The organism is Streptomyces sp. WZ.A104 (assembly GCF_002382885.1).
In the GTDB taxonomy this organism is placed as follows: Bacteria; Actinomycetota; Actinomycetes; order Streptomycetales; family Streptomycetaceae; genus Streptomyces.
Map to the genome: position 1 here is coordinate 1 of NZ_NWVL01000066.1, position 46,114 is coordinate 46,114.

Annotated in this window: 42 protein-coding genes and 1 pseudogene; 30 read left to right on the forward strand and 13 right to left on the reverse strand. The window is 71.9% G+C overall.

Annotated features, from left to right (window positions below):
- Positions 1-52 precede the first annotated feature (52 nt).
- The 4 genes from CIB93_RS28465 to CIB93_RS28480 all read left to right on the forward strand — a co-directional run bounded on the left by CIB93_RS28465 (position 53) and on the right by CIB93_RS28480 (position 4,752).
- A complete protein-coding gene (locus tag CIB93_RS28465; RefSeq protein WP_096631048.1) occupies positions 53-1,249 on the forward strand; it encodes an acyltransferase family protein in 1,197 nt (398 codons plus the stop codon).
- A 144-nt stretch (positions 1,250-1,393) separates the two neighbouring features.
- Positions 1,394-2,731: a NarK/NasA family nitrate transporter gene (locus tag CIB93_RS28470; protein ID WP_096630996.1), complete on the forward strand. Its 1,338-nt coding sequence runs from the start codon at positions 1,394-1,396 to the stop codon at positions 2,729-2,731.
- Positions 2,732-2,914: 183 nt separating this feature from the next.
- On the forward strand, positions 2,915-4,057 hold the full coding sequence (locus CIB93_RS28475) for a uroporphyrinogen-III synthase (protein ID WP_096630998.1): 1,143 nt from the start codon (positions 2,915-2,917) through the stop codon (positions 4,055-4,057).
- An 89-nt stretch (positions 4,058-4,146) separates the two neighbouring features.
- Entirely contained in the window at positions 4,147-4,752 is a 606-nt protein-coding gene (locus CIB93_RS28480) for a GNAT family N-acetyltransferase (protein ID WP_096630999.1), read from the forward strand.
- Here the strand turns inward: CIB93_RS28480 and CIB93_RS28485 are convergent.
- On the reverse strand, positions 4,685-5,317 hold the full coding sequence (locus CIB93_RS28485; RefSeq protein ID WP_096631001.1) for a GNAT family N-acetyltransferase: 633 nt from the start codon (positions 5,315-5,317) through the stop codon (positions 4,685-4,687). The genes CIB93_RS28480 and CIB93_RS28485 overlap by 68 nt on opposite strands.
- Before the next feature lie 132 nt (positions 5,318-5,449).
- Here CIB93_RS28485 and CIB93_RS28490 point away from each other — a divergent pair, with 132 nt between their 5' ends.
- From CIB93_RS28490 to CIB93_RS28515, 6 genes are all read left to right on the forward strand, one after another.
- Positions 5,450-6,064, forward strand: coding sequence for an ABATE domain-containing protein (locus CIB93_RS28490; RefSeq protein WP_096631003.1), 615 nt, complete (start codon positions 5,450-5,452; stop codon positions 6,062-6,064).
- A 65-nt stretch (positions 6,065-6,129) separates the two neighbouring features.
- Positions 6,130-6,717, forward strand: coding sequence for a sigma-70 family RNA polymerase sigma factor (locus CIB93_RS28495; RefSeq protein ID WP_096631004.1), 588 nt, complete (start codon positions 6,130-6,132; stop codon positions 6,715-6,717).
- Positions 6,714-7,712 (forward strand): anti-sigma factor, encoded by a 999-nt coding sequence (locus CIB93_RS28500; RefSeq protein ID WP_306454830.1) that lies wholly within the window; start codon positions 6,714-6,716, stop codon positions 7,710-7,712. Before CIB93_RS28495 ends, CIB93_RS28500 begins: the two co-directional genes overlap by 4 nt.
- A gap of 138 nt (positions 7,713-7,850) precedes the next feature.
- Positions 7,851-10,229 (forward strand): UvrD-helicase domain-containing protein, encoded by a 2,379-nt coding sequence (locus CIB93_RS28505; RefSeq protein ID WP_096631006.1) that lies wholly within the window; start codon positions 7,851-7,853, stop codon positions 10,227-10,229.
- A 425-nt stretch (positions 10,230-10,654) separates the two neighbouring features.
- A complete protein-coding gene (locus tag CIB93_RS28510) occupies positions 10,655-12,091 on the forward strand; it encodes an NAD-dependent malic enzyme (protein WP_096631008.1) in 1,437 nt (478 codons plus the stop codon).
- A gap of 329 nt (positions 12,092-12,420) precedes the next feature.
- Positions 12,421-12,702: an HU family DNA-binding protein gene (locus CIB93_RS28515; RefSeq protein ID WP_003968811.1), complete on the forward strand. Its 282-nt coding sequence runs from the start codon at positions 12,421-12,423 to the stop codon at positions 12,700-12,702.
- A 114-nt stretch (positions 12,703-12,816) separates the two neighbouring features.
- Here CIB93_RS28515 and CIB93_RS28520 read toward each other — a convergent pair.
- Positions 12,817-13,325, reverse strand: a pseudogene (locus tag CIB93_RS28520) (DUF2000 family protein).
- 73 nt (positions 13,326-13,398) lie between these two features.
- Here CIB93_RS28520 and CIB93_RS28525 point away from each other — a divergent pair.
- Complete coding sequence (locus CIB93_RS28525; RefSeq protein ID WP_373558815.1) at positions 13,399-14,247, forward strand: AraC family transcriptional regulator; 849 nt, start codon at positions 13,399-13,401, stop codon at positions 14,245-14,247.
- A gap of 95 nt (positions 14,248-14,342) precedes the next feature.
- On the opposite strand, the gene murA is transcribed toward CIB93_RS28525, so the two are convergent.
- Positions 14,343-15,683, reverse strand: coding sequence for a UDP-N-acetylglucosamine 1-carboxyvinyltransferase (murA, locus tag CIB93_RS28530; protein ID WP_032765061.1), 1,341 nt, complete (start codon positions 15,681-15,683; stop codon positions 14,343-14,345).
- Between the two features lie 287 nt (positions 15,684-15,970).
- Between murA and CIB93_RS28535 the strand changes: the two genes are divergently transcribed.
- The 16 genes from CIB93_RS28535 to CIB93_RS28610 all read left to right on the forward strand — a co-directional run bounded on the left by CIB93_RS28535 (position 15,971) and on the right by CIB93_RS28610 (position 34,329).
- The gene (locus tag CIB93_RS28535) at positions 15,971-16,531 is read left to right on the forward strand and encodes a YqgE/AlgH family protein (RefSeq protein ID WP_096631012.1); all 561 of its coding nucleotides are present in this window, start codon (positions 15,971-15,973) and stop codon (positions 16,529-16,531) included.
- Between the two features lie 30 nt (positions 16,532-16,561).
- Entirely contained in the window at positions 16,562-16,858 is a 297-nt protein-coding gene (locus tag CIB93_RS28540) for a DUF3039 domain-containing protein (protein WP_006124925.1), read from the forward strand.
- A gap of 244 nt (positions 16,859-17,102) precedes the next feature.
- Positions 17,103-18,407, forward strand: a complete 1,305-nt coding sequence (locus CIB93_RS28545; RefSeq protein ID WP_096631013.1) for an extracellular solute-binding protein — start codon at positions 17,103-17,105, stop codon at positions 18,405-18,407.
- A 2-nt stretch (positions 18,408-18,409) separates the two neighbouring features.
- Positions 18,410-19,396, forward strand: a complete 987-nt coding sequence (locus CIB93_RS28550; RefSeq protein ID WP_096631015.1) for a carbohydrate ABC transporter permease — start codon at positions 18,410-18,412, stop codon at positions 19,394-19,396.
- Complete coding sequence (locus CIB93_RS28555; RefSeq protein ID WP_096631017.1) at positions 19,393-20,241, forward strand: carbohydrate ABC transporter permease; 849 nt, start codon at positions 19,393-19,395, stop codon at positions 20,239-20,241. Before CIB93_RS28550 ends, CIB93_RS28555 begins: the two co-directional genes overlap by 4 nt.
- 4 nt (positions 20,242-20,245) lie before the next feature.
- Complete coding sequence (locus tag CIB93_RS28560; RefSeq protein WP_096631018.1) at positions 20,246-21,895, forward strand: beta-N-acetylhexosaminidase; 1,650 nt, start codon at positions 20,246-20,248, stop codon at positions 21,893-21,895.
- 361 nt (positions 21,896-22,256) lie between these two features.
- Positions 22,257-23,153 (forward strand): xanthine dehydrogenase family protein subunit M, encoded by an 897-nt coding sequence (locus tag CIB93_RS28565; protein ID WP_179500279.1) that lies wholly within the window; start codon positions 22,257-22,259, stop codon positions 23,151-23,153.
- Complete coding sequence (locus CIB93_RS28570) at positions 23,150-24,784, forward strand: (2Fe-2S)-binding protein (protein ID WP_096631019.1); 1,635 nt, start codon at positions 23,150-23,152, stop codon at positions 24,782-24,784. Before CIB93_RS28565 ends, CIB93_RS28570 begins: the two co-directional genes overlap by 4 nt.
- Before the next feature lie 97 nt (positions 24,785-24,881).
- Positions 24,882-27,233 carry a xanthine dehydrogenase family protein molybdopterin-binding subunit gene (locus tag CIB93_RS28575; protein WP_096631021.1) on the forward strand — a complete coding sequence of 784 codons (2,352 nt, stop codon included), beginning with the start codon at positions 24,882-24,884 and terminating at the stop codon, positions 27,231-27,233.
- A 137-nt stretch (positions 27,234-27,370) separates the two neighbouring features.
- Entirely contained in the window at positions 27,371-28,117 is a 747-nt protein-coding gene (locus CIB93_RS28580; RefSeq protein ID WP_096631023.1) for a hypothetical protein, read from the forward strand.
- A 204-nt stretch (positions 28,118-28,321) separates the two neighbouring features.
- Positions 28,322-29,821, forward strand: a complete 1,500-nt coding sequence (locus CIB93_RS28585; protein WP_096631024.1) for an MFS transporter — start codon at positions 28,322-28,324, stop codon at positions 29,819-29,821.
- A 38-nt stretch (positions 29,822-29,859) separates the two neighbouring features.
- Complete coding sequence (locus CIB93_RS28590) at positions 29,860-30,060, forward strand: ribbon-helix-helix protein, CopG family (RefSeq protein ID WP_026290595.1); 201 nt, start codon at positions 29,860-29,862, stop codon at positions 30,058-30,060.
- Entirely contained in the window at positions 30,057-30,446 is a 390-nt protein-coding gene (locus tag CIB93_RS28595) for a type II toxin-antitoxin system death-on-curing family toxin (RefSeq protein ID WP_096631026.1), read from the forward strand. The genes CIB93_RS28590 and CIB93_RS28595 overlap by 4 nt, the downstream gene beginning before the upstream one ends.
- Positions 30,447-30,603: 157 nt before the next feature.
- Positions 30,604-32,388, forward strand: coding sequence for a DEAD/DEAH box helicase (locus CIB93_RS28600; RefSeq protein WP_096631028.1), 1,785 nt, complete (start codon positions 30,604-30,606; stop codon positions 32,386-32,388).
- A gap of 440 nt (positions 32,389-32,828) precedes the next feature.
- Positions 32,829-33,473, forward strand: coding sequence for an IclR family transcriptional regulator (locus CIB93_RS28605; protein ID WP_096631029.1), 645 nt, complete (start codon positions 32,829-32,831; stop codon positions 33,471-33,473).
- Between the two features lie 67 nt (positions 33,474-33,540).
- Positions 33,541-34,329: a S16 family serine protease gene (locus tag CIB93_RS28610; protein WP_096631031.1), complete on the forward strand. Its 789-nt coding sequence runs from the start codon at positions 33,541-33,543 to the stop codon at positions 34,327-34,329.
- Here CIB93_RS28610 and CIB93_RS28615 read toward each other — a convergent pair.
- The 8 genes from CIB93_RS28615 to CIB93_RS28650 form a co-directional block, all read right to left on the reverse strand.
- Positions 34,289-35,101 carry an MFS transporter gene (locus CIB93_RS28615; RefSeq protein ID WP_257002414.1) on the reverse strand — a complete coding sequence of 271 codons (813 nt, stop codon included), beginning with the start codon at positions 35,099-35,101 and terminating at the stop codon, positions 34,289-34,291. The two genes, CIB93_RS28610 and CIB93_RS28615, sit on opposite strands and share 41 nt — an antisense overlap.
- 25 nt (positions 35,102-35,126) lie before the next feature.
- Positions 35,127-35,330 carry a hypothetical protein gene (locus CIB93_RS28620; RefSeq protein WP_096631033.1) on the reverse strand — a complete coding sequence of 68 codons (204 nt, stop codon included), beginning with the start codon at positions 35,328-35,330 and terminating at the stop codon, positions 35,127-35,129.
- Positions 35,331-35,371: 41 nt separating this feature from the next.
- A complete protein-coding gene (locus tag CIB93_RS28625) occupies positions 35,372-35,965 on the reverse strand; it encodes a transcriptional regulator (protein WP_096631034.1) in 594 nt (197 codons plus the stop codon).
- A gap of 118 nt (positions 35,966-36,083) precedes the next feature.
- Positions 36,084-36,974 carry a glycine betaine ABC transporter substrate-binding protein gene (locus CIB93_RS28630; protein ID WP_257002417.1) on the reverse strand — a complete coding sequence of 297 codons (891 nt, stop codon included), beginning with the start codon at positions 36,972-36,974 and terminating at the stop codon, positions 36,084-36,086.
- A 113-nt stretch (positions 36,975-37,087) separates the two neighbouring features.
- Positions 37,088-37,957, reverse strand: a complete 870-nt coding sequence (locus CIB93_RS28635; protein ID WP_096631036.1) for an ABC transporter permease — start codon at positions 37,955-37,957, stop codon at positions 37,088-37,090.
- Positions 37,954-39,225 carry a betaine/proline/choline family ABC transporter ATP-binding protein gene (locus tag CIB93_RS28640; RefSeq protein ID WP_096631038.1) on the reverse strand — a complete coding sequence of 424 codons (1,272 nt, stop codon included), beginning with the start codon at positions 39,223-39,225 and terminating at the stop codon, positions 37,954-37,956. Before CIB93_RS28640 ends, CIB93_RS28635 begins: the two co-directional genes overlap by 4 nt.
- Positions 39,218-39,865, reverse strand: coding sequence for an ABC transporter permease (locus CIB93_RS28645; protein ID WP_096631040.1), 648 nt, complete (start codon positions 39,863-39,865; stop codon positions 39,218-39,220). The genes CIB93_RS28640 and CIB93_RS28645 overlap by 8 nt, the downstream gene beginning before the upstream one ends.
- Positions 39,866-39,881: 16 nt before the next feature.
- Positions 39,882-40,355 carry an Lrp/AsnC family transcriptional regulator gene (locus CIB93_RS28650; protein WP_096631041.1) on the reverse strand — a complete coding sequence of 158 codons (474 nt, stop codon included), beginning with the start codon at positions 40,353-40,355 and terminating at the stop codon, positions 39,882-39,884.
- A gap of 122 nt (positions 40,356-40,477) precedes the next feature.
- Here CIB93_RS28650 and hppD point away from each other — a divergent pair, with 122 nt between their 5' ends.
- Positions 40,478-41,623: a 4-hydroxyphenylpyruvate dioxygenase gene (gene hppD / locus CIB93_RS28655; RefSeq protein ID WP_096631043.1), complete on the forward strand. Its 1,146-nt coding sequence runs from the start codon at positions 40,478-40,480 to the stop codon at positions 41,621-41,623.
- Between the two features lie 81 nt (positions 41,624-41,704).
- Here hppD and CIB93_RS28660 read toward each other — a convergent pair whose 3' ends face one another.
- Positions 41,705-43,369 (reverse strand): tetratricopeptide repeat protein, encoded by a 1,665-nt coding sequence (locus CIB93_RS28660; protein ID WP_096631055.1) that lies wholly within the window; start codon positions 43,367-43,369, stop codon positions 41,705-41,707.
- A 97-nt stretch (positions 43,370-43,466) separates the two neighbouring features.
- Here CIB93_RS28660 and CIB93_RS28665 point away from each other — a divergent pair, with 97 nt between their 5' ends.
- Positions 43,467-44,834 carry an FAD-binding oxidoreductase gene (locus CIB93_RS28665; RefSeq protein ID WP_096631045.1) on the forward strand — a complete coding sequence of 456 codons (1,368 nt, stop codon included), beginning with the start codon at positions 43,467-43,469 and terminating at the stop codon, positions 44,832-44,834.
- Between the two features lie 22 nt (positions 44,835-44,856).
- Here CIB93_RS28665 and CIB93_RS28670 read toward each other — a convergent pair whose 3' ends face one another.
- Positions 44,857-45,339 carry an SsgA family sporulation/cell division regulator gene (locus CIB93_RS28670; RefSeq protein ID WP_096631047.1) on the reverse strand — a complete coding sequence of 161 codons (483 nt, stop codon included), beginning with the start codon at positions 45,337-45,339 and terminating at the stop codon, positions 44,857-44,859.
- 247 nt (positions 45,340-45,586) lie between these two features.
- Between CIB93_RS28670 and CIB93_RS28675 the strand changes: the two genes are divergently transcribed.
- A partial coding sequence (locus CIB93_RS28675) for a DUF2510 domain-containing protein (RefSeq protein WP_143660100.1) occupies positions 45,587-46,114 on the forward strand: 528 nt, incomplete at its 3' end.

Genomic DNA, 46,114 nt, shown 5'->3' on the forward strand with positions numbered 1-46,114 from the left:
GTGCCGCGGCCGGGTCCGGCGGCGGGAACGGTACGGGCCGGAGGCCGCACGCATGACCGCGCCGCCCCGGCCCACGGCCGCCGCCGGGCCCGCCGCCCCGGCCCCGGCCGCCCAGGCACCGGAAGCCCCCGTACCCCAACCCCACAGGCCCGTCCGCGACCGGTACTTCGACCTGCTGCGGGCCCTCGCCCTCTTCCGGGTCGTCCTCTACCACCTCACCGGCTGGGCCTGGCTGCCGATCGTCTTCCCGTCCATGGGCGTGATGTTCGCGCTCGCCGGAACGCTGATGGCCCGCTCGCTGGAACGGCCCGCCGCGCAGGTGATCCGCGGCCGGGTCCGCCGTCTGCTGCCGCCGCTGTGGCTGCTCGGGGCGATCGGCGTCACCGGCATGGCCGCCCAGGGCTGGGGCCCGGACGCCGAGGGCCACCCCGGCTGGTGGTGGCAGCACCTGGCGTACTGGGTGCTGCCGCTGAGCGATCCGCCGTACGCGTACGACGTGGCGGGCGTCCCCGGCTTCCTGGGGGAGAGCTGGCCGCAGGAGCTGGCCGGACCGCTCTGGTACATCCGGGCCTACCTCTGGTTCGTCCTGCTCTCGCCGCTGATCCTGCGCGGGCTGCGCAGACTGCCCTGGCCGACGCTGCTCGCGCCCCTCGCACTCGCCGTCGTGATGCGGCTCGACCTGTTCTCCACCACCGACCGCCTCGACTCCGCGATCACCGACTTCTCCACCTTCGGCGCCTGCTGGGTCCTCGGCATGGCCCACCAGGAAGGCGCCCTGAAACGCCTGCCCGCCTACGTCGTGCCGTCGATCGCCCCGCTGTTCGCGGGGGCGGGGCTGTGGTGGGCGAGCCACGAGGGCTTCCGCGGCGGCTTCGACCTGGACTCCATCCCGCTCGCCCAGGCCCTGTGGTCCTTCGGCTGTGTGCTGCTCCTGCTGCACTACAGCCCCTCCTGGACCGAGTGGCCGGGGCGGCTGCGCGCCTTCGACCGGCCGATCACGCTCCTCAACTCGCGGGCGGTGACCGTCTACCTCTGGCACAACGTCTGCATCCTGACCGCCGCCACGCTCTACGACCGGCTGTGGTCGGTCGACGCCCTGAGCGAGAACGTGCCGTGGCTGCTGGAGAGCTGGGTGCCCGTGCTGCTGCTCACCTGGGCCCTCATCGCGCTCTGCGTCCTCGCCTTCGGCTGGGCCGAGGACGTCGCGGCCAGGCGCCGCCCGCGGCTCTGGCCGGACGGGAGACCGTAGACCGCGTCCCCGGGCGGCATCTCACCGGGCCGCAAACGGCCCGGTGAGAGCAAGGTTGCCCACAGGTCACCTCCCGGCACCGCACCGAAACGCGCACTCCCTAGCGTCGGGGGCAACACCCCGACCCCCCTGTGGAGGCACGTGATGGCAGGCCGTTGGATCGAGACCTGGGAGCCGGAGGACGAGACGTTCTGGCGGGAGAAGGGGGAGCGTGTCGCCCGCCGCAACCTGTGGTTCTCCGTGCTCTCCGAGCACATCGGATTCTCCATCTGGACCCTGTGGTCGGTGATGGTCCTGTTCATGGGACCGGAGTACGGCGTCGACCCGGCCGGGAAGTTCTTCCTCATCTCGACGGCCACCCTGGTCGGCGCACTGGTGCGGGTGCCGTACACCTTCGCCGTCGCCCGGTTCGGCGGCCGCAACTGGACGGTCTTCAGCGCGGTGAGCCTGCTCGTCCCGACGCTCGCCGCGTATCTGGTGATGGAGCCCGGCACCTCGTACGCCACCTTCGTGGTGGTCGCCGCGCTCACCGGGATCGGCGGCGGGAACTTCGCCTCCTCGATGACGAACATCAACGCCTTCTTCCCGCTGCGCAAGAAGGGCTGGGCGCTCGGCCTGAACGCGGGCGGCGGCAACATCGGCGTACCCGTCGTCCAGCTCATCGGGCTCCTCGTCATCGGCACGCTGGGGGCCTCGCACCCGCGGATCGTGCTCGGTGTCTACATCCCGCTGATCGTCGTGTCCGCCGTGTGCGCCGCCCTGTACATGGACAACCTCCGGCCCGTGAAGAACGACGGCGGGGCCGCACTGGAGGCCGTCCGCGACCCGCACACCTGGATCATGTCGGTCCTCTACATCGGCACCTTCGGCTCGTTCATCGGCTACAGCTTCGCCTTCGGCCTGGTGCTCCAGACCCAGTTCGGCCGCACCCCGCTCCAGGCCGCGTCGCTCACCTTCATCGGCCCGCTGCTGGGCTCCCTGATCCGGCCCGTCGGGGGCCGGCTCGCCGACCGGTACGGCGGTGCGAGGATCACGCTGGCCACCTTCGGTGCGATGGCCGCCGCCACCGTCGTCGTCATCCAGGCCTCCCGGTCCTCCTCGCTGCCGGTCTTCCTCGTCGGCTTCATCGCCCTGTTCGTCCTGACGGGGCTCGGCAACGGATCGACGTACAAGATGATCCCCGGCATCTTCCACGCCAAGGCGCTCGCCCAGGGGCTCGACGGGGAGGCGGCCGCCTCCCAGGGGCGGCGCATCTCCGGCGCGGCCATGGGGCTCATCGGCGCCGTCGGGGCGCTCGGCGGCCTCGCGATCAACCTCGCCTTCCGCCAGTCCTTCCAGACCTCCGGCACCGGAACAGCGGCCTTCTGGTCCTTCCTCGCCTTCTACGGCGTGTGCTCCGCGGTCACCTGGGCGGTATACCTTCGCCGACCCGCACCCGCTCCCGTGCCCACGAAGCCGCAGATCGGTTACGCGGAGGTGTAGGAAGCGGCGGTCCGGCGACGGGCGACGTAACGGCCGGGAAATACGGGAGGACCGAGCCTGTCACGCGAGGTTGGCAGTCTCGGGCTCCGTACCGACGAGTACCGGTGAGTGCCGACGAGTACTGACGGGAAGCACGGGACCAGACGAGAGCCAGCGGGACCAACAGGAGCCGGGAACACGCCAATGCAGGACGACGACGCAACGCACGGGCCCCTCGCGGGCTTCACGGTCGGGGTGACCGCCGCCCGTCGTGCCGAGGAGCTCGGCACCCTCCTCAAACGCCGCGGGGCCGCCGTCCTGCACGCCCCCGCCCTGCGGATCGTGCAGCTCGCCGACGACAGCGAACTCCTCACCTCGACCAAGGAGCTGATCGACCACGCCCCGGACGTGGCGGTCGCCACCACCGCGATCGGCTTCCGCGGCTGGATCGAGGCCGCCGACGGCTGGGGCATCGGCGACGCCCTCCTGGAGCGGCTGCGCGGCGTCGAACTCCTCGCCCGGGGCCCCAAGGTCAAGGGCGCCATCCGGGCCGCCGGGCTGACCGAGGCCTGGTCGCCCGGGTCCGAGTCGATGGCCGAGGTCCTCGACCGGCTCCTCGCCGAGGGCGTCGCGGGCCGCCGGGTCGCCCTCCAGCTGCACGGCGAACCGCTGCCCGGCTTCGTGGAGTCCCTGACCGCCGCGGGCGCCGACGTCGTCGTCGTACCCGTCTACCGCTGGATGCCCCCGCAGGACCTCACCCCGCTCGACCGGATGCTCGACGTCACCGCCGCCCGGGGCCTGGACGCGATCACCTTCACCAGCGCCCCCGCCGCCGCCTCGTTCCTGGGCCGCGCCGAGACCCGCGGGGTGCTCCCGGAAGTCCTCGGGGCCCTGCGCGACGACGTCCTCGTCGCCTGCGTCGGGCCGGTCACCGCCCTGCCGTTCCAGGCCCGGGGCATCGCCACGGTCCAGCCGGAACGCTTCCGGCTCGGCCCTCTCGTCCAGCTGATGTGCGCCCAGCTCCCGGCAGCCGCCCGCATCCTGCCGATCGCCGGACACCGCGTGGAGATCCGGGGCCACGCGGTCCTCGTCGACGACGAACTGCGCGCGGTGCCGCCCGCGGGCATGGCCCTCCTGCACGCCCTGGCCCGCCGCCCGGGCTGGGTGGTGGCCCGCGCGGAGCTGCTGCGGGCCCTGCCCGGCAGCGGCACCGACGAACACGCGGTGGAGACGGCGATGGCCCGGCTGCGCTCGGCGCTGGGTGTGCCCCGGCTGATCCAGACCGTCGTCAAACGCGGCTACCGGCTGGCGCTGGACCCGTCGGCGGACAGCAAGTACGGTCGCTGAGGGGGCTGTACGGGGGTGGCCCGGGGCCGGGGACGCGTTCCGCCGGAGTCCGGTGGGGCGGGACGCCCGGGCCCGGTTAGCGTGATCGGATGACTGACCGCACGCGCCCGCACGACGGGACGACCGCTCACGCCCAGCCGCTCACCCGCCCGCTCACCCCCGACGTGACCCTCCGGCCCGCCGCGCTCGCCGACGCGCCTTCCTTCGCCACGGCCCTCACCCGCAGTCGCGCGTACATGCGCCGCTGGGAACCCGTACGCCCGGAGGGCTTCTACGCCCCCGAGGGCCAGGCCGCCCGGCTCACCGCGCTGCTCGCCGAACGGGACGCGGGGCGTGCCATGCCGTGGGCCCTCGCGGACGCCGACGACCGGGTCATCGGCGCCTTCACGCTCAGCGCCATCGAGCGCGGCCCCTACCGTAACGCCCGCCTCGGCTACTGGGTCGACGTGGACCACGCCGGACGCGGCCTGGCCACCGCCGCCGTCGGCGCGGTCTGCGACGCGGCCCGGGACAGCCTCGGCCTGCACCGCGTCGAGGCGGCGACCGTCACCGAGAACGCGGCCTCCCAACGGGTGCTGTCCAAGGCCGGGTTCGAGCAGGTCGGCACGGCCCCCGGCTATCTGCACATCAACGGCCGCTGGCGCGACCACCACCTGTTCCAGCGGCTGCTGCACGACGATCCGCCGTTCGCCTGACCTCCGCCGCGGGCGCCTCGCGGGCATGGAGGTGACCGTCGAGCGGGTAGTCGGGCGGCAGCGCGCTCAGCAGCTCCGCGAACGCGTACCCGCACTTCTCCGCCACCCGGCAGGAGGCCACGTTGTCCACCTGGTGCAGGAGCTCAATCCGGACCAGCCCCTCGTCGGCGAAGGCCGTGAACGCCCAGTCGGTGAGGGCGGCCAGGGCCCGTGACGCCACGCCCCTGCCGCGCGCCCCCGCCGTCGTCCAGTACCCCACCTCGGCCCGCTCGGGCCCCGGCCCCGGTCGCTTCAGCGCGAGGTTGCCGACGAGCTCCCCGCCCCGGCCGGTGTCCGTCACCGCGAAGCTGAAGCGGCTGCCCGACTCCCGCCCCGCGCGCTGCGCCGCCAGCCAGCGTTCCGCCTCCGCGGGCGTGAACACGGGCGTGCTGATCCACTGCCGCATCGCCGGGTCGTCGTAGGCCGCCAGCAGCGCCGACGCGTCCTCCTCGCGCCACGGGCGCAGCAGCAGAGCGCCGGCGGTGAGCGTGAGGTCTTCCCTGAGTGTTCCCCCGTGACCGTTCATGGCTGCCACGGTAGCGGCACCGGCCTGGCGGCCGGGGCCCGGCCCGGGCGGTGGCAGGGGTTCCGGCCGGGCCCCGGCAGGGGCACTCTGGGGGTGGCAGTCCGCCGGTGACGCCGAGGTGGTGACCCGCGCATGGGTACGGGCAGGTATGCGCACGTGTGGCGGTTCGACGCGGGCCGGATCTGCCTCGACCTGGTGGCCACCGGGAGCGCGGGCGGGGCGCCCGGGGCATGCGAACAGCTGCCGGACCCCGAGCACTTGAGGGGATGGCTGGCCGCCGCCCGGCTCGTGCCGCCGGGCACCGCGCTGCCCGTGCTGGACGACACGTGGGTCGCCCGCTTCCATGAACTGCGCGCGGTACTGGACCTCCTGATGGAGGCTCAGTCGGGCGGTCCGCGCGCGGACGGCGCGCTGGATCGGGTCAACGCCCTGGCGGCCGGGGCGCCCCCGGGGCTGCGGGCGGTGCGCGCGGCCGACGGTGAGCTGGTACGGGCCCTGAGCGCGGCCCCCGACTGCCCGGGGCTCCTCGCCGTCGTGGCGCGGGACGCGGTGGACCTGCTCACCGATCCGGTGGCGCGCGCGGCCCTGCGCCGCTGCCAGGGTGAGGACTGCCGCCGGCTCTACCTGGACACCTCGCGGGGCGGGCGGCGGCGCTGGTGCTCCGGCGAGGTCTGCGGCAACCGCGAACGGGTCGCCAGGCACCGGCGGCGGGCGCTCGAAAAAGAATCTCCGCCCGGCGTTGAATGAACCGGGCCCCGTCCCCGTATCGATGGTCGAAGAGCTCGATTCAGGGTCTCGACCGGGAGGTTCGGGTGCGCAAGGATGCGGCCGTGGCCGATGACCGTCCGCACAGGGCTCGACATCGCGGTGAGCCGCCCCCGTCCCCCTCCGGGATACCCGACGAGGAGCTGATGCGGGCGCTGTACCGCGAACACGCCGGGCCGCTGCTCGCGTATGTCCTCCGACTCGTGGCGGGCGACCGTCAGCGGGCCGAGGACGTGGTGCAGGAGACGCTCATCCGTGCCTGGAAGAACGCCGGCCGGCTCAACCGGGCCACCGGCTCCGTCCGCCCCTGGCTGGTGACGGTCGCCCGGCGCATCGTCATCGACGGCCACCGCAGCCGGCAGGCCCGGCCGCGCGAGGTCGATCCGTCGCCGCTGGAGGTCATTCCCGCGGAGGACGAGATCGACAAGGCGCTGTGGCTGATGACGCTCTCGGATGCGCTCGACGATTTGACTCCCGCGCACCGGGAAGCATTGGTCGAGACCTACTTCAGGGGACGTACCGTCAATGAGGCCGCCGAAGTACTCGGCGTCCCCAGCGGGACCGTACGGTCCCGGGTCTTCTACGCACTCCGTTCGATGAAGCTCGCACTCGAAGAGAGGGGGATCACGGCATGAGTGACCACGAGTGGCAGCCGTTCGGGCCCCGGCCTCCCGGCCCCCGCCCGCCGTCCGGTCCCTCAAGTCCCCCGTATCCCGCGGGTCCTGCACACCCCTCAGGGCCCGCGCCCGCCTCCGGCCACGGCTACGGCGCGGGCCCAGCCTTTGGCGCGGGCCCCGCGTACCTGTCCGGCCCCGGTGGTCCCTCCGGTCCCTCCGGGCGTGAGGAGCCGTTCGCCGTACCGCCCGAAGGGTCCGAGCACGACGCTGCCGCCGCGTACGTCCTCGGCATCCTGGACGACGCCCAGGCGAGCGCCTTCGAGGCCCACCTCGCCGGGTGTGCCCGGTGCGCCGCCCATCTCGACGAGTTCGCCGGGATGGAGCCGGTGCTCGCGCTGCTGGCCGACGCGCCCGCGGCGCCGCCCGGGGCCCGCCCCGTACCGAAGGTTCCCGAGCGGCCCGCGCCCCGGCTGCTCGGCGGGCTGATGGACGAGGTCGCGCGCAAGCGGCACCGGCGCAGCAGGCGCAGCCGCTACCTGGTCGCCGCGGCCGCCGCCCTGATCATCGGCGGCCCGGTCGCCGCCGTCGCGGTCACGGCGGGCGACGAGGGCGGACCGCCGGTGGCCGCGGGCGACCCGCACCCGACCAGCCCGGCCGAGGACGCCTTCTTCGGGCACATGACGGAGAAGGTGTCGGCCACCGACCCCACCACCCGGGTCGGCGCGACCGTCGGCATGGAGGAGAAGGCCTGGGGCACCCACACGGTCCTGGAGCTGAAGAACGTCAAGGGACCGCAGAAGTGCACCCTGATCGCCGTCTCCAAGACGGGCGAGGAGGAGGTCGTCACCTCCTGGTCCGTCCCGCGGTGGGGATACGGCATCGAGGGCGCCACGAACCCGACCGCGAAAGCCCCGCTGTACGTGCACGGCGGGGCGGCGATGGACCGCGAGGACATCGACCGCTTCGAGGTGCGGACCTTCGACGGGGAGCGGCTGGTGGAGATCGGAGCCTGAGCCGTTCCCCGCCCGCTCCATCCGCTCCATCCGCCCCTCCCGGCGCGACGCGCGATCGGTATCCGGGCGGCAGGTGCGCTCGGGGCCCCCTTCGCATAGGGTTGACGGCTGCCCAGTGCACGTCAGAAGGGGGCCTCGGTGGCCGCGCAGGATGCCGCTGTCGAATCGCTGCGGGACCGGGAGATCGGTGTCGAGCAGGAACATCTCGACCGGGTTTATCACCGCCTTGAGGAGAAGATCCACGAGGCGGAATTCCTTATGAACGACGCCGTCAAGCGCGGCCAGGTCGGTACGCCGGGCGCGCTCGCCGAGCGCGACGCCCAGGTGTTCCGGGCCGGGATTCACCTCAACCGGCTGAACAGCGAGTTCGAGGACTTCCTCTTCGGGAGGATCGACCTGCTGCTCGGCAAGGACGGGGAGCGCGGCCCGGACGGCGCGTACACCTCCGTGGAACCGGCCGACGACTCCGTACGCGAGGACGCCACCGCCGACATCGCGGAGACGCTCCACATCGGCCGGATCGGGGTGCTGGACAGCGACTACGCGCCGCTGGTGATCGACTGGCGGGCCCCGGCCGCCGCCCCGTTCTACCGCTCCACCCCGAAGGACCCCGGCCGGGTCGTGCGCCGCCGGGTCATCCGCTCCAAGGGCCGCAAGGTCCTCGGGGTCGAGGACGACCTGATGCGCCCGGAGCTGACCGCCTTCCTCGACGGCGAGAAGCTGCCGGTGATCGGTGACGGCGCGCTGATGGCCGCCCTCGGCCAGGCCCGCAGCCACACCATGCGGGACATCGTCTCCTCCATCCAGGCCGAACAGGACCTGGTCATCCGGGCCCCCGCCGCCTCCGTCACCGAGGTCACCGGCGGCCCCGGCACCGGAAAGACGGCGGTCGCCCTGCACCGGGCGGCGTATCTGCTCTACCAGGACCGGCGGCGGTACGCGGGCGGCATCCTGATCGTCTCGCCGACGCCGCTGCTGGTCGCGTACACCGAAGGGGTGCTGCCCTCGCTCGGCGAGGAGGGCCAGGTCGCGATCCGCGCGATCGGTTCGCTGTCGGACGAGGCGGCGGGCGTCGAGGGCGCCACCGCGTACGACGAACCGGCCGTGGCCCGCGTCAAGGGCTCGTCCCGGATGCTCCATGTCCTGCGCAAGGCGGCCAGGGGCGCGCTGGAGCAGGGCCGTTCCGCGCCGAAGGCGGACGAGGGCCAGCTCTCCTTCGGCGACGAGCCCGAGCGCGGCCGCCCCACGGCCACCCCGGACCGGCTGCGGGTGGTCGCGTTCGGCGCCCGGATCGAGCTGGAGGCCGAGGAGCTCAAGCGCATCCGGCACAACGCCCTCGGCGGCACCGCGCCGGTCAATCTGCTGCGCCCGCGCGCCCGCAAGCTGTTGCTGGACGCCCTGTGGAACAAGTCCTCGGGGCGCGGTCGCTACACCGACCCGCAGTTGATCGCGGAGCTGCGTTCCTCGTTCGACGAGGACGTCTCGACCGAGACCCCGTTCCTGGAGTTCCTCGACGCCTGGTGGCCCGAGCTGACACCGCGCCGGGTGCTGGCCGCGATGGCGGACGAGAAGCGCCTGGCCCGCTGGGGACGGCGGATTCTCAACCAGGGCGAGGTGCGCCGCCTGGCCCGCTCCCTGAAGCGGCTGGACGCGGACGGCAGCGGTCCGCTCTCCGTCCACGACGTGGCGCTCCTGGACGAGCTCCAGGCCCTCCTCGGCACCCCGCACCGGCCGAAGCGGAAGCGCGAGATGGACCCGCTGGACCAGCTCTCCGGCCTGGAGGAGCTGATGCCGCAGCGCGAGGAGACCCAGTGGGAGCGGGCCGAGCGGCTGGCGGCGGAGCGCACCGAGTACGCGCACGTCATCGTCGACGAGGCCCAGGACCTCACCCCGATGCAGTGGCGCATGGTCGGCCGCCGGGGCCGGCACGCCACCTGGACGATCGTGGGCGACCCGGCCCAGTCCTCCTGGTCCGATCCGGACGAGGCGGCCGCCGCCCGGGACGAGGCGCTCGGCTCCCGGCCGCGCCGCCGCTTCACCCTCACCGTCAACTACCGCAACCCGGCGGAGATCGCGGAGCTGGCCGCGAAGGTGCTGGCGCTGGCCATGCCCGGGACGCAGTCCCCGGCGGCGGTCCGGTCGACCGGGGTGGTGCCGCGCTTCGTGCCGGTCGAGGGCGGCGACCTGGCCGCCGCGGTCCGTGAGGAGGCGCGGCGGCTGCTCGCGGAGGTGGACGGCACGGTCGGCGTGGTCGTCGCGATGAACCGGCGCGCGCAGGCCCGCGGGTGGCTCGCCGAGCTGGGGGAGCGGGTCGTGGCGCTGGGCAGCCTGGAGGCGAAGGGCCTGGAGTACGACGCCACGGTGGTCGTCTCGCCCGCGGAGATCGCGGACGAGTCCCCGGCCGGACTGCGGGTGCTGTACGTGGCGCTGACCCGGGCGACGCAGCAGCTCACGGTGGTCTCGGGGGAGCGCGACCTGCCGGACGAGGACGGGGTCCCGGACCTGCTGAGGGACTGACACCGGCCACCTGGGAATGGCCGATCGGGTGGTCCGCGCGGGTTTCGCGGGTCAACCTGTCGCACGGGAATCACTTCTCGTGGGTCTTTGTTACCGTGGTACTGGCACCGGCTCGATCCAAGCCCCCGGGCCCAACCTTCGTCGCTACGAGCGACCACTTGCCGCGAGGCGAGCATGGCGGGCCGGTGCCACCTGAGCGAAGAAGACAGACCCGCGTCACCTGTTGGTGGCGCGGGTCTGTTCTCGTTTGCGCAGTGGTTGGGGGTTCCGCCGAACGGGTCACTTCTCGTATGGTGGAAACTACTTTCCGAAAGGCGGCAGTCATTACCGGCTACCAGTCGGTAGGTGCGACGATCGGGAAGCGTGTCCGGAACGAGGGTTCCGGTTGCGCGGCAATGAAGCTAAGGAAAGCGAAGGACTCGGCCATGGCAACGGCGCCCAGCGTCTCGTACTCGATGACGGTCAGGCTGGAGGTGCCCGCGAGCGGCACCGCGGTCTCCCAGCTCACCACGGCCGTGGAGTCGTCGGGGGGCTCGGTCACCGGCCTCGACGTGACCGCCTCCGGCCACGAGAAGCTGCGGATCGACGTGACCATCGCGGCCTCCTCCACCTCGCACGCGGACGAGATCGTCGAAGGTCTGCGCGACATCGAGGGCGTCGTGCTCGGCAAGGTCTCCGACCGTACGTTCCTGATGCACCTCGGCGGCAAGATCGAGATGGCGTCCAAGCACCCCATCCGCAACCGCGACGACCTCTCGATGATCTACACCCCCGGCGTCGCCCGGGTCTGCATGGCCATCGCCGAGAACCCCGAGGACGCGCGCCGCCTCACCATCAAGCGCAACTCCGTCGCAGTCGTGACGGACGGCTCCGCGGTGCTGGGCCTGGGCAACATCGGCCCGATGGCCGCGCTGCCCGTCATGGAGGGCAAGGCGGCCCTCTTCAAGCGCTTCGCGGGCATCGATGCCTGGCCGATCTGCCTGGACACCCAGAACACCGATGAAATCGTCGCGATCGTCCGTGCGATCGCCCCCGGCTTCGCGGGCATCAACCTGGAGGACATCTCCGCCCCCCGCTGCTTCGAGATCGAGGCCCGGCTGCGCGAGGCCCTCGACATCCCCGTCTTCCACGACGACCAGCACGGCACCGCGATCGTCGTCCTGGCCGCCCTGACCAACGCCCTGCGCGTGGTGGGCAAGAGCATCGGGGACGTACGCGTCGTCATGTCCGGTGCCGGAGCCGCCGGTACGGCGATCCTGAAGCTGCTCATCGCCGCGGGCGTCAAGCACGCCGTCGTCGCCGACATCCACGGTGTGGTGCACGCCGGACGCGAGGACCTGGTCGCCGCGTCCTCCGGCTCACCGCTGCGCTGGATCGCCGACAACACCAATCCCGAGGGTGTCACCGGCACCCTCAAGGAGGCCGTGGTCGGCGCCGACGTCTTCATCGGCGTCTCCGCCCCGAACGTGCTGAACGGCGACGACGTCGCGGCGATGGCGAAGGGTGCGATCGTGTTCGCGCTCGCGAACCCGGACCCCGAGGTCGATCCGGCAATCGCCCGCCAGACGGCGGCGGTTGTCGCCACGGGTCGCTCCGACTTCCCCAACCAGATCAACAATGTGCTGGTCTTCCCGGGTGTCTTCCGCGGTCTGCTGGACGCCCAGTCCCGCACCGTCAACACGGAGATGATGCTCGCCGCCGCCGGAGCCCTCGCCGACGTGGTCGCCGAGGACGAGATCAACGCGAACTACATCATCCCCTCGGTCTTCAACGACAAGGTCGCGGGCGCGGTCGCCGGAGCCGTCCGGGCCGCCGCGAAGGCCGCCACGGGCACCGGCCCGGCCTCCTCCACGTCCCCCTGACCCGGCGCCCGGCGGGCCCCTACGGCGCGTCGTGGGTCGCGGCGCCCCAAACGCCCCTTTAGGGTGGGCGGGCAGTGGGCCTTGCGGGGCCCGGCATCCGCTGCGGACCGCTCGGCCAAGTCGACGGAGCGTCACCACGAGCAAACCGTGGCGCTTTTCATTGACCCCGAAGGGTTCCGGATTGGCTTTCCCGCCGCTGGTGGGGGCAGGATGCGTAATCGGGCGAGAGGGTCTGACATCAGACCCGGGTCCGGGGACTGTCAGAGGGCCCTGGCAGCATCGGCTTCGATCTCACGCCTCACAGGCAAGAAGAACACGGGAGTAACAACATGAACCGCAGTGAGCTGGTGGCCGCCCTGGCCGACCGCGCCGAGGTGACTCGCAAGGACGCCGACGCCGTGCTGGCCGCGCTCGCCGAGACCGTCGGTGAGATCGTCGCCAAGGGCGACGAGAAGGTCACCATCCCCGGCTTCCTGACCTTCGAGCGCACCCACCGTGCCGCTCGCACCGCTCGGAACCCGCAGACCGGCGACCCGATCAACATCCCCGCCGGCTACAGCGTGAAGGTCTCCGCGGGCTCGAAGCTCAAGGAAGCCGCCAAGGGCAAGTAACCCTCGAAGGCGCAAGCAGGGCGGCCACTCCCGACCAGGGGTGGCCGCCCTCATGCATGCCAGGGGCACATGCGCCCCGCTCGGGCGCCCGCACGCGGGGGAGGCTCCCCGGGGTCAGGGATGCAGCCGCGCGCCCTTGAGGGCCTTGTCCACGGCGTTGCGCGGCCCGTACACGGCCAGTCCCGCCCCACCGCCCGTACGGCGGCCCGGTTGTCCCGGTCGTTCCCCGTACCGAACAGGTCCGAGGTGAACACGGCCGTCGCCAGGGACCGGGAGAGCGCCTTCGTGTGCGCGGCGGTCAGCGTCTCCTTCGCCCCCTCGAAGACCAGCACGGGCTGGCGCAGCATCGGCAGGTACGCGGTGGCGTCGGCGTCCTCGTAGGGCTCGCCGATCACCTCGGGCGCCGCCGTGCCCAGGCCGCTGACCAGGAAGGCGGTCACGTTCAGGCGCTGCCAGGTCTCCAGGTCGTCGCGGAGCAGCACCGCGATCCTCGTGTCGAAGCGGACGGGAGCGTTCTCGCGCTCTGCGCCCTCTGCGGTCCCGGTGGTGCCGGTGGTCCCGGTGGTCCCGGTGGTCCCGGTGGTCTCTGTGGTCTCTGTGGTCTCTGTGGTCGTGTTTCTCATGGTCCGAGACTGGCCGGTGGTCCCGGCCGGGGTCTTGTACGTTCTTCGCGTGATGCCACGGCAGGAGGACGCGATGCCACGGCAGGAGGACGCGATGCCACGGCAGGAGATCTCGGCCTGGCGTCCGGCGGTCCCGGGCATCGTGGAGGTCTTCCACGCCCGCTTCACCGAACACGCCTACCCCATGCACGTGCACGACGCCTGGACGCTTCTGATCGTCGACGACGGGGCCGTCCGCTACGACCTGGACCGTCACGAGCGCGGCACCCCGGACGGCACGGTGAGCCTGCTGCCGCCGCAGGTCCCGCACAACGGTTCGCCCGCGACCTCCGGCGGCTTCCGCAAACGGGTGCTCTACCTGGACATGACCCAGCTCGACGCGAGCCTCATCGGCCCCGCCGTGGACACGCCGGACCTGGCCGACCCTCTGCTGCGCAGCCGCGTCGGCCGGCTCCACGCGGTCCTGGCCGACCCGGACGGCGCGCTGGAGGCGGAGAGCCGTCTGGCGTTCGTCGGCGAGCGGCTGCGGGACCACCTGCGCCCCGCGACAACCCCGGCGGGCGGGGCGGGGCCCCCGAAGCCGCCCCGGGGCGTCGCGCGGGACCTGCGCGAGCTCCTGGACGAGCGGCTGTGCGAGGGGGTCACGCTGGCCGAGGCCGCCCGGCTGGTCCACGCGCACCCCACCCATCTCGTACGGGCCTTCAGCGCGGCCTACGCCATCGCGCCGCACCAGTACGTGACGGCCCGCCGCGTCGACCGGGCCCGCCGCCTGCTGCTCGACGGGATGCCGCCCGGCGAGGCGGCGACCGCTGTCGGCTTCCACGACCAGTCCCACCTCACCCGGCACTTCCGGCGGATCGCGGGTACCACCCCGGGCCGGTACGCCCGTTCGAGGGCCGCCGCGGGGCCTTCTGACGCATGAGCGGCCCGCCGCCCCGGTCCCTCCTGAGGGGGGGGGCCGGGGCGGCGGGCCGCTCATGCGGTGCGCAGTGCTGTGTGCGGCAGCACTGTGCGGGGTCAGACCAGGGAACCGCCCGGCAGCTCGACCTTCGCGCCGAGCTTCTCCAGCTTCTCCATGAAGTTCTCGTAGCCGCGGTTGATCAGGTCGATGCCGTGCACCCGGGAGGTCCCCTGGGCCGCCAGCGCCGCGATCAGGTACGAGAAGCCGCCGCGCAGGTCGGGGATGACCAGGTCGGCGCCCTGGAGCTTCGTCGGTCCCGAGACGACCGCCGAGTGCAGGAAGTTGCGCTGGCCGAAGCGGCAGTCCGAGCCGCCCAGGCACTCGCGGTAGAGCTGGATGTGCGCACCCATCTGGTTGAGCGCGGAGGTGAAGCCGAGCCGGGACTCGTACACCGTCTCGTGGACGATCGAGAGGCCCGCGGCCTGCGTCAGCGCGACCACCAGGGGCTGCTGCCAGTCGGTCTGGAAGCCGGGGTGGACGTCGGTCTCCAGCGCGATGGCGTTGAGCGCGCCGCCCGGGTGCCAGAAGCGGATGCCCTCGTCGTCGATCTCGAAGGCGCCGCCGACCTTGCGGTAGGTGTTCAGGAAGGTCATCATCGAGCGCTGCTGGGCACCGCGCACGTAGATGTTGCCCTCGGTCGCCAGCGCCGCCGACGCCCAGGAGGCCGCCTCCAGGCGGTCCGGGAGCGCCCGGTGGGTGTAACCGTCGAGCTTGTCGACACCGGTGATCCGGATGGTCCGGTCGGTGTCCATGGAGATGATCGCGCCCATCTTCTGCAGTACGCAGATGAGGTCCTCGATCTCCGGCTCGACGGCCGCGTTGGACAGCTCGGTGACGCCCTCGGCGAGGACGGCGGTCAGCAGTACCTGCTCGGTGGAGCCCACCGAGGGGTACGGCAGCCGGATCTTGGTGCCGCGCAGCCGCTGCGGGGCCTCCAGATACTGGCCGTCCGCCCGCTTCTCGATGGTCGCGCCGAACTGTCGGAGGACCTCGAAGTGGAAGTCGATCGGCCGGCCGCCGATGTCGCAGCCGCCCAGGCCCGGGATGAAGGCGTGGCCGAGGCGGTGCAGCAGCGGGCCGCAGAAGAGGATCGGGATGCGCGACGAACCCGCGTGGGCATCGATGTCGGCGACGTTCGCGGACTCGACGTGCGAGGGGTCGAGGATCAGTTCGCCCGGCTCGTCGCCGGGGCGGACGGTGACGCCGTGCAGTTGGAGAAGCCCCCGGACCACCCGTACGTCACGGATGTCGGGAACGTTGCGGAGGCGGCTGGGCCCGCTGCCGAGCAGCGCGGCGACCATGGCCTTCGGCACCAGGTTCTTGGCGCCTCGGACGCGGATCTCGCCCTCCAGCGGGGTGCCGCCGTGGACAAGCAGGACATCGTCTGTGCCGGTCATGTATCTCGCGTTCCGGAGTGGTCGGGCAGGGGGCCAACGAAAAGGGTAATGGCCTCCCACCCCCCTTCCGTAAGACGAAGGGGGGTGTACGAACGTCATGAATCCGCCACAACACCCTCCGCTCACCGGATCTTGCGGAGGGTTACCGTCCGGATGGCCCACCGCGCCCCCGCCCTACAGTGCGCTCCCCGTGCCTCCGTGCGCCCTGAGCTGCGCTCGCTCTCGTGGGGCGACCATCCCGTCCACTCGGCCCCCGCGGAGGGCGAATATGCGGGATCATTTCTGCCATGACCGAGGTGTCCTCGCTCACAGGGCGACTGCTCGTGGCCACACCCGCCCTCGCGGACCCGAACTTCGACCGCGCGGTGGTGCTGCTCCTCGACCACGACGAGGAGGGCTCCCTCGGCGTGGTCCTGAACCGCCCGACCCCGGTCGGCGTCGGCGACATCCTCACGTCCTGGGCCGGGCTGGCCGGCGAGCCGGACGTCGTCTTCCAGGGCGGCCCGGTCTCGCTCGACTCCGCGCTCGGCGTGGCGGTGATCCCGGGCGACGAGGGCCCGCTCGGCTGGCGCCGGGTGCACGGGGCGATCGGTCTGGTCGACCTGGAGACCCCGCCGGAGCTGCTCGGCCCGGCCCTCGGTTCGCTGCGCATCTTCGCCGGTTACGCGGGCTGGGGCCCCGGTCAGCTGGAGGGCGAGCGAGACGAGGGCGCGTGGTACGTGGTCGAGTCGGAGCCCGGCGACGTGTCCTCCCCGCGCCCGGAGCAGCTCTGGCGCGCGGTGCTCCGCCGCCAGCGCAGCGAGCTCGCGATGATCGCCACGTACCCGGACGACCCTTCGCTCAACTGATGCCCGTCTCTTTCAGTACCCTTGGCGGTTATGAGCACTCTTGAGCCCGATCGCGGGGCAGGTACGGGAACCCTCGTTGAGCCGACGCCGCAGGTGTCGAGGGGCGACGGCGACCACGAGCGCTACGCCCACTACGTCCAGAAGGACAAGATCATGGCGAGCGCCCTGGAGGGCACTCCCGTGGTCGCGTTGTGCGGGAAGGTCTGGGTGCCGGGGCGCGACCCGAAGAAGTACCCGGTCTGTCCCATGTGCAAGGAGATCTACGAGTCCATGGGCGCAGGCGGCGACAAGGACAAGGGCAAGGGCGGCGGCAAGGACAAGAAGTAGGTCCGCCCCTCCTTCTTCGGCTTTTCAGGCCCCCGGGCCGCGCGACACCGCGCGGCCCGGGGGCCTTTTCCGTGCCCGGTCACCGGTGGTGACCGGGCCGTCGCGTTGCACGGGCTGCATTCGCTGGTCACAGAGTGGTGGAGACCACTTGTCGGCGTACGGGCGCGGATCTACTCTCCTGCCAGTTGTGCAGAACGAAACGCACGTTGCATATGTTGCAACGCATGACCGGTAGGGGTTCCGGATGAAGCTTTCTGCCCGAATTGCCGCCCCAGTAGCGGCGCTTGTGCTGGCCGGCCTCACCGCCACCGCCTGCGCGCCGCAGACCTCCGACACCAGCGCCAAGGGTGACGAGAAGACCGGCACACTCCGTGTCTGGCTCTTCCAGGAGGTCGGCAACAAGCCCAAGGAGAAGGTCGTCGACGCGGCCGTCGCCGAGTTCGAGAAGGCCCACAAGGGTGCGAAGGTCGAGATCGAGTACATACCGGTCGACACCCGGGCCCAGCGCGTCAAGGCCGCGTTCAACGACCCCAAGAGCGCCCCGGACCTCATCGAGTACGGCAACACCGACACCGCCGGATACGTCAAGGACGGTGGACTCGCGGAGGTGACCGAGGAGTTCAACGCCTGGGACGAGGCCAGGGACGCCGACCCGATCGCCAAGCAGTCCGTCACCGTCGACGGCAAGGTCTACGGCGCGCCCTTCTTCGTCGGCGTCCGGGCCCTCTACTACCGCACCGACGTCTTCGAGGACCTCGGCATCGAGGCCCCCAAGTCCCAGGCCGAGCTGATCTCCACCGCCAAGAAGATCCGCAAGGCCAAGCCGGACCTCTACGGCCTCGCCGTCGGCGGCGCGTACACCTACGGCGCGATGCCCTTCATCTGGGCCAACGGCGGCGAACTCGCGGGCGAGAGCGGGGGAACGTACAAGTCGGGCATCAACAGCGAGAAGTCCCGCAAGGGCATCGAGGCCTACACCTCCCTCTTCGGCGACGACAACTGCCCGGCCGCCAAGTGCGCCTCCATGGGCGGCAACGCCACCGTGACCGCCTTCGCCTCCGGCAAGGCCGCCATGGCGATCGGCGGCGACTTCAGCCACGCGGCTGTCGAGGCGGGCTCGGTCAAGGGCAAGTACGCGGTCGTCCCGCTGCCCGGCGTCGCCGAGAACTCCATCGCCCCAGCCTTCGCGGGCGGGAACAACATCGGCGTGCTCAAGAGCAGTTCGCACCGGACCCTCGCCGTCGACCTGATGAAGTCGCTCACCGGCAAGCAGACCCAGGCCAAGATGTTCGACGCGATGGGCTTCCTGCCCACCTACACCGACGTCCTGGACAACGCCGCGAAGAAGCAGCCCTTCGTCGCCCCGTTCGTGCGGACCCTCGGCGCGGGCGCCAAGTTCGTCCCCGCCTCGCCCGGCTGGGGCCAGATCGACGCCTCGCTGGTCCTGCCGACGATGTTCCAGGAGATCGTCTCCGGCCGTAAGGACGTGGCGCGGGCCTCGGACGACGCGGCGAAGAAGATGAACGCGGCGTTCGCCGACGCGGGCTGACGATGACCACGCACACCACTCCGTACAAGGACCCGGCCGCGGGTACGTCCGCGGCGGGCGGCGGGACCGCACCCGCCCGCCCGCCCCGGCGCGGCCGGTCCGTGTCGCCCGGGGGGCACTCCGGCTGGACCCCCTGGCTCTATCTGCTGCCAGCGCTCGTCCTGCTCGCCGGACTGCTGGTCTACCCGATCTACCAGCTGGGCCTGATCTCGTTCCTGGAGTACACCCAGGCCCAGGTCAGCGGCGGCGAACCGACCACCTTCCAGGGCTTCGGCAACTACGCCACCCTCTTCAACGACAGCCAGTTCTGGCAGGTCCTGCTGGCCACCGTCCTCTTCGCCGCGGCCTGCGTGCTCTCCACCCTGTTCGTGGGCTGCGCGCTGGCCGTCCTGCTCACCCGCATCCGCGCCCTGCCCCGGCTGGCGCTGATGATGGCCGCGCTCGGCGCCTGGGCGACCCCCGCGATCACCGGCTCCACCGTCTGGGTCTTCCTCTTCGACCCCGACTTCGGCCCGGTCAACAAGGTGCTCGGGCTCGGTGACTTCTCCTGGACGTACGGGCGCTACAGCGCCTTCGCCCTCGTCCTCCTCGAAGTCCTGTGGTGCTCGTTCCCGTTCGTCATGGTCACCGTGTACGCGGGCATCCGGGCCATCCCCACCGAGGTGCTGGAGGCGGCCTCGCTGGACGGCGCCTCCCAGTGGCGGATCTGGCGCACCATCATGGCGCCGATGCTCAAGCCCATCCTGATCGTCGTCACCATCCAGTCGATCATCTGGGACTTCAAGGTCTTCACCCAGATCTACGTCATGACCAACGGCGGCGGCATCGCCGGACAGAACCTGGTGCTCAACGTGTACGCGTACCAGAAGGCGTTCGCGTCCTCGCAGTACAGCCTCGGATCGGCGATCGGTGTCGTGATGCTGGTGATCCTGCTGGCCGTCACGCTCGTCTATCTGCGCCTGGTGAGGCGTCAGGGGGAGGAACTGTGAGCGCACGCACCCTTCTGCGCGTCCGGCGGCCCGGCAGGCTGGCCGCCGAGGCCGCCGCCCTGCTCATCGCCGTCGCGGTCGCCTTCCCCCTCTACTGGATGGTGCTCTCCGCCTTCAAACCGGCCGGGGAGATCCAGTCCACCGAGGCCCGCCCCTGGACGCTGGCCCCCTCGCTCGACTCGTTCCGCCGGGTCTTCGAACAGCAGGACTTCGGCCGCTACTTCCTGAACAGCCTGCTGGTGGCGGGCACGGTCGTCATCGCCTCCGCGCTGATCGCCTTCCTGGCCGCCACCGCCGTGACCCGCTTCCGCTTCAAGTTCCGCACCACCCTGCTGATCATGTTCCTGGTCGCGCAGATGGTGCCGGTGGAGGCGCTGACCATCCCGCTGTTCTTCCTCATGCGGGACTTCGGCCAGCTGAACACGCTCGGCTCGCTGATCCTGCCGCACCTCGCCTTCTCGCTGCCGTTCGCCATCTGGATGCTGCGCGGCTTCGTCAAGGCCGTCCCCGAAGCCCTGGAGGAGGCCGCCTACATCGACGGGGCCAGCCGCACCCGCTTCCTGTGGCAGATCCTCTTCCCGCTGGTCTTCCCGGGGCTCGTGGCGACGAGCGTCTTCTCCTTCATCACCACCTGGAACGACTTCCTGTTCGCGAAGTCGTTCATCATCAGCGACACCTCCCAGTCGACGCTGCCCATGGCGTTGCTGGTCTTCTTCAAGCCGGACGAGAACGACTGGGGAGGAATCATGGCCGCCTCGACGGTGATGACCATCCCCGTGCTCGTCTTCTTCGTACTCGTACAGCGACGCCTCGTCTCGGGACTGGGCGGAGCGGTTAAGGACTGACGTCATGACATCCGAGGACACGACGGCACTCGGCCTGATCCCCGCGCCGCGCAAGGTGAGCCGGGTGCCTCCCGGGCCGGGGCCGCACCCGCTGGACGAGGAGACCGTGCTCAGCGCCGGGCCGGGCGCCGAGGGCGTCGCCCGCTGGCTGCGGGCCACGGTCGGCGCGGCCACCGGACTGCCCCTGAAGGAGGGAACGGGCGACAACGGCATCGCCCTCTCGCTCGACGAGGCGCTCGCCCCCGAGGCGTACCGCGTCGTCGTCGACGGCCGCGCGATCCGCGTCGAGGGAGGCGGCGCGGCCGGCCTCTTCTGGGGGGCGCAGACCTTCCGTCAGCTCCTCGGCCCGGACGCCTTCCGGCGCGCGCCCATCGCGCAGGGGCGCACCTGGGAGGTCCCGATGGTGGTCATCGAGGACGAACCCCGCTTCCCCTGGCGCGGCCTGATGCTCGACGTGGCACGGCACTTCATGCCCAAGGACGACGTCCTGCGCTACCTCGACCTGCTGGCCGCCCACAAGCTGAACGTCTTCCACTTCCACCTCACCGACGACCAGGGCTGGCGCATCGAGATCAAGCGCTACCCGCGCCTGACCGAGACCGGCGCCTGGCGCTCACGCACCAAATACGGCCACCGGGCCTCCGAGCTGTGGGACGAGACCCCGCACGGCGGTTACTACACCCAGGACGACATCCGCGAGATCGTCGCCTACGCCGCCGAGCGGCATATCCGGGTCGTCCCCGAGATCGACGTCCCGGGCCACTCGCAGGCCGCCATCAGCGCATACCCCGAGCTGGGCAACACCGACGTCATCGACACCACCACCCTCTCCGTCTGGGACACCTGGGGCATCAACCCGAACGTACTCGCCCCCACTGACAACACCCTGCGCTTCTTCGAAGGCGTCCTCGAAGAAGTGCTGGAGCTGTTCCCCGCCGAGACCTCGCCGTTCGTCCACATCGGCGGCGACGAGTGCCCCAAGGACCAGTGGCAGCAGTCCCTCACCGCCAAGAACCAGATCGTCGACCTCGGCCTCAAGGACGAGGACGAACTCCAGTCGTGGTTCATCCGGCACTTCGACACCTGGCTCACCGAACGCGGCCGCCGCCTCATCGGCTGGGACGAGATCCTCGAAGGCGGCCTGCCCCCGAACGCGGCCGTCTCCTCCTGGCGCGGTTACGGAGGCGGCATCGCGGCCGCGGAGGCCGGGCACGACGTGGTGATGTGCCCCGAGCAGCAGGTGTATCTGGACCACCGTCAGGACGGCGGCCCCGACGAACCGATGCCCATCGGGTTCATCCGCACCCTGGAGGACGTCTACCGCTTCGAGCCCGTTCCGCCGGGCCTCTCCGAGGAGGCGACCCGTCACATCCTGGGCACCCAGGCCAATGTCTGGACCGAGGTGATGCAGACCCGGGCCCGCGTCGACTACCAGGTCTTCCCGCGCCTCGCGGCCTTCTCGGAGGTCGCCTGGTCCGCCCTGCCCGCCCCGGACGAGCGGGACTTCGCCGCCTTCGACGCCCGGATGGCGGCCCACTACGCCCGGCTCGACGCCCTGGGCGTCGACTACCGCCCGCCGACCGGCCCCCTGCCGTGGCAGCGGCGCCCCGGCGTCCTCGGCCGACCGCTGGAGGGGCCGCCGCCGGCGGTCTGAGCGGGATGCGTTCCGAAGCGGCCGCCGCGGTCCCCACGACCGCGGCGGCCGCGGTGCGTCGCGGTCGGCCGCGGGGAACTGCCGGGAGCCGTCGGGGAACTGCCGGGGACCGTCGGGGAACCAACCAGGGGGCGCGAACCGTATAAGTCGTACAAGCCTCGCTGAAGAGTGGCAATTCACCCTCTGCGTCGAAGAGGTGCGAAACCGGATCATCCCGCAGGTCAGGGACGGAAGCACCCTTCGCGGACCCTCGCGCCGGTCCGATCGGAAGATGTGCCAGAGTTGCCACGTCCGGGCTGTGAGCACGTACCGTACGGCGGAACAGGCGGGACAGCCGGGAGACCGGGAAGGGGCAGCTGGGTTGACCACGCACGCACCGCAGGCGATGCAGTCGGTGACGCTGCCGGCCTCGCTCGACGAGGCCGTGGCGGCACTCGGCGCCATGCCCGCAGCCGTACCGGTTGCAGGGGGCACGGACCTGATGGCGGCCGTCAACAAGGGGCTTCTGCGTCCCTCGGGGCTGGTCGGCCTCGGCCGGATCAGCGAGCTGCGCGGCTGGCACTACCAGGACGGCCACGCACTGCTCGGCGCCGGTCTCACCCACGCCCGCATGGGGCGCCCCGACTTCGCCGCGCTCATCCCCGCCCTCGCCGCCTCCGCCCGCGCCGCGGGCCCGCCCCAGATCCGTAACGCCGGAACGCTCGGCGGGAACATCGCCACCTCCGCGCCCACCGGCGACGCCCTGCCGGTGCTGGCCGCGCTGGAGGCCGAGTTGGTCATCGCGGGCCCCGGTGGCGCCCGCCGTGAGATCCCCGTCTCGCACCTGCTGGCCGGGCGCGAGATGCTGGGCCCGGCCGAGCTGATCGGCTTCGTCCGCGTACCGCTGCTGCACGCCCCGCAGGTGTTCCTGAAGGCCACCGGACGCACCGGACCCGGCCGCGCCACCGCCTCGGTCGCCATCGTTCTGGACCCGGCCCGTCGCGGGGTGCGCTGCGCGGTCGGCGCGATCGCCCCGATGCCGCTGCGCCCGCTGGAGGCGGAGAGCTGGATCGCCTCGCTGATCGACTGGGACGGGGAGCGGGGCCTGGCCCCCGACGCGCTGGCCGCCTTCGGCGAGTACGTCGCGGCGGCCTGCATCCCGGACCACGCACCACCGGCCGACGGGTCAGAGGCCCCGCCGCTGTCCCCGGCCGTCCTGCACCTGCGGCGCACCGTCGCCGCGCTCGCCCGACGCGCGCTGGGGAGGGCACTGTCGTGAGCAATGAGGAACACCCCAACCAGCCCGGGCAGCAGGGCGTGCAGGACGGCTCCGCCGGGCCCGACCCGCGCTACGGGGGCTGGGAGCCGACGCCGCAGAGCGGCGAGTACGACGCCGACGCCACCGCGTTCGTCCAGCTTCCGCCGGAGGACCTGGCGAACATCCCGCTGGCCGCCCCCGGCCACGGGTACGTCCCGCCGATGATCCTGCCGCTGACCCCGGCCGCCGGTCTCGACCCGGCGGCGACGGGCAGCTGGGTGATCCAGACGCAGACCCAGCAGGCGCAGGCCGAGCAGCGGGCCCAGGAGGCCGCCGCCGCCCAGGAGTCCGGCGCGGTGCAGTGGCCCGAGCCGAACCGGCAGGACGGCTACACGGGCCCGTACCAGGACACGTCGCACGCCACGGCCCAGTGGAACTTCACGGAGGCCATCGCGGAGGTGGAGGCGGAACAACCGGCCGGGGAGGCCGCCCACCCGGGGCACGCCGACCTCGCGGGCCACACCGCCCCCACCGGCCACACGGGTCAGTGGACGATCCCGGTCGCGGACGGGGATCTCCCGGACGAATCGGGCGAGTTCCTGGCCTCGGCGCACACCCCGCAGTGGTACACGGACACCCCGCCCCCGGCCACCCTGCCCGGCGGCGCCCCCGCCCCCTGGGCCGCACCGGAACCCCGACCGGAAGCGGAACGGGAACCGGAGCCGGAGGGCATGACGCCGGACGGGGCGCCGACGGCGGAACACTCGACGCAGGCCCACCCCTCCGCGACCACCGCCGAAGCTGCGGCAGCCCCCGAAGCAGCGGCAACGGCGGAAGCGGAAGCGGAGCCGGAGGCCGAAGGGGAGCCCGCCGCCCCGGACGCACCCACGGACGCGGACGCGCCCGCGGGAGCCACCCGCGCCCCGGACACGGACGCGGACGCGCCCATGGACGTCACCCAGGACGCACCCGCGGACGGCACCCCCGACGCGGCTACGGACGCGGCCCACGCGCCCGAGGCCCCCGCCCCCTCCGCCGCGGCACATCCCCTCGCCCCGAGCGAGCACCCCTCCGCCTCCTACGTCCTGCACGTGAACGGCATGGACCGCCCGGTCGGCGACGCCTGGATCGGGGAGTCGCTGCTCTACGTGCTGCGCGAGCGGCTCGGCCTCGCCGGGGCCAAGGACGGCTGCTCGCAGGGCGAGTGCGGCGCGTGCAACGTCCAAGTGGACGGCCGTCTGGTCGCCTCCTGCCTGGTCCCCGCGGCCACCACGGCGGGCAGCGAGGTGCGCACGGTCGAAGGGCTCGCCGTCGACGGCGAGCCGTCCGACGTCCAGCGCGCCCTGTCCGCCTGCGGAGCCGTCCAGTGCGGCTTCTGCATCCCCGGCATGGCCATGACCGTCCACGACCTCCTGGAGGGCAACCACGCCCCCAGCGAGCTGGAGACCCGGCAGGCCCTCTGCGGCAACCTGTGCCGCTGCTCCGGCTACCGGGGCGTGCTCGACGCGGTCGCCGACGTCGTCGCGGCCCGCGAGGCGAGCGCGGAGGCGGCGGCTCCGGCCCCGGACGAGGCGCGCATCCCGCATCAGGCCGAGCCGGGCGCCGGCGGCGTACAGCAGCAGCCGTACCCTCACGAGGGGGAAGCGCTGTGAGGCACGCCCGAGGCCCAGCCGTACAGCAGAACCACCCCGCGACCCCAGGGCCCGCTCCCCGCCGCCGCACCGGTGGGGCGAACGACAAGGAGGCGGCGTGAGCGGCGACGCGGCCACCGCGGCCAACGCGACCAGCACCAGCCTGCCCAGGATCGACGCGATGAGCGGCGGCGGCCCGGACCAGGACCAGGAGCAGCCCCAGCTCGGCCTGGGGGCCTCGCTGCCCGCCGCCGACACCCGGGCGAAGACCGAGGGCACCTTCCCGTACGCCGCGGACCTCTGGGCCGAGGGCCTGCTGTGGGCCTCCGTGCTGCGCTCCCCGCACCCGCACGCGCGGATCCTGTCCATCGACACCTCCGCCGCCGTCGCGATGCCCGGGGTGCGCGCGGTCGTCACGCACGAGGACGTGCCGGGGGACAGCAGCTACGGCCGCCATGTCGTGGACCGCCCGGTGTTCGCCTCCGAGCTGGTCCGCCACCACGGCGAACCGATCGCCGCCGTAGCCGCCGACCACCCGGACACCGCGCGCCTGGCGGCCGCCGCCATCGCGGTCGAGTACGAGGTGCTGGAGCCGGTCACGGACCCGGAGAAGGCGTTCGCGGCGGAGCCCCTGCACCCCGACGGCAACCTGATCCGGCACATCCCCCTGCGCTACGGCGACGCGGAGGCGACCGGCGAGGTCATCGTCGAGGGCCTCTACCGCATCGGCCGCCAGGACCCGGCCCCGATCGGGGCGGAGGCCGGGCTCGCCGTGCCCCGCCCGGACGGGGGCGTCGAGATCTACACGGCCTCCACCGACCCGCACACCGACCGCGACCTGGCCGCCGCCTGCTTCGGCCTGGAGCCGGACCGGGTGAAGGTCGTCGTCACCGGAGTGCCGGGCGCCACCGGTGACCGGGAGGACCCCGGCTTCCAGATCCCGCTGGGCCTGCTCGCCCTGCGCACCGGCTGCCCGGTGAAGCTGGCCGCCACCCGTGAGGAGTCATTCCTCGGCCACACCCACCGCCACCCGACCCTCCTGCGCTACCGCCACCACGCGGACGCGGAAGGCCGGCTGGTCAAGGTGGAGGCCCAGATCCTGCTGGACGCGGGCGCGTACGCCGACTCCTCCTCCGAATCGCTCGCCGCCGCGGTGGCCTTCGCCTGCGGCCCGTACGTGGTCCCGCACGCCTTCATCGAGGGCTGGGCGGTCCGCACGAACAACCCGCCCTCCGGTCACGTACGCGGTGAGGGCGCGATGCAGGTCTGCGCGGCGTACGAGGGCCAGATGGACAAGCTGGCCGCGAAGCTGGGCATCGACCCGGCCGAACTCCGCCTGCGCAACGCCTTGTCGACGGGTGACATCCTGCCCACGGGCCAGACGGTGACCTGCCCGGCCCCGGTGGCCGAACTGCTCCGGGCGGTCCGCGACCACCCCCTTCCGTCCCTCCCGAAGGACACCCCGGAGGAGGACTGGCTGCTGCCGGGCGGACCCGAGGGCGCGGGGGAGCCCGGGGCGGTGCGCCGGGGCGTGGGCTACGGCGTGGGCATGGTCCACATGCTCGGCGCCGAGGGCACGGACGAGGTCTCGACGGCCACGGTCCGGGTGCACGACGGCGTGGCCACGGTGATCTGCGCGGCGGTCGAGACGGGCCAGGGCTTCACCACCCTCGCCCGCCAGATCGTCCAGGAGACCCTGGGCGTCGAAGAGGTCCACGTGGCGGCGGTGGACACCGACCAACCGCCCGCGGGCCCGGCGACGCACGGCCGCCACACCTGGGTGTCGGGCGGGGCGGTGGAACGGGCGGCGAAGATGGTCCGCACCCAGCTCCTCCAGCCGCTGGCCCACAAGTTCGGCATGTCCACGGAGCTGCTCCAGATCGCCGACGGCAAGATCACTTCCTACGACGGGGTCCTGTCCACCACCGTCATGGAGGCGATGGACGGCAAGGAACTCTGGGCCACCGCCCAGTGCCGCCCCCACCCCACGGAACCCCTCGACGAGTCCGGCCAGGGCGACGCGTTCGTTGGCCTCGCGTTCTGCGCGGTACGGGCGGTGGTCGACGTCGACATCGAGCTCGGCTCCGTCCGCGTGGTCGAGGTGGCGGTCGCCCAGGACGTCGGCCGCGTCCTGAACCCGGCCCAGCTGGCGATCCGCATCGAGGCGGGCATCACCCAGGGCATCGGCGCGGCCCTCACCGAGAACCTCCGCACCGCCCGAGGCATCGTCCGCCACCCCGACCTGACCGGCTACGCGCTCCCGACCTCCCTGGACGCCCCCGACATCCGCATCGTCAAGCTGGTCGAGGAACGCGACGTGGTAGCCCCCTTCGGCGCCAAGCCCGCCTCCGCCGTCCCGGTCGTCACCACCCCGGCGGCCGTGGCCTCAGCGGTCCGCTCCGCGACGGGCCGCCCGGTGAACCGACTCCCCATCAGGCCTCAGGCGGCGGTGGCGACGCCGAAGGGCTGAGGGCAGGCCGCCGACCACCGGCTCAGTACGATGCGCGTGACGTCCTGAGCCCCTCCGAAGGCTCGTGCCGTCGTTGATCGAGGGGAGCGACCAGGCGTGCTTTCCGACCGTCGTTGATCCAGGGGGAGTGGCCAGGCGTGATTTCCGAGCCGGAGCTGGTGGGGGAGTTCGAACCGGGTGCGCCCGCGGAGGCGGTGAGCGGGTTCGACCGCAAGCCCGCATCCGGGCGGCGGCGCGGGGCGGGGCTGCTGTGGGGGCTGGGCGGAGCGGTCGTCGCCTCCGCGGTGTGGGCGGCGGCGGTGTTCACGTACGGGTTCGGTGACGGGAAGCCGGATCTGCGGGGGTACCGGCTGGGGGAGGAGCCCTGTGCCGCGATGAAGCTCACTGCGCTCTCCGGCGCCGCCGGAAAGGCGGAAGACGGCCCGTCCGAGCAGCCGGGGCGGATCGAGCATCCTGCCGTCGACCGCGTCGACTGCGCGGTCTCGCTCACACCCTTCGAGGCCCCCGAGGAGGACGCGGCGGCCGGGTGGTCCGTCCAGCTCTATGTGCCGATGAGGATCGAGCTGCACAAGGAGACCGATCCGGGGCCCGAATTCGAGGCGCTGATCAAGGAGAGGGACCCTTTCGGGACCGAGGTCGTCAAGGCGGAGAGGATTCCCGATCTCGGGGACAGCGCCTATCTGGTGACGATGGACGACGATTCCTCGCAGGTGTCCGTGCTGGACGGCGGCGCTGTCATCACGCTGGGCATATCCGTCTCGACGTTGTACGACGGTGAGGATGACGACGGCCCGGACAGCGGGCCCGTCCTTCCCGAGCTGTCTCCGTACCAAGGCGCGCTGATCAGCGACGTGCGCGAGGTGATCGACGCGCTCAAGGCGTGAGCGGCGCCCAACGCGTGTGCGTACGCGGAGGTGGCCGCGCCCGCGCGAGGGGCGACCACTTCCGGCCGCTCGGGGAATCCTGCCGGGACGCGATGCGACTGCCCCACGCCGTTCGTGTCCGGCCCGGGACCTACGACCAAGGGCCGAGGGCCGGACCATATATCGACAGGGTTCAAACCGAGTTATGCCCCTTACTCTGGGGCGATGACCGCCCTCGAACCGCATGACGGCACCGACGCCGCACGTCCCGCGCCCAGCGATGACCTGCCCTCCGGACCGCCGACCCGCCTCCCCGTCGGCGCGGACGGCGAAGGGGTTCTGGGGCGCACCTACCGGGCGCTCAGCATCGGCATCGTCTCCGTGGTGTTCCTCATCGCGTTCGAGGCGACGGCGGTCGGTACGGCCATGCCGGTCGCCGCGCGGGAGCTGAACGGCATCCCGCTCTACGCGTTCGCCTTCTCCGCGTACTTCACCACCAGCCTCTTCGCCATGGTCCTCTCCGGGCAGTGGGCCGACCGGCGCGGGCCGCTCCAGCCGCTGGCCACCGGGATCACCGCGTTCGGCGCCGGGCTGCTGCTCTCCGGGGCGGCGGGCAGCATGTGGGTCTTCATCGCGGGGCGGGCGGTCCAGGGGCTCGGCGGCGGGCTGGTGATCGTCGCGCTGTACGTGGTCATCGGGCGGGCCTACCCCGAGCGCATCCGGCCCGCCATCCTCGCCGCCTTCGCCGCGAGCTGGGTGATCCCCTCCGTCGTCGGGCCGCTCGCCTCCGGAACGGTGACCGAGCACCTCGGCTGGCGCTGGGTCTTCGTCGGTATCCCCGTGCTCGTGGTGATCCCGCTGGCCCTGGCGCTCCCGGCGATCCGGCGGATGGCCTCCGGGCCCGCGGACCCGGCCGCCGCGGCCGCACCGTACGACCGCCGCCGCATCCGGCTCGCGCTCGGGATCTCGGCGGGGGCGGGGCTGCTCCAGTACGCCGGGCAGGAGCTGAACTGGCTCGCCCTGCTGCCCGCCGCGCTCGGCGTCGCCCTGCTGGTGCCCGCCGTACGGGGGCTGCTGCCCACCGGCACCGTACGGGCCGGGCGCGGGCTGCCCTCGGTGGTGCTGCTGCGCGGGGTCGCCGCCGGGTCGTTCATCGCCGCCGAGTCCTTCGTACCGCTGATGCTGGTCACCCAGCGGGGGCTGTCCCCGACGCTGGCCGGGCTCTCGCTGGCCGTGGGCGGGGCGACCTGGGCGCTCGGTTCGTACGTGCAGTCCCGGCCGCGCATGGAGCCGCACCGGGAGCGGCTGATGGTCGGTGGCATGGTGCTGGTCGCCGCCTCGATCGCGGCGGCGCCCTCCGTACTGATCGACGCCGTCCCCGTCTGGATCGTCGCCGTCGCCTGGGCCTTCGGCTGCTTCGGGATGGGCATGGTCATCGCCTCCACCAGCGTGCTCCTGCTGAAGCTGTCGGCCCCCGAGGACGCGGGCTCCAACTCCGCCGCCCTCCAGATCTCCGACGGGCTCTCCAACGTGCTGCTCCTGGCGACCGGTGGCGCCGCTTTCGCCGCGCTCGGCGGCGGGGCGGTGGGGGCGGCCGCGCACGGGGCCGCGGTGGGGGCGGGGGCCTCGGGCTCGCACCCGGCGGCGTTCGCCGCCGTGTTCCTGCCGATGGCGGGGGTGGCGGTGGCGGGGGCCTGGGTGGCGACCCGGGTGCGGGAGAGGTAGTGGTACTGCTTTGGCCCCACGGGTGGTGCCGTTCTGGTATGGCCATGAACCTGCGTCTCCGTGACGACCAGACCGAAGCCCTCAAGCAGCGTGCCGAGCAGGAGGGCACCAGCATGCACGCCATACTGCTGCAGGCCGTGGACGACTACCTCGCCCGAACGGCGCAGCAGGCCATCGTCCGCAAGACGGCCAAGGAGCAGGCGGCCAAGTGGAGCGAGCTGATGGAGCGGCTGAAGTGAGCTGTGTCTATCTGAGCTCCGAGGACATTCTCGTGATCGCCGGGCATGCCTGCGACGACATGCAGATCGTCGTCCGCGATGCCGGCCTCCTGGGGTCGGCGGCCCACCGGCCCCCGGCCGCCATGTTCGGCGAGGAGGCCTATCCCGACCTGATCGACAAGGCGGCGGCACTCCTTCAGTCTCTGGCTGTCAACCATCCCCTGTTCGACGGCAACAGAAGGACGGCCTGGCTCTCCTGCGTCACGTTCCTGGCCATGAACGGCGTCGACCTGCGCCCGGACATCGACGCGGCGGAACGACTCGTCATCGATGTCGCCACGGGGGAGACGGGCGAGATCAAGGCGATCTCCCAAGGGTTGCGGGACTTGGTCGTCCACGAGGTGTGAGGACCGTCCCAATCGGCGACGTGGTCGCGGTGTTCGGGACGGTTCGCAACCGGGCCCCCGGTAAGGTGGCCCGGTTGTCGTATCGCGGGCGAGGTCCATCGGGACCGCTCCCGGGCCGGCAGCGCCCCACGTACCCGAGAGCCCCGAACCGGAGACCGTGACTACTACCACCGCCTCCCACCACCTCTCACCCGCCTTTCCCGGCCGCGCCCCCTGGGGCACGGCGGGCAAGCTGCGAGCCTGGCAGCAGGGCGCCATGGAGAGGTACGTCCAGGAGCAGCCGCGCGACTTCCTCGCCGTCGCGACGCCCGGCGCCGGCAAGACCACGTTCGCGCTGACCCTCGCCTCATGGCTGCTGCACCACCATGTCGTCCAGCAGGTCACCGTGGTGGCCCCGACCGAGCACCTCAAGAAGCAGTGGGCGGAGGCGGCCGCCCGGATAGGGATCAAGCTCGACCCGGACTACAGCGCCGGTCCGCTCAGCAAGGAGTACCACGGCGTCGCCGTGACGTACGCCGGTGTCGGCGTCCGGCCGATGCTGCACCGCAACCGCTGCGAGCAGCGCAAGACGCTCGTGATCCTCGACGAGATCCACCACGCCGGTGACTCGAAGTCCTGGGGCGAGGCCTGCCAGGAGGCGTTCGACCCGGCGACCCGGCGGCTCGCGCTGACCGGCACGCCGTTCCGCTCGGACACCAACCCGATCCCCTTCGTCGCGTACGAGGAGGGCAACGACGGCATCCGCCGGTCCTCGGCCGACTACACCTACGGGTACGGGAACGCCCTGGCCGACGGCGTCGTCCGCCCCGTGATCTTCCTCAGCTACAGCGGCAACATGCGCTGGCGCACCAAGGCCGGGGACGAGATCGCCGCCCGGCTCGGTGAGCCGATGACCAAGGACGCCATCGGGCAGGCCTGGCGCACCGCGCTCGCGCCGACCGGGGAGTGGATTCCCAACGTGCTCGCCGCCGCCGACAAGCGGCTCACCGAGGTCCGCAAGGGCATCCCCGACGCGGGCGGGCTCGTCATCGCGACGGACCAGGAGTCGGCGCGCGCGTACGCCAAGATCCTCAAGAAGGTCACCGGGGAGTCCGCGACCGTCGTCCTGTCCGACGAGAAGGCCGCCTCGAAGAAGATCGACCGGTTCAGCGCCGACGAGTCGCGCTGGATGGTCGCCGTCCGCATGGTGTCCGAGGGCGTCGACGTGCCGCGCCTGGCCGTCGGCGTCTACGCGACCACGATCTCGACCCCCCTCTTCTTCGCCCAGGCCGTCGGGCGCTTCGTGCGCTCCCGCCGCCGCGGCGAGACCGCCTCCGTCTTCCTGCCGACCATCCCGATGCTCCTCGACTTCGCCAACGAGATGGAGGTCGAGCGCGACCACGTCCTCGACAAGCCGAAGAAGGGCAGCGACGAGGAGAACCCCTTCGCGGAGGAGGACCAGCTCCTCGCCGACGCCGAGAAGCTGGAGGACGAGGAGACCGAGGACCAGCTGCCCTTCGAGGCCCTGGAGTCCGACGCGGTCTTCGACCGGGTGCTGTACGACGGCGCCGAGTTCGGCATGCAGGCCCACCCCGGCAGCGAGGAGGAGCAGGACTACCTGGGCATCCCCGGGCTTCTCGAACCGGACCAGGTGCAGCTTCTCCTCCAGAAGAGGCAGAGCCGGCAGATCGCGCACAGCCGCCAGAAGCCGGCCCAGGAGGCCGACCTCCTGGAGAAGCCCGCCGAGGCGCGGCCCGTCGTCACCCACAAGCAGCTTCTGAGCCTGCGCAAGCAGCTCAATACGATGGTCTCCGCCTACACCCACCAGAGCGGCAAGCCCCACGGCGTCATCCACACCGAGCTGCGCCGCGTGTGCGGCGGCCCGCCGAGCGCCGAGGCGACCGCGGGCCAGATCCAGCAGCGCATCGCCAAGGTCCAGGAGTGGGCGACCCGGATGACGTGACGGGCCCCCGGCCGGCGCCGCCTCGGCCCGTACGGAGACGCACTCTCCGTACGGGCCGAGTGCGTTCGCGGGAAATTTCCGCCGTGGCCGTTGACGTGCTGTTAACGCCGGTTCACCTGCGTGGGTGGCCGTGTCGCATCGGTGTCGTGACACGTTAACGCGCGTAGATGTTCGCTTTCCGGACGCCGTCCCGCTGACCGGCGCTTATGCGCGGGCGGTACCGGGGCCCCGTATCCGGAGACCGGATTCTGGACGAGGACTTCCGCTGAGCGGACCGGCTCGCTACTGTCCCCGCCATATGAACGCCCCGTGGCAACGCCGCCGCGGAGCGCAGCCGGTGCCTTGCCAGACCGGCGGCCTCTCCGTGCGTTGCCGCTGGGACCGGCGTCGCAACCCCCGGAGCCGGCCGTCGTCGCTCACCCCGAAGAGGAGAGGGCGTCGTGACAGCGGAGACTTCCCAGACGCTCGACCGAGGACTGCGCGTCCTCAAACTGCTCGCCGACACCGATCACGGACTGACCGTCACCGAGTTGTCCAACAAACTCGGTGTCAACCGGACCGTCGTCTACCGTCTGCTCGCCACCCTGGAGCAGCACGCCCTGGTACGCCGCGACCTGGGCGGCCGCGCCCGGGTCGGCCTCGGCGTGCTGCGTCTCGGCAGACAGGTGCACCCGCTCGTCCGGGAGGCCGCGCTCCCCGCGCTGCGCTCCCTGGCCGAGGACATAGGGGCCACCGCCCACCTCACCCTCGTCGACGGCAGCGACGCCCTCGCGGTCGCCGTCGTCGAGCCCACCTGGACCGACTACCACGTGGCCTACCGGGCCGGATTCCGTCACCCGCTGGACCGGGGCGCGGCGGGCCGGGCCATCCTGTCCGCCCGGCAGACGACGGATTCCGGCCACCCCGGCTACACCCTCACCCACGGCGAACTCGAAGCCGGCGCCAGCGGGGCCGCCGCGCCCCTGATCGGGGTCTCGGGCGTGGAGGGCAGCGTCGGCGTGGTCATGCTCGCCGACGCCGTACCGGAACGTGTCGGACCCCGCGTGCTCGACGCCGCCCGGGAAGTGGCCGACGCGCTGCGCTAGGGCCGGGCCGACGGGGAGACGTACGCCTGGCGCGTTTCCGCCGGGGCGCGCCGGTTAGATTGGGTGCGTGCTCACTCGTCTCTCGCGCCTCCGCGCGCTCGCCCTCTGCGCGCTGCCCGTCCTCGCCCTGTTCGGTACGGCGGCCCTCGCGCCGCTCCCGTTCACCCTGGCGCGGGCCGGCGTGACCGCGGACGTGCTCGGCAAGGACGACGGCCGACCGGTGATCACCATCACCGGCGCGGAGACCCGGGCCACCGAGGGGCAGCTGCGGATGACCACGATCCTCGCCACCGGGCCGAAGGCGGACGTCCGTATCGGCTCGGTGATCGATGGCTGGTTCCGTACGGACCGGGCGGTCATGCCCCGGGACTCCGTCTACCCCACCGGCGGCTCCGAGAAGGAGATCGAGCAGCACAATCTGAACGACATGAAGGAGTCGCAGAACGTCGCCGTCGACGCCGCCCTGAACTACCTGGACCGCGAGCCCGGGGCGATGCGGGTCGACGTCGACCTCGGTGACATCGGTGGTCCGAGCGCCGGTCTCTTGCTCTCCCTCGGCATCATCGACAAGCTCGTCGGTGACGGCTCCGGCGGCGATCTGACCGGCGGCCGGACCATCGCCGGTACGGGGACGATCAGCGCGGACGGCAAGGTCGGCGCGGTCGGCGGGGTGTCCATGAAGACGCAGGGCGCCCACCGCGACGGGGCGACCGTCTTTCTCGTGCCGAAGGCCGAGTGCCGGGAGGCGGAGGCGGAGCGGCCCGAGGGGCTGCGGCTGATCCCCGTCACGACGCTGGGCGGCGCGGTGGACTCGCTCAAGGCGCTGGAGAAGGGCGGGAAGGTTCCGAGCTGCTGACCCCGCCGATCCCGCTGCCGACCCCGTCGGCCGCGCCTCTGACCTCGTTGGCCCCTCCGGCCTTCACCAGCGGCGGGTCGTCCAGCGTCCGCCAGGACGGGAACACCAGCGGGCTCAGCGTGGCCAGCAGGTACACCCCGCCCATCGCCAGCAGCGCCCCCGTCGCGCCCGCGCCCTCCACCGTGCGCGGTTCGGCCGCGCGGACACCCCGTACGCCGACGGAGATCAGCAGGGCGGACAGGGCGAACGTCGCCGCGTCCAGCAGCAGGACCGTCTCCGCGCCGACGAAGGCGATGAGGACGCCCGCCAGGGCCGCGCCGACCATCCGCGCCCCGCGCGACACCGCGTCGAAGAGGCTGGCGGCCCGGGGGAGCGTGGTTCCCGCGTGCTCGGCGAGGTCGGGGATCATGACGTAGCGCGCGGTGTTGCCCGGGGTGTGGGCGAACCCGTTGAGTGCCATCAGCGCGCACAGCAGCCAGAAGTCGAGGGCGTCGGCGAAGTGCAGCAGCGGGATCGCCGCGATGGCCGACGCGCAGACGACGTCGGAGGCGATGGCGGTCCGGCGGCGGCCGATCCGGTCGATGACCGGTCCGCCGATGAGCGCGGCGAGGACGATCGGCAGGGTCGCGCAGAAGGCGACGACACCCGCCCGGCCCGCACTGCCGGTGGTCTCCAGGACGAACCACGGCACCCCGATCAGGGTGAGCGAAGTCCCGGCGGTGGAAATGGAGTTGGCCGCGAGCGTGGCGGCGAGCGGGGCGCGGTGCCCCATGGTCGTACCTCCCCCGAGTCCGGTGTTACGCCGTGCGGAATGCGGCGGCCGAAGGGGTGCTCCGGGTCGTCAGCCGCAAGCCCACCTCGACCAGGGTCCAGCCGATCCGGCTGCGGAGGCCCATGCGGGGGATCTGGAACTCCGCCGCCCCGGAGGCGAACTTCGCTGCCTCTGTGTGGAGTTCGGCCGCCCGGGTGGCGTGCAGGACGTGGTGGATGTCGGCGTGCATGAGTAATTCCCTTCGGTCCATCGGGTGTTGGGGTGGGGTGCTCATTCGGAGGGGCGCGGGAAGGCGTGCAGGTGGGTGCGGACGACAGCCGATCCCTCGGTGCCCTCCGGGACGCGGTTCCGGTAGCTCTGCACGAGCTCGTGCATCTTCTCGGCCATCTCCCTTGCCAGTTCCGGGGTGAGGCGGACCTTGAAGTCGCTCATGTCCCAGCTGCGCTGCCACTCCTGCGGCCAGTCGCTCATCGTGCCCAGCCAGGTGTTGAGCTCCTGGGCGTGGGTGGTGGCCGTCTCGTGCAGTACGACGTCGATGGCTCCGCGCACCTCCGGGTCGGCGTGCGTCCGGAAGTCCGTGCTGTCGAAGGTCGAGCCGTCGTGGACCGCCCGCCACCAGCGCTCGCGGCCCTTGCCGAGCTCCGGAGCGTCCTCGACCAGGCCGCTCTCCGCCAGCTGACGCAGGTGGTAGCTGGTCGCGCCGCTCGACTCGCCCAGTCGCTCGCCCAGCTTGGAGGCGGTCGCCGGGCCGAACTCGCGCAGCGCGTTGAGCAGGCGGATCCGCAGCGGGTGCGCGATCGCGCGCAGGGTGCGGGCGTCGACGGTGTGGAGCTTGTGGGTGACGCCGTTCTCGTTCTCTGCCATGCCGCGACTGTAGAGTTGCAAAGTTGGCTTTGCAAGGGTTTTTTGCAACAGATCTTTGCAACGAAGTCTTTGTAACGCGCCTCGGGCGAGGCGCCTCAGGCAACTCACGCCATGCGGCTCACCCCTCCTCGATGAACCCCTCCTCCACCAGCCACTCCTTCGCGACCTCGTGCGGGTCCTCCCCGTCCACGTCCACCTTCGCGTTCAGCGTCTGCGCGACCTCGGTCGTCAGCTTCCGGGCCAGCGGGTCCAGCAGCTCCGCGATCACCGGGTACTTCTCGAAGGTGGCCTCGTGGATGACCGGGGAAGCGTTGTAGTTGGGGAAGAAGTGCCGGTCGTCCTCCAGGACGTCCAGGTCCATCGCCTTGATCCGGCCGTCGGTGGTGAACACCTCGCCCAGCAGGCAGGAGTCGGACTCGGAGACCTGGGTGTAGATGATCCCGGCGTCCATCTTCTGGATGTTGGCCGCCGGGATCCTCATCCCGTACGCCTTCTCCATGCCGGGCAGCCCGTCGTCGCGTGAGGCGAACTCGTTCTCCACGCAGATCGTCACCGCGCCCGGGTCCTTCTTCGCCAGCTCGGCCACGTCCGAGAGGGTCCTCAGCCGGTACCGGGCGTTGTTCTCCTTGCTGATGGCCAGCGCGTACGTGTTGTCCAGCGGGGCGGGCGGCAGCCACACGACCCCGTTGCCCCGGTCCTCGTCCCGTACCGCCTCGTACTGCTCCTGCGGGTCGTCGATGGGGTCCGCGTGGCCCAGGAACGTGATCCAGCCGGTGCCGGTGTAGTCCCACTGCGCGTCGGCGTCGCCGTTGATGATGGCCTCGCGGGCGCTGATCGAGCCCGGCAGGTTCGTCCGGTCCAGGACCTCCGCCCCGGCCGCCTTGAACACCAGGCCGGTCATCTGGCCGAGGATGATGTTCTCGCTGAAGTTCTTCGAGGTCACCGTCAGCGTCGCGCCCTTGAGCGGCTCGCCCCGGCCGACCGACCCGGGCGACACGTCGTCCACCATCGGTGAACCGCTCTTGAGCCCGCAGCCGTTCAGGAACAGGGCCAGCGTCAGGGACAGCGCCGCGATCCCCCGTACCCGGGAAGACCTCCTGAACGACCTCCTGCGCGTACTCGTCACCGCTCCTCCAGCCCGCGCGGCGTCAGCGCCAGTTCGGCCAGCGAGGCCAGCCAGTCCACCAGGAGCGCCAGCACCACGGTCAGCACCGAGCCGATGATCAGCACCGGCATCCGCTGCGTCTGGATGCCCGAGGTGATCAGATCACCCAGCCCGCCGCCCCCGCCGAACGTCGCCAGCGTCGCCGTGCCCACGTTCAGGACCAGGGCCGTACGTACTCCCGCCAGGATCAGCGGCACCGCGAGCGGAAGTTCCACCTTCATCAGGACACCCCGGCCGGACATCCCCATCCCGCGCGCCGCCTCGATCATGTTCGGCTCGATCGCCCGCAGGCCGGCCACCGTGTTGGAGAGCACCGGCAGCACCGCGTAGATCACGATGCCGATGATCGCGGTGCGCGGGCCGATGCCCAGCCAGATCACCAGCAGCGCCAGCAGACCGATCGCCGGGGTCGCCTGCCCGATGTTGGCCAGCGCCGTGAACGCCGGGGCGGCCTTCCGCAGCCTCCGCCGGGTCAGCGCGATGCCCAGCGGGATCGCGATGATCAGCACCCAGAACGTGGAGATCGCCGTCAGCCGTACGTGCTGCCACCAGCGCAGCTGCACATTGCCGCCGGAGAGCGAGTTCTCCGCGATCGAGTCCAGGTGGATGTTGGTGATCCATACGTAGGTGACGACCAGGATGACCGCCAGCACCACCGGCATCATCGCCAGTTTCCGCCAGGTGATCCGGCGCGCGGGCGCGGCCGGGGCGGGGGAGGGGTCGCTCTCCTCGTCGTGGAACGCATGGCCCTTGACGTCGTGCTCGCCCGGCGGCCGGGTGGAGGCGGCCGGGACCTTGCCGGAGCCGGAGGGCTGACTGGGGCTCATACTCCGCCGCCACCCCCCTCCAGCTCCTGCTCCGTCTGGTGGACGCGCAGCTCCTCCAGCTCGTGCTGGTGCTCCATGGCGGTCAGCCGGTCGGCCTCCAGCAGCTCCTGCACGTTGTCCATCAGCGTCTTCATGTCGACGACCCCGATGAACTCGCCGCGCCGCCCGGTCACCGCGACCCGCCCCCCGCTGTCGGTCAGCACCGCCTCAAGTGCGTCGTGCAGCGTGGCGTCCCGGGTCACCGTGTCGTGCACCAGCTGCCCGGCCCGCGCCAGCGAACCGCGCGCCCGCATCAGATCGCCCCGCCGCAGCCACTTGTACGGGCGGTTCCTGCGGTCCAGCATCAGCAGCTCGTTGTGCGGGCCGTTGCGCAGCTTGTTGAAGATCGTCTGGAGCGGGTCCTCGACCGTCACCGTCGGGAAGTCCGCGATGCCCACGTCCCGTACGCGGGTGAGGTTGAGGCGCTTGAGAGCCGCGCCCGCGCCGACGAAGCCGGAGACGAAGTCGTCCGTCGGGTTCGTCAGGATCGCCTCGGGGGTGTCGAACTGCGCGATGTGCGACCGCTCCCGCAGCACCGCGATCCGGTCACCGAGCTTGATCGCCTCGTCGAAGTCGTGGGTGACGAACACGATCGTCTTGTGCAACTCGTGCTGGAGCCGGATCAGCTCGTCCTGGAGGTGGTCGCGGGTGATCGGGTCGACCGCCCCGAACGGCTCGTCCATCAGCAGCACCGGCGGATCGGCGGCCAGCGCCCGCGCCACGCCCACGCGCTGCTGCTGCCCGCCGGAGAGCTGGCGCGGATAGCGGCCGTGGTACTCGCGCGGGTCCAGGCCCACCAGGTCGAGCATCTCCTCCACCCGGCTCTTCACCCGGGACTTCGACCAGCCGACCATCTTCGGGACCAGGGCGATGTTGTCCGCGACCGTCATGTGCGGGAAGAGGCCCGAGGACTGGATGGCGTACCCGATCTTGCGGCGCAGCTTCACCGGGTCGATGTCGGTGACGTCCTCGTCGCCGATCCTGATCCGGCCCGAGGACGGCTCGATCAGCCGGTTGATCATCTTCAGCGTTGTGGACTTCCCGCAGCCGGACGGGCCGACGAAGACCACGGTCTCGCCCGCCCTGATGTCCATGGAGACGTTGTCGACGGCCGGATTCGGGTTGCCCGGGTACCTCTTGGTCAGGTTCTCCAGATGGATGGTGGCCCCGGATGTGGCGGCGGCCCCGTCCGCGGTCGTGACAGCGGGATCGGTCTCGGTCTCAGGCACGGATTCCCCTCGGGATGGTCAGCCGCCCCAGCAGGACGTACGCGGCGTCGAAGAGCAGGGCGAGCACGACGATGCCCAGCGTGCCCGCGAGGACCTGGTTGATCGCGTTGGCGCTGCCCAGCGAGGCGATGCCCCGGAAGATCTCGTTGCCGAGGCCGGGCCCGGAGGCGTACGCGGCGATGGCGGCGATGCCCATCAGCATCTGGGTGGAGACCCGGATGCCGGTCAGGATCGGAGGCCAGGCGAGCGGCAGCTCCACCCGGCAGAGCCGGGCCAGCCGGGACATCCCGATGCCCGTCGCCGCGTCGACCAGCGAGGGGTCGACGCCCCGCAGCCCGACGACGGAGTTGCGGACGATCGGCAGCAGCCCGTACAGGGTCAGGGTGATCACGGTCGGCGCGACGCCGAGACCCACCAGCGGGATCAGCAGACCGATCGCGGCGAGGGAGGGGATGGTGAGGACCGTCGCCGTGGAGGTGATGGCGAGCGAGCCGCCCCAGCCGCTGCGGTAGCTCACCACCCCGATGAGCACGCCCAGCACGGTGGCGATGACCATGCACTGGAAGACCGCGCTGACGTGCTGGAACGCGTCCGTCAGGAGCTGCTGGTGGCGGGTGTTCAGATACTCCCAGAAACTCACACGGCACTCCCTCGGCTCAGTCGGTGTCCTCGGCCGCCTGTTCCACCAGCGGGATGATCCGCAGCGGAACCGGGTTCTCCATGACGATGGCCGTGGAGGCCCGGACAATGCCATCAAATCCGACAACCCGGTCGATCACCCGCTGAAGATCGGCGTTGGAGCGGGCGACGAGCCGGCACAGCATGTCTCCGTGGCCGGTGGTGGTGTGCAGCTCCAGCACCTCCGGCACCCCGCCCAAATGGGCCCGTACGTCGGCCCCTTGGCCCTGCTTGATCTCCAGCGTGGCGAACGCGGTGACCGGATAGCCGAGTGCCGCCGGATCGACGTCCGGGCCAAAACCCCGGATGACGCCATTCGACTGAAGGCGGTCCAGCCGCGCCTGCACGGTCCCGCGCGCCACCCCGAGCCGCCGGGAGGCTTCGAGGACACCGATCCGCGGTTCGCGTGCCAGGAGCACGATGAGCCGCCCGTCCAGATGATCGATCGCCATGATCCCGCCTTCGATGGTCAGCCTGTACAGATAGCCCGGCCATCATGGCGATGGACCGGGCAGATTGACCAGTGAATACGCGAACTATTGCGCACCTTGCGATGTGGGGAGAGCCTTCGAACATGACTGAGACTCTGCACACCAGCCCCGAAACCGCCCGGCAGGCCGACCCCTTCCCGGTCAAGGGAATGGACGCGGTCGTCTTCGCCGTGGGCAACGCCAAGCAGGCCGCGCACTACTACTCGACCGCCTTCGGCATGAAACTGGTCGCCTACTCCGGACCGGAGAACGGCAGCCGCGAGACCGCGAGTTACGTCCTGACCAACGGCGCCGCCCGCTTCGTGTTCACCTCGGTGATCAAGGCCTCCACCGAGTGGGGCACGTTCCTCGCCGACCACGTCGCCGCGCACGGCGACGGGGTCATCGACCTCGCGATCGAGGTCCCGGACGCCCGCGCGGCCTACGCGTACGCCGTCGAGCACGGCGCCCGGGGCATCACCGAGCCGCACGAGGTCAAGGACGAGAACGGCACCGTCGTCCTCGCCGCCATCGCCACGTACGGCGAGACCCGCCACACCCTGGTGGAGCGCTCCGGCTACGACGGCCCCTACCTCCCCGGCTACGTCGCCGCCGACCCGATGGTCGAGCCGCCCGCAAAGCGCACCTTCCAGGCCATCGACCACTGCGTCGGCAACGTCGAGCTCGGCAAGATGAACGAGTGGTGCGCCTTCTACAACGAGGTCATGGGCTTCACGAACATGAAGGAGTTCGTGGGCGACGACATCGCGACCGAGTACTCGGCCCTGATGTCCAAGGTCGTGGCCGACGGCACCAAGAAGGTGAAGTTCCCGATCAACGAACCGGCGATCGCGAAGAAGAAGTCGCAGATCGACGAGTACCTGGAGTTCTACGGCGGCCCCGGCGTCCAGCACCTGGCGCTCGCCACCAACGACATCGTCTCGACGGTGCGCACCATGCGGGCCGCGGGCGTCCGGTTCCTGGACGTCCCCGACTCCTACTACGACACGCTCGGCGAGTGGGCGGGCGAGACCCGGGTGCCCGTGGAGACCCTGCGCGAGCTGAAGATCCTCGTCGACCGCGACGAGGACGGCTACCTGCTCCAGATCTTCACCAAGCCGGTCCAGGACCGCCCGACCGTCTTCTTCGAGATGATCGAGCGCCACGGTTCCATGGGCTTCGGCAAGGGCAACTTCAAGGCCCTGTTCGAGGCCATCGAGCGCGAGCAGGCCAAGCGCGGCAACCTCTGATCGCGCTGCCGGTGCAGAACGCCGCCGCGGCCCGGGGCAGTACCCCGGACCGCGGCGGCGTTCACCGTTGCGCCGTCCGCCTCACGGACTCTCCGAAACGGATGCCGAAGCGGATGCCGAAGCCGACGGGGAGGGGGCCGGGTCCGGGGACTTCGAGGGAGCCGGAGCCGGGGCCTCGGTCTTCTCCGTCTCCGTCTTCGGCTCCGGCTTCGTCTCCCGCTCCGGCTTCGGCTCGGGGGCGGGCGGCTGCGGGGGCGCCCACATGACGCCGGGGCCGCCCGCCGGCGGGTCGCCGAGCGTCTCCAGGGCCTGCTTCGCCAGCGGCGCGGCCAGCGGCGAGAACGCCGGGTTGGTGCGCAGGGCCTCCTCAAGATGGCGGCGGGCCGGACCGTAGTCCCCCAGCTCCCGCTGGATCACGCCCAGGTGGTACGCGTACGAGGCGTTCCGCACGCCCGTGCCCACGGCCTGTGCCGCGTACTCCAGGCCCTCCTGCGAACTGCCCGCCCGGTGCAGCGCCCAGCCCAGCGCGTCCGCCACCGCCGCACTGCGGTGCTGCGCCCGCCACTGGGCGCGCAGCAGCTCCACCGCCGCCTCCGGGTCGCCGTGATCGCTCTCGAACCGGGCCAGCAGCAGCGACTCGTCGACCCCGGCCTTCTTCGCCGCGGCCACCATCTCCCGCAGCTTCGTGTACTGGCTGCGGGCATCCCCGTCCAGTCCCTGCGCCTCGTACAGCTCGCCCAGTTCGAGGACGTACTCCGGGCGCGGCAGCTTCTCGATCGCGCTCTGGTACGCGGTCAGCGCCTCGTCGGTGCGGTCCAGCGCCACCAGGGCCCGGGCCTTCCCGGCCAACGACGCGTGATGACCGGCCTCCGTGCTCAGCGCCGCGTCGAACTGGGCCACCGCCTCCGCCGGCTCGCCCCGTTCCCAGGCCAGCTCGCCAAGACGGTGCAGCGCCTCGGCCTTCTCGGCGGGCGTGGTCGCCCGGTCCGCCGCCTCCCGGGCGGTGGCCAGGGCGTCCTCGCGCCAGCCCTGGCCCCGGTACAGCTCGGCGGTGCGGGCCAGCGCCGGGACGCCCTTGCGCAGCTCGCCGAACTTCTCCGTCGCCGCGGTCGCCGCCTTGCGGTCGCCGAGCCCGGTGTACGCGTCGATGAGGGCGGGGTACACACTCCAGGCCTTCGGCTGCTGCTTCCGCACGGTCTCGCCCCACCGCTTCGCCGCGAGGAAGTCGTTCCGGGCGTTGGCCAGCGCCGCGAGCCCCACCCACGCCTCCCCGTTGCCGTCCTCGCCCGGCCGGACCTCCAGCGACCGCTTCAGGGCCTGCTCGGCGCGGGCGTAGTACGCCGGGTCCGCCGAGCGCCGCGCCCACTCCACGTACGCCGTGCCGAGCGTCGCCCAGGACGGGGCGTCGGAGGGGTGCGACTCCACCCACTTCTGCCGGTCCCCGATCAGCGCCGTGAGGTCCGAGAGTGCGGCGGGGGAGCCCGCGGCGGCCGCCGCCTCGGCCCGCTCGACCGGCCCCGGCTCCTTCGGGCCGTCGTCCTTCCCGTCCGGTACCGCCACCAGCGCCCCGGCCAGCAGCACCCCCGCGGCGACCGCCCCGAGCGCGGCCCGGCGCAGGGTGGTCCGCAGACCGGGAGGAGGCTGCGGTACGGCGGTGGCGCCTTCGGCGGGCATCACGTGGGGGTCGTGCGGGGACGGCTCGGGCGGCCGGCGGGACTCGGGATCCTGCTGGGGCATGACATCCATGGCCATCACTGTGCGTCAGTCATACGAGCACACCGCGCCTTGGGATCGCTGCCGCATACGGGTTCACACCATTGGCCCCGGGTGACACGCTTGGATCATGAGCGATCTCCTCGAACGGCTGCGCGCGGGACTGCCTCCCGAGGCCCTGATCACCGATCCGGACGTCACCGCGTCCTACGCGAACGACATGGCGAGCTTCTGCGAGGCGGGCACCCCGGCCGTCGTCGTCCTCCCGCGCACGGTCGAGCAGGTCCAGCACGTCATGCGCACCGCGACCGCGCTGCGCGTCCCGGTCGTCCCGCAGGGCGCCCGTACCGGCCTGTCCGGCGCGGCCAACGCCTCGGACGGCTGCATCGTGCTCTCGCTGGTCAAGATGGACCGAATCCTGGAGATCAGCCCGGTCGACCGGATCGCCGTCGTCGAGCCGGGCGTCATCAACGCGGTGCTCTCACGCGCGGTCGGCGAACACGGGCTGTACTACCCGCCGGACCCCTCCAGCTGGGAGACATGCACCATCGGCGGCAACATCGGCACCGCGTCCGGCGGCCTGTGCTGCGTGAAGTACGGGGTCACCGCCGAATACGTCCTGGGCCTGGAGGCCGTCCTCGCCGACGGGCGGCTCCTGACCACCGGCCGCCGCACCGCCAAGGGCGTCGCCGGCTACGACCTCACCCGGCTCTTCGTCGGCTCCGAGGGCAGTCTCGGGATCGTCGTCAAGGCCGTCCTCGCGCTCAAACCGCAGCCGCCGCGGCAGCTCGTCCTCGCCGCCGAGTTCCCCTCGGCGGCCACTGCCTGTGACGCTGTGTGCCGGATCATGGAGCGCGGTCACACCCCGTCACTCCTCGAACTGATGGACCGGACAACCGTGCGTGCCGTCAACCAGCTCGCCTCCATGGGCCTGCCCGAGTCCACCGAGGCCCTGCTGCTCTGTGCCTTCGACACCCCCGAACCGTCGGCGGACCTCGCCGCCGTCGGGGAGCTGTGCACCGCCGCCGGGGCCACCGAAGTGGTCCCGGCCGACAATCCGGCCGAGTCCGAACTCCTCCTCCAGGCCCGCCGGATGTCGCTCACCGCGCTGGAGACCGTCAAGTCCGCCACGATGATCGACGACGTCTGCGTCCCGCGCTCGCAGCTCGGCGCGATGCTCGCGGGCACGGCAGCCATCGCCGAGGAGTACGACCTCACCATCGGCGTCTGTGCCCACGCGGGCGACGGCAACACCCACCCCGTCGTCTGCTTCGACCACGCCGACCCCGACGAGTCCCGCCGGGCCAGGGAGTCCTTCGACGCGATCATGGCGCTCGGCCTGGAGCTCGGCGGAACCATCACCGGCGAACACGGCGTCGGTGTCCTCAAGAAGGAGTGGCTCGCCCGCGAACTGGGGGAGACCGGCATCGAGCTCCAGCGCTCCATCAAGGCCGCCTTCGACCCGCTCGGCCTCCTCAACCCCGGCAAGCTCTTCTGACCCCCGCTCCTTACCAGGGCCCTCACGCCTCACCGTCCTGCGACGGCGTCTCGTCCGCCGACCACGGGTCGCCCAGCCACAGGTCGTCGGCGGGCAGCGGGGCCAGCAGCTCCGCGAGTGCCTCGTCGATGCCGAGCCGGTCGCTCTCGGTGCCCGGCGGCACCACCCGCAGCGTCCGCTCGACCCACGCGGCCACGGCGGCCGAGGGCACTTCGAGGAGGGCGTTGCCGTCGGGGGAGGTCAGGGCCACGCAGATCACGCTGCGGCCCGCGACCTTCGTCGGCCAGATCCGTACGTCCCCGTGCCCGCACGGCCGGAACACGCCCTCCACCAGCAGCTCCCGGGCGAACGTCCAGTGCACGGGCGACTCGGAGCCGATGTGGAAGGCGATGTGCACGGCGTAGGGGTCGTCGGTGCGATACGTCAGCCGGGCGGGTACGGGGATGGACCGCTCGGGGGACAGGACGAGCTTCAGCTCCAGCTCACGTTCCACGATGTTCATCATGAGAATGCACGACCTTCCGGTGCTCGTGGGCCGGTCCCGTGACCGTCCCGCACAAGGAGAGAGCGCCCTCCCCGCCACCTATTACGCGACTTCTCAAAAAAACTTCGGGTCATCTCGAAAGTGGTCCCAAACAGGCGGACCGGCCCGGGGGCGGGCGGCTGTCTGATAGATGTGGACCCTTGTATTGAGGCCGTCCGCCCGCCCGGCGGGGACGGCCTGAGGCCTCGAAGAGATACGGGACCCGCTGATGAGCGCGCCAACTCCGGCACCCGGTGACGAAAGCCCCCGCGAGGGCTACTACCCCGACCCGTCCATCCCCGGATACGTCCGGTACTGGAACGGTGCGTCCTGGGTCCCCGGTACGAGCCGCCCCGCGCCCCAGCAGGCCGCCCCGGGCTCCCCGGGGAGCCCTCAGGCCCAGGCCCAGGCCCCGGCACCGGCACCGGCGACTCCGTCGGCTCCCATGACTCCCGCGGCTCCTGTGACCCCCGCGGACGAGACCGGTCCGATCTTCTTCGACGAAGAGGACGACGCGACCCCGGCATCCTCCGGCCCTTCCGGCTCCTCCGGCCCGGCCGGGCCGGACGGCCCGGAGGCCGCGTCCGTCTGGCAGGCGGACACCGCCCGGCAGACCGGCTTCGGCGGCGAACGGGACCGTCGGGTCTCCTGGGGCGGTGCGACGCCGGAGCCCGGGGCCCCGGCGCCGCAGCCCGGTCGGCCCGCGGACCCGAGGGCGGCCGCCGCTTCGCCGCCCGTCGACCCGCGCGGCTCCGTG

Bases quoted from the DNA above. Each gene is read 5' to 3' on its own strand.
- CIB93_RS28465 (WP_096631048.1), top strand. From the start codon at position 53: ATGACCGCGCCGCCCCGGCCCACGGCCGCCGCCGGGCCCGCCGCCCCG.
- CIB93_RS28470 (WP_096630996.1), top strand. From the start codon at position 1,394: ATGGCAGGCCGTTGGATCGAGACCTGGGAGCCGGAGGACGAGACGTTC.
- CIB93_RS28475 (WP_096630998.1), top strand. From the start codon at position 2,915: ATGCAGGACGACGACGCAACGCACGGGCCCCTCGCGGGCTTCACGGTC.
- CIB93_RS28480 (WP_096630999.1), top strand. From the start codon at position 4,147: ATGACTGACCGCACGCGCCCGCACGACGGGACGACCGCTCACGCCCAG.
- CIB93_RS28485 (WP_096631001.1), bottom strand. From the start codon at position 5,317: ATGAACGGTCACGGGGGAACACTCAGGGAAGACCTCACGCTCACCGCC.
- CIB93_RS28490 (WP_096631003.1), top strand. From the start codon at position 5,450: ATGGGTACGGGCAGGTATGCGCACGTGTGGCGGTTCGACGCGGGCCGG.
- CIB93_RS28500 (WP_306454830.1), top strand. From the start codon at position 6,714: ATGAGTGACCACGAGTGGCAGCCGTTCGGGCCCCGGCCTCCCGGCCCC.
- CIB93_RS28510 (WP_096631008.1), top strand. From the start codon at position 10,655: ATGGCAACGGCGCCCAGCGTCTCGTACTCGATGACGGTCAGGCTGGAG.
- CIB93_RS28515 (WP_003968811.1), top strand. From the start codon at position 12,421: ATGAACCGCAGTGAGCTGGTGGCCGCCCTGGCCGACCGCGCCGAGGTG.
- CIB93_RS28525 (WP_373558815.1), top strand. From the start codon at position 13,399: ATGCCACGGCAGGAGGACGCGATGCCACGGCAGGAGATCTCGGCCTGG.
- murA (WP_032765061.1), bottom strand. From the start codon at position 15,683: ATGACCGGCACAGACGATGTCCTGCTTGTCCACGGCGGCACCCCGCTG.
- CIB93_RS28535 (WP_096631012.1), top strand. From the start codon at position 15,971: ATGACCGAGGTGTCCTCGCTCACAGGGCGACTGCTCGTGGCCACACCC.
- CIB93_RS28540 (WP_006124925.1), top strand. From the start codon at position 16,562: ATGAGCACTCTTGAGCCCGATCGCGGGGCAGGTACGGGAACCCTCGTT.
- CIB93_RS28545 (WP_096631013.1), top strand. From the start codon at position 17,103: ATGAAGCTTTCTGCCCGAATTGCCGCCCCAGTAGCGGCGCTTGTGCTG.
- CIB93_RS28550 (WP_096631015.1), top strand. From the start codon at position 18,410: ATGACCACGCACACCACTCCGTACAAGGACCCGGCCGCGGGTACGTCC.
- CIB93_RS28560 (WP_096631018.1), top strand. From the start codon at position 20,246: ATGACATCCGAGGACACGACGGCACTCGGCCTGATCCCCGCGCCGCGC.
- CIB93_RS28585 (WP_096631024.1), top strand. From the start codon at position 28,322: ATGACCGCCCTCGAACCGCATGACGGCACCGACGCCGCACGTCCCGCG.
- CIB93_RS28590 (WP_026290595.1), top strand. From the start codon at position 29,860: ATGGCCATGAACCTGCGTCTCCGTGACGACCAGACCGAAGCCCTCAAG.
- CIB93_RS28615 (WP_257002414.1), bottom strand. From the start codon at position 35,101: ATGGGGCACCGCGCCCCGCTCGCCGCCACGCTCGCGGCCAACTCCATT.
- CIB93_RS28620 (WP_096631033.1), bottom strand. From the start codon at position 35,330: ATGCACGCCGACATCCACCACGTCCTGCACGCCACCCGGGCGGCCGAA.
- CIB93_RS28625 (WP_096631034.1), bottom strand. From the start codon at position 35,965: ATGGCAGAGAACGAGAACGGCGTCACCCACAAGCTCCACACCGTCGAC.
- CIB93_RS28630 (WP_257002417.1), bottom strand. From the start codon at position 36,974: ATGGTGGACGACGTGTCGCCCGGGTCGGTCGGCCGGGGCGAGCCGCTC.
- CIB93_RS28635 (WP_096631036.1), bottom strand. From the start codon at position 37,957: ATGAGCCCCAGTCAGCCCTCCGGCTCCGGCAAGGTCCCGGCCGCCTCC.
- CIB93_RS28650 (WP_096631041.1), bottom strand. From the start codon at position 40,355: ATGGCGATCGATCATCTGGACGGGCGGCTCATCGTGCTCCTGGCACGC.
- hppD (WP_096631043.1), top strand. From the start codon at position 40,478: ATGACTGAGACTCTGCACACCAGCCCCGAAACCGCCCGGCAGGCCGAC.
- CIB93_RS28660 (WP_096631055.1), bottom strand. From the start codon at position 43,369: ATGGATGTCATGCCCCAGCAGGATCCCGAGTCCCGCCGGCCGCCCGAG.
- CIB93_RS28665 (WP_096631045.1), top strand. From the start codon at position 43,467: ATGAGCGATCTCCTCGAACGGCTGCGCGCGGGACTGCCTCCCGAGGCC.
- CIB93_RS28670 (WP_096631047.1), bottom strand. From the start codon at position 45,339: ATGATGAACATCGTGGAACGTGAGCTGGAGCTGAAGCTCGTCCTGTCC.